Origin of the sequence: Streptomyces sp. B3I8 (assembly GCF_030816915.1) — a bacterium.
Taxonomy (GTDB): domain Bacteria; phylum Actinomycetota; class Actinomycetes; order Streptomycetales; family Streptomycetaceae; genus Streptomyces.
The window spans coordinates 6,521,005-6,578,099 of record NZ_JAUSYN010000002.1 but is presented as its reverse complement, the minus strand read 5'-3'; the positions used below and the strand labels follow the sequence as shown (position 1 = coordinate 6,578,099).

At 72.9% G+C, this 57,095-nt stretch carries 45 protein-coding genes and 1 pseudogene (1 of these 46 running past the window's edge); 18 read left to right on the top strand and 28 right to left on the bottom strand.

What is annotated here, in order from left to right:
- The 3 genes in view from QFZ64_RS31260 to QFZ64_RS31250 are tightly spaced (at most 5 nt apart) and all read right to left on the bottom strand, a layout consistent with a single transcriptional unit that may run on beyond the window.
- A protein-coding gene (locus QFZ64_RS31260) for a succinate dehydrogenase/fumarate reductase iron-sulfur subunit (protein WP_307070834.1) crosses the window boundary here: on the bottom strand, window positions 1–536 show its 5' portion. Its footprint begins 214 nt before the window's first position; the window shows 536 of its 750 coding nt (coding positions 1–536); it begins with the start codon at window positions 534–536; its stop codon lies off the left edge, out of view.
- Window positions 533–2,533, bottom strand: a complete 2,001-nt coding sequence (locus QFZ64_RS31255) for a fumarate reductase/succinate dehydrogenase flavoprotein subunit (protein ID WP_307071928.1) — start codon at window positions 2,531–2,533, stop codon at window positions 533–535. Before QFZ64_RS31255 ends, QFZ64_RS31260 begins: the two co-directional genes overlap by 4 nt.
- Window positions 2,534–2,538: 5 nt before the next feature.
- The gene (locus QFZ64_RS31250) at window positions 2,539–3,210 is read right to left on the bottom strand and encodes a succinate dehydrogenase (protein WP_307071927.1); all 672 of its coding nucleotides are present in this window, start codon (window positions 3,208–3,210) and stop codon (window positions 2,539–2,541) included.
- 130 nt (window positions 3,211–3,340) lie between these two features.
- On the opposite strand from QFZ64_RS31250, the gene QFZ64_RS31245 reads away from it, so the two are divergent.
- Entirely contained in the window at window positions 3,341–4,225 is an 885-nt protein-coding gene (locus QFZ64_RS31245; RefSeq protein ID WP_307070833.1) for a LysR family transcriptional regulator, read from the top strand.
- Between the two features lie 129 nt (window positions 4,226–4,354).
- Here QFZ64_RS31245 and QFZ64_RS31240 read toward each other — a convergent pair whose 3' ends face one another.
- The 8 genes from QFZ64_RS31240 to QFZ64_RS31205 all read right to left on the bottom strand — a co-directional run bounded on the left by QFZ64_RS31240 (window position 4,355) and on the right by QFZ64_RS31205 (window position 14,841).
- The gene (locus tag QFZ64_RS31240; RefSeq protein ID WP_307070832.1) at window positions 4,355–7,021 is read right to left on the bottom strand and encodes an FtsX-like permease family protein; all 2,667 of its coding nucleotides are present in this window, start codon (window positions 7,019–7,021) and stop codon (window positions 4,355–4,357) included.
- Window positions 7,018–7,785, bottom strand: coding sequence for an ABC transporter ATP-binding protein (locus QFZ64_RS31235; RefSeq protein ID WP_307070831.1), 768 nt, complete (start codon window positions 7,783–7,785; stop codon window positions 7,018–7,020). The genes QFZ64_RS31240 and QFZ64_RS31235 overlap by 4 nt, the downstream gene beginning before the upstream one ends.
- A 29-nt stretch (window positions 7,786–7,814) precedes the next feature.
- Window positions 7,815–8,276, bottom strand: coding sequence for a hypothetical protein (locus QFZ64_RS31230; protein ID WP_307070830.1), 462 nt, complete (start codon window positions 8,274–8,276; stop codon window positions 7,815–7,817).
- A gap of 263 nt (window positions 8,277–8,539) precedes the next feature.
- On the bottom strand, window positions 8,540–9,232 hold the full coding sequence (locus QFZ64_RS31225) for a response regulator transcription factor (RefSeq protein ID WP_307070829.1): 693 nt from the start codon (window positions 9,230–9,232) through the stop codon (window positions 8,540–8,542).
- Window positions 9,229–10,461 (bottom strand): sensor histidine kinase, encoded by a 1,233-nt coding sequence (locus QFZ64_RS31220; RefSeq protein WP_307070828.1) that lies wholly within the window; start codon window positions 10,459–10,461, stop codon window positions 9,229–9,231. Before QFZ64_RS31220 ends, QFZ64_RS31225 begins: the two co-directional genes overlap by 4 nt.
- Window positions 10,462–10,470: 9 nt before the next feature.
- On the bottom strand, window positions 10,471–12,621 hold the full coding sequence (locus QFZ64_RS31215; RefSeq protein ID WP_307070827.1) for a bifunctional diguanylate cyclase/phosphodiesterase: 2,151 nt from the start codon (window positions 12,619–12,621) through the stop codon (window positions 10,471–10,473).
- Window positions 12,622–12,659: 38 nt separating this feature from the next.
- A complete protein-coding gene (locus QFZ64_RS31210) occupies window positions 12,660–13,472 on the bottom strand; it encodes an SAM-dependent methyltransferase (RefSeq protein WP_307070826.1) in 813 nt (270 codons plus the stop codon).
- 433 nt (window positions 13,473–13,905) lie between these two features.
- Entirely contained in the window at window positions 13,906–14,841 is a 936-nt protein-coding gene (locus tag QFZ64_RS31205; protein ID WP_307070825.1) for an SCO0930 family lipoprotein, read from the bottom strand.
- A 933-nt stretch (window positions 14,842–15,774) separates the two neighbouring features.
- Here QFZ64_RS31205 and QFZ64_RS31200 point away from each other — a divergent pair.
- The 3 genes from QFZ64_RS31200 to QFZ64_RS31190 all read left to right on the top strand — a co-directional run bounded on the left by QFZ64_RS31200 (window position 15,775) and on the right by QFZ64_RS31190 (window position 17,533).
- Window positions 15,775–15,903 carry a hypothetical protein gene (locus QFZ64_RS31200; RefSeq protein ID WP_307070824.1) on the top strand — a complete coding sequence of 43 codons (129 nt, stop codon included), beginning with the start codon at window positions 15,775–15,777 and terminating at the stop codon, window positions 15,901–15,903.
- Window positions 15,904–15,989: 86 nt separating this feature from the next.
- Window positions 15,990–16,748 carry a hypothetical protein gene (locus tag QFZ64_RS31195; RefSeq protein WP_307070823.1) on the top strand — a complete coding sequence of 253 codons (759 nt, stop codon included), beginning with the start codon at window positions 15,990–15,992 and terminating at the stop codon, window positions 16,746–16,748.
- Window positions 16,749–16,957: 209 nt separating this feature from the next.
- Window positions 16,958–17,533, top strand: a complete 576-nt coding sequence (locus QFZ64_RS31190) for a hypothetical protein (protein WP_307070822.1) — start codon at window positions 16,958–16,960, stop codon at window positions 17,531–17,533.
- A 289-nt stretch (window positions 17,534–17,822) separates the two neighbouring features.
- On the opposite strand, the gene QFZ64_RS31185 is transcribed toward QFZ64_RS31190, so the two are convergent.
- Window positions 17,823–18,662 carry a hypothetical protein gene (locus QFZ64_RS31185; protein WP_307070821.1) on the bottom strand — a complete coding sequence of 280 codons (840 nt, stop codon included), beginning with the start codon at window positions 18,660–18,662 and terminating at the stop codon, window positions 17,823–17,825.
- 331 nt (window positions 18,663–18,993) lie between these two features.
- Here QFZ64_RS31185 and QFZ64_RS31180 point away from each other — a divergent pair, with 331 nt between their 5' ends.
- Window positions 18,994–19,677 (top strand): class F sortase, encoded by a 684-nt coding sequence (locus QFZ64_RS31180; RefSeq protein WP_307070820.1) that lies wholly within the window; start codon window positions 18,994–18,996, stop codon window positions 19,675–19,677.
- Window positions 19,678–19,722: 45 nt separating this feature from the next.
- Here the strand turns inward: QFZ64_RS31180 and QFZ64_RS31175 are convergent, their stop codons facing one another.
- Entirely contained in the window at window positions 19,723–20,619 is an 897-nt protein-coding gene (locus QFZ64_RS31175; RefSeq protein ID WP_307070819.1) for a polysaccharide deacetylase family protein, read from the bottom strand.
- A 175-nt stretch (window positions 20,620–20,794) separates the two neighbouring features.
- Between QFZ64_RS31175 and QFZ64_RS31170 the strand changes: the two genes are divergently transcribed.
- From QFZ64_RS31170 to QFZ64_RS31160, 3 genes are all read left to right on the top strand, one after another.
- Window positions 20,795–21,256 carry a universal stress protein gene (locus QFZ64_RS31170; protein ID WP_307070818.1) on the top strand — a complete coding sequence of 154 codons (462 nt, stop codon included), beginning with the start codon at window positions 20,795–20,797 and terminating at the stop codon, window positions 21,254–21,256.
- 258 nt (window positions 21,257–21,514) lie between these two features.
- The gene (locus tag QFZ64_RS31165; protein ID WP_307070817.1) at window positions 21,515–22,063 is read left to right on the top strand and encodes a sigma-70 family RNA polymerase sigma factor; all 549 of its coding nucleotides are present in this window, start codon (window positions 21,515–21,517) and stop codon (window positions 22,061–22,063) included.
- Between the two features lie 201 nt (window positions 22,064–22,264).
- Complete coding sequence (locus QFZ64_RS31160; RefSeq protein ID WP_307070816.1) at window positions 22,265–22,780, top strand: hypothetical protein; 516 nt, start codon at window positions 22,265–22,267, stop codon at window positions 22,778–22,780.
- Window positions 22,781–23,080: 300 nt separating this feature from the next.
- On the opposite strand, the gene QFZ64_RS31155 is transcribed toward QFZ64_RS31160, so the two are convergent.
- A complete protein-coding gene (locus QFZ64_RS31155) occupies window positions 23,081–23,539 on the bottom strand; it encodes a hypothetical protein (protein ID WP_307070815.1) in 459 nt (152 codons plus the stop codon).
- An 82-nt stretch (window positions 23,540–23,621) separates the two neighbouring features.
- The gene (locus QFZ64_RS31150) at window positions 23,622–24,527 is read right to left on the bottom strand and encodes a hypothetical protein (protein ID WP_307070814.1); all 906 of its coding nucleotides are present in this window, start codon (window positions 24,525–24,527) and stop codon (window positions 23,622–23,624) included.
- Window positions 24,528–24,958: 431 nt separating this feature from the next.
- Here QFZ64_RS31150 and QFZ64_RS31145 point away from each other — a divergent pair, with 431 nt between their 5' ends.
- The 5 genes from QFZ64_RS31145 to QFZ64_RS31125 all read left to right on the top strand — a co-directional run bounded on the left by QFZ64_RS31145 (window position 24,959) and on the right by QFZ64_RS31125 (window position 31,706).
- Window positions 24,959–28,123: a BTAD domain-containing putative transcriptional regulator gene (locus QFZ64_RS31145; RefSeq protein WP_307070813.1), complete on the top strand. Its 3,165-nt coding sequence runs from the start codon at window positions 24,959–24,961 to the stop codon at window positions 28,121–28,123.
- Window positions 28,124–28,191: 68 nt separating this feature from the next.
- Window positions 28,192–28,869, top strand: coding sequence for a M15 family metallopeptidase (locus QFZ64_RS31140; RefSeq protein WP_307070812.1), 678 nt, complete (start codon window positions 28,192–28,194; stop codon window positions 28,867–28,869).
- 116 nt (window positions 28,870–28,985) lie between these two features.
- Window positions 28,986–29,525, top strand: coding sequence for an RNA polymerase sigma factor (locus QFZ64_RS31135; protein ID WP_307070811.1), 540 nt, complete (start codon window positions 28,986–28,988; stop codon window positions 29,523–29,525).
- A 111-nt stretch (window positions 29,526–29,636) separates the two neighbouring features.
- Window positions 29,637–30,806, top strand: a complete 1,170-nt coding sequence (locus tag QFZ64_RS31130) for a C40 family peptidase (RefSeq protein WP_307070810.1) — start codon at window positions 29,637–29,639, stop codon at window positions 30,804–30,806.
- 249 nt (window positions 30,807–31,055) lie between these two features.
- Window positions 31,056–31,706 carry a zf-HC2 domain-containing protein gene (locus QFZ64_RS31125; protein WP_307070809.1) on the top strand — a complete coding sequence of 217 codons (651 nt, stop codon included), beginning with the start codon at window positions 31,056–31,058 and terminating at the stop codon, window positions 31,704–31,706.
- A 55-nt stretch (window positions 31,707–31,761) separates the two neighbouring features.
- Here the strand turns inward: QFZ64_RS31125 and QFZ64_RS31120 are convergent, their stop codons facing one another.
- Window positions 31,762–32,622: an Fpg/Nei family DNA glycosylase gene (locus QFZ64_RS31120; protein ID WP_307070808.1), complete on the bottom strand. Its 861-nt coding sequence runs from the start codon at window positions 32,620–32,622 to the stop codon at window positions 31,762–31,764.
- Window positions 32,623–32,716: 94 nt separating this feature from the next.
- Complete coding sequence (locus tag QFZ64_RS31115; RefSeq protein WP_307070807.1) at window positions 32,717–34,807, bottom strand: SpoIIE family protein phosphatase; 2,091 nt, start codon at window positions 34,805–34,807, stop codon at window positions 32,717–32,719.
- Between the two features lie 238 nt (window positions 34,808–35,045).
- On the opposite strand from QFZ64_RS31115, the gene QFZ64_RS31110 reads away from it, so the two are divergent.
- Window positions 35,046–36,476, top strand: coding sequence for a lipase maturation factor family protein (locus QFZ64_RS31110; protein WP_307070806.1), 1,431 nt, complete (start codon window positions 35,046–35,048; stop codon window positions 36,474–36,476).
- 46 nt (window positions 36,477–36,522) lie between these two features.
- On the opposite strand, the gene QFZ64_RS31105 is transcribed toward QFZ64_RS31110, so the two are convergent.
- On the bottom strand, window positions 36,523–36,696 hold the full coding sequence (locus QFZ64_RS31105) for a hypothetical protein (RefSeq protein ID WP_307070804.1): 174 nt from the start codon (window positions 36,694–36,696) through the stop codon (window positions 36,523–36,525).
- Window positions 36,697–37,176: 480 nt separating this feature from the next.
- Here QFZ64_RS31105 and QFZ64_RS31100 point away from each other — a divergent pair, with 480 nt between their 5' ends.
- A complete protein-coding gene (locus tag QFZ64_RS31100) occupies window positions 37,177–37,404 on the top strand; it encodes a hypothetical protein (RefSeq protein WP_307070803.1) in 228 nt (75 codons plus the stop codon).
- Between the two features lie 101 nt (window positions 37,405–37,505).
- Here the strand turns inward: QFZ64_RS31100 and QFZ64_RS31095 are convergent, their stop codons facing one another.
- The 6 genes and pseudogenes from QFZ64_RS31095 to glgA all read right to left on the bottom strand — a co-directional run bounded on the left by QFZ64_RS31095 (window position 37,506) and on the right by glgA (window position 49,257).
- On the bottom strand, window positions 37,506–39,074 hold the full coding sequence (locus tag QFZ64_RS31095; RefSeq protein ID WP_307070802.1) for an SDR family oxidoreductase: 1,569 nt from the start codon (window positions 39,072–39,074) through the stop codon (window positions 37,506–37,508).
- A gap of 341 nt (window positions 39,075–39,415) precedes the next feature.
- Window positions 39,416–40,794 (bottom strand): annotated as a pseudogene (locus tag QFZ64_RS31090) (wax ester/triacylglycerol synthase family O-acyltransferase).
- A gap of 264 nt (window positions 40,795–41,058) precedes the next feature.
- Entirely contained in the window at window positions 41,059–43,422 is a 2,364-nt protein-coding gene (locus QFZ64_RS31085; protein WP_307070801.1) for a GH92 family glycosyl hydrolase, read from the bottom strand.
- A gap of 172 nt (window positions 43,423–43,594) precedes the next feature.
- Entirely contained in the window at window positions 43,595–46,246 is a 2,652-nt protein-coding gene (locus QFZ64_RS31080; RefSeq protein WP_307070800.1) for a PA14 domain-containing protein, read from the bottom strand.
- Between the two features lie 489 nt (window positions 46,247–46,735).
- Window positions 46,736–47,956 (bottom strand): glucose-1-phosphate adenylyltransferase, encoded by a 1,221-nt coding sequence (glgC, locus tag QFZ64_RS31075; RefSeq protein ID WP_307070799.1) that lies wholly within the window; start codon window positions 47,954–47,956, stop codon window positions 46,736–46,738.
- A 101-nt stretch (window positions 47,957–48,057) separates the two neighbouring features.
- Entirely contained in the window at window positions 48,058–49,257 is a 1,200-nt protein-coding gene (gene glgA, locus QFZ64_RS31070; protein ID WP_307070798.1) for a glycogen synthase, read from the bottom strand.
- A gap of 429 nt (window positions 49,258–49,686) precedes the next feature.
- On the opposite strand from glgA, the gene QFZ64_RS31065 reads away from it, so the two are divergent.
- Window positions 49,687–50,892, top strand: coding sequence for a DMT family transporter (locus QFZ64_RS31065; protein WP_307070797.1), 1,206 nt, complete (start codon window positions 49,687–49,689; stop codon window positions 50,890–50,892).
- Between the two features lie 40 nt (window positions 50,893–50,932).
- Here QFZ64_RS31065 and QFZ64_RS31060 read toward each other — a convergent pair whose 3' ends face one another.
- Window positions 50,933–52,225, bottom strand: coding sequence for a transglycosylase family protein (locus tag QFZ64_RS31060; RefSeq protein WP_307070796.1), 1,293 nt, complete (start codon window positions 52,223–52,225; stop codon window positions 50,933–50,935).
- Between the two features lie 483 nt (window positions 52,226–52,708).
- Here QFZ64_RS31060 and gndA point away from each other — a divergent pair, with 483 nt between their 5' ends.
- Window positions 52,709–54,148, top strand: coding sequence for an NADP-dependent phosphogluconate dehydrogenase (gndA, locus tag QFZ64_RS31055; protein WP_307070795.1), 1,440 nt, complete (start codon window positions 52,709–52,711; stop codon window positions 54,146–54,148).
- 559 nt (window positions 54,149–54,707) lie between these two features.
- Here the strand turns inward: gndA and QFZ64_RS31050 are convergent.
- The 3 genes from QFZ64_RS31050 to QFZ64_RS31040 form a co-directional block, all read right to left on the bottom strand.
- Window positions 54,708–55,061: a GNAT family N-acetyltransferase gene (locus QFZ64_RS31050; RefSeq protein WP_307070794.1), complete on the bottom strand. Its 354-nt coding sequence runs from the start codon at window positions 55,059–55,061 to the stop codon at window positions 54,708–54,710.
- Between the two features lie 90 nt (window positions 55,062–55,151).
- On the bottom strand, window positions 55,152–55,571 hold the full coding sequence (gene panD, locus QFZ64_RS31045; RefSeq protein ID WP_307070792.1) for an aspartate 1-decarboxylase: 420 nt from the start codon (window positions 55,569–55,571) through the stop codon (window positions 55,152–55,154).
- 274 nt (window positions 55,572–55,845) lie between these two features.
- A complete protein-coding gene (locus QFZ64_RS31040) occupies window positions 55,846–56,079 on the bottom strand; it encodes a hypothetical protein (RefSeq protein WP_307070791.1) in 234 nt (77 codons plus the stop codon).
- 359 nt (window positions 56,080–56,438) lie between these two features.
- Here QFZ64_RS31040 and QFZ64_RS31035 point away from each other — a divergent pair, with 359 nt between their 5' ends.
- Window positions 56,439–56,870 (top strand): VOC family protein, encoded by a 432-nt coding sequence (locus QFZ64_RS31035; protein ID WP_307070790.1) that lies wholly within the window; start codon window positions 56,439–56,441, stop codon window positions 56,868–56,870.
- The last annotated feature ends 225 nt before the right edge of the window (window positions 56,871–57,095 follow it).

Genomic DNA, 57,095 nt, shown 5'->3' with positions numbered 1-57,095 from the left:
GCGGAGGTGAACAGCATGGCCGCGCCGTTCGGGCAGGCGGCCACGCACGCGCCGCAGCCGATGCACTCGGCGTGCTCGAAGGCGAAGTCCGCGTCGGCCTTGGGCACCGGCGTGGCGTGGGCCTCCGGGGCGGAGCCGGTGGGCGCGGTGACATAGCCGCCGGCCTGGATGATCCGGTCGAACGCGGAGCGGTCGACGACGAGGTCCTTCACGACCGGGAACGCGGCGGCGCGCCACGGCTCGATGTCGATGGTGTCCCCGTCCTGGAAGGCCCGCATGTGGAGCTGGCAGGTGGTGGTGCGCTCGGGGCCGTGCGCGTCGCCGTTGATGACGAGCGAGCAGGCTCCGCAGATGCCCTCGCGGCAGTCGTGGTCGAAGGCGACGGGGTCCTCGCCCTTGAGGATGAGTTCCTCGTTGAGGGTGTCGAGCATCTCCAGGAAGGACATGTCGGAGGAGATGCCGTCCACCTCGTACGTGGACATGGCGCCGTCGGCGTCGGCGTTCTTCTGCCGCCAGACGCGCAGGGTGAGCCTCATGCGTAGCTCCGCTGGGTGGGGTGGACGTACTCGAAGACCAGGTCTTCCTTGTGCAGGGCGGGGGCTTCGCCGGTGCCGGTGAACTCCCAGGCGGCGGCGTAGGAGAACTCCTCGTCGCGGCGCTCGGCCTCGCCGTCGGGGGTCTGGGACTCCTCGCGGAAGTGGCCGCCGCAGGACTCGGCGCGGTGCAGTGCGTCGAGGCACATCAGCTCGGCGAGTTCCAGGTAGTCGACGACGCGGTTGGCCTTCTCCAGCGACTGGTTGAACTCCTCGCCGGTGCCGGGGACCTTGATGCGCCGCCAGAACTCCTCGCGGATCGCGGGGATCCGGTCGAGCGCCTTGCGCAGGCCCTCGTCGGTGCGGGCCATGCCGCAGAACTCCCACATGAGTTCGCCGAGTTCGCGGTGGAAGGAGTCGGGGGTGCGGTCGCCGTCGACGGCGAGGAGCAGGTTGAGCCGGTCCTCGGTCTCCGCGAGCACCTCCTGCACCACCGGGTGGTCGGCGGTGACCGGCTCCGCGTGCGGGTTGCGGGCGAGGTAGTCGTTGATGGTGGCCGGCAGCACGAAGTAGCCGTCGGCCAGGCCCTGCATCAGCGCGGAGGCGCCCAGCCGGTTGGCGCCGTGGTCGGAGAAGTTGGCCTCGCCGACCGCGAACAGGCCCGGGATCGTGGTCTGGAGGTCGTAGTCGACCCACAGTCCGCCCATCGTGTAGTGCACGGCGGGGTAGATCCGCATCGGCACCCGGTACGGGTCCTCGTCGGTGATCCGCTGGTACATGTCGAAGAGGTTGCCGTACTTGGCCTCGACGGCCCCCCGGCCCATCCGCTCGATCGCGTCGGCGAAGTCCAGGTACACGCCCTGGCCGCCGGGGCCCACCCCCCTGCCCTCGTCGCACACGTTCTTCGCGGCGCGGGAGGCGATGTCACGGGGGACGAGGTTGCCGAAGGAGGGGTAGATCCGCTCCAGGTAGTAGTCGCGCTCGTCCTCGGGGATCTCGCCCGGCGGGCGGGTGTCACCCTTCGCCCTCGGTACCCAGATGCGGCCGTCGTTGCGCAGCGACTCGCTCATCAGGGTCAGCTTGGACTGGTGGTCGCCGGTGCGCGGGATGCAGGTGGGGTGGATCTGGGTGAAGCAGGGGTTGGCGAAGTAGGCACCCCGCCGGTGCGCCCGCCAGATCGCGGTCGCGTTGGAGTTCATCGCGTTGGTCGACAGGTAGAAGACGTTGCCGTAGCCGCCGGAGGCGAGGACGACGGCGTCCGCGAAGTAGGTGGAGATCGCACCGGTGACCAGGTCGCGGGCGACGATCCCGCGCGCCTTCCCGTCGACGACGACGAGGTCGAGCATCTCGGTGCGCGGGTGCATCTCGATGTTCCCGGCGGCGATCTGCCGGGACAGCGCCTGGTAGGCGCCGAGGAGGAGCTGCTGTCCCGTCTGGCCGCGGGCGTAGAACGTGCGGGAGACCTGGACGCCGCCGAAGGAGCGGGTGTCGAGCAGTCCGCCGTACTCGCGGGCGAACGGCACGCCCTGGGCGACGCACTGGTCGATGATCTCTACGGAGATCTGCGCGAGGCGGTGCACATTGGACTCGCGGGAGCGGAAGTCGCCGCCCTTGACGGTGTCGTAGAACAGACGGTGGACGGAGTCGCCGTCGTTGCGGTAGTTCTTCGCGGCGTTGATGCCGCCCTGCGCGGCGATGGAGTGGGCGCGGCGCGGGGAGTCCTGGTAGCAGAACTGGACGACGTGGTAGCCCTGTTCGGCGAGCGTGGCACCGGCGCTGCCGCCGGCCAGTCCGGTGCCGACGACGATGACGGTCTTGCCGCGCCGGTTGGCGGGGTTGACCAGCTTCGCCTCGAAACGGCGGGTGTCCCAGCGCTCGTTGACCGGTCCGGCCGGCGCCTTGGTGTCGGCGACGGGCTCGCCGGTGGTGTAGTCGAGGTAGCCGGTGCGGCCGGCACGGCCGGTGGCGGAGGTCGAGGGGGTCGGGGTGTTCGACGAGATCACGGTCAGTTCACCACTCCGGTCATGACGCCCACGGGGACGGCGATGAAGCCGGCCGTGAGCAGCAGCGCGAGGACGTCGGCGACGGTCTTGAGGGCGCGGTCGCGGGTGCGGCTGCCGGCGCCCAGGGTCTGTGCGGCGCTCCAGAAGCCGTGCCGGATGTGCAGGCCGAGCGCGAGCATCGCGACGATGTAGATGACGTCGCCGTACCAGGTGGAGAAGGTGTCCACCACGTTCTGGTACGGGTGCCCCTCCTGGAAGCCGCCGGAGTGCACGGTGCCGGTGGTCAGGTCCAGGAGGTGCCAGACGATGAACAGGCCGAGGATGATCCCGCCCCACCGCATGGTGCGGGTGGCGTAGCTCGAACGGGCCTTCTTGTGCACGTACTTGCTGGGCCGGGCCCTGAGGTCGCGGCGGCTGAGCTGGTACGCGGAGACGGCGTGCGCGACGACGGCGACGACAAGGACGACGCGGACGATCCACAGCGTCCACTCGTAGTGCATGAACGGCTCGCCGACGGTGCGCAGCCAGTGGGCGTAGTGGTTGAACTCGGCCGCCCCGAAGTAGATCTTCAGATTGCCGATCATGTGGACGACCAGGTACAGCAGCATGATCAGCCCGCTGACGGCCATGACCGTCTTCTTGCCGACGGAGCTGTCCCACACCGCGCGTGTCATGGACGGTCGTCGGTCCGTCCGCGTTGCCAGAGCCATGCGCATGACGCTAGGGCCGAAGGACCCCATCGGTCCAAGACATGGACCGGCTCGATTCGATAGCCAATGACTATCGGAGTCGTATGCTGGCGGGATGCAGTTCCAGCAGCTCCACTACTTCGTGACGGTCGCCGAGACCCGGCACTTCACCCGGGCCGCCGATCTCGTGCATGTGGCCCAGCCCTCGCTGTCGCAGCAGATCAAGGCGCTGGAGCGGGAGCTGGGGGCGGATCTGTTCCTGCGGGCGCGCGGCAACATCACGCTCACCGACGCGGGCGAGGCGCTGCTGCCGCTGGCCCGGCGGATCCTCGCCGACGCGGAGACCGCGCGGATCGAGGTGCAGGAGCTGGTCCAGCTCCGGTCCGGGCGGGTCCGGCTCGGCGCGACGCCCAGTGTGTGCACGGGGCTCCTGCCGGACGTGCTGCGCGGCTTCCACGACCGCTATCCGGGGATCAGACTGCTGATCGAGGAGGGCGGCTCGCACGACCTCGTACGGGAGCTGGCGCGCGGGGCGCTGGACCTGGCGCTGGTGGTGCTGCCGCTGCCGTCGCCGTCCCCGGCGCTGACGACGGTGGAGCTGCTGCGGGAGGACCTGGTGGTCGTCTCCTCCCCGGACGCGCCCCGGCCGGGCGGGGGCCGGCGTGCGGTGCGGGTCGCGGAGCTGGAGGGTGAGCGCCTGGTGATGTTCCGGCACGGGTACGACCTGCGGGAGCTGACGGTGGCGGCGTGCCGGGCGGAGGGGTTCGAGCCGGACTTCGCGGTGGAGGGGGGCGAGATGGACGCGGTGCTGGGGTTCGTGCGGGCGGGGTTGGGAGTGGCCGTCGTGCCGCGGATGGTGGCGGCGCGGTCGGGGCGGGGGTTGCGGGTGACGGCGTTGGCCGCGCCGGGGTTGTACCGGACGATCGCGCTGGCGCACCGGAGTGATGTGGCTCCGCCGCGGGCCGCGCGGGAGTTGCAGAGGATGTTGTTGGAGAGGTGAGGGCGGCGAGGGCGGCGGTTCCCTCGCCCCCGCCGCCCCTGCCCTTCCCGTCCCCGGGGGCTTCGCCCCCGGACCCCCACAAGACGCGCCCACGCGGCGGAGCCGCACAGTGACACAGCCCCGCGCCCCTTATTCCGCCGCCGCCACCGTCGGGGACGTGCGGGCTGCCCGTAGGGCCGGGACCATGCCGGCCGTCGCCGTGACGAGGACCAGGGCGGTGAAGACCACTGCCAGGCTGCCCGTGGGGAGGGTGAACGGGGCGCTGGTCTCGACGGTGCGGACCCCGAGCCAGGAGTACGGGATGCCGAGGGCCAGGCCGAGGACGCCGCCGAGGACGCCGTAGAGGGCGCACTCCGCCGTGACCATGCGGTGCACGGACCCCGCGCCGAGCCCGAGCGCCCGCAGGAGGCCGAACTCCCGCGTGCGTTCGGCGACGGTGAGGCTCGCAGTGGTGGCGACTCCGGCGACCGCCACGAGGACGGTGAGGCACAGGACGAGGACGACCGTCGTGGCCATCGTCCGCAGGTCCTCGGACTGGCTGTCCTTGCCGTCCGCGCTCTCGGCGACGACACGGCCGTCGCCGCGTTCCGGGCCGGTCAACGTGGCGGTGACGGCCCGCCGTGCCTCGGCCCGTCCGTCAGGGCCGTCCTGCGCGGCGTCGGCGGTGACCATGGTGGGGGCGACGGCCACTCCCATCCGGGTCAGGTCGCCGGCCGGGACGAAGAAGTTACCGCCGTAGGGGCCCTCTCCCGGCAGTGTCGCCGCCACGGTGAGGTGCACGGGCCGCTTCTTGTACATCAGTGTCACGCGGTCGCCCACGGCCACCCCGAGCGAGTGGGCGTGGTCGGCGTCGACGACGACGTGGCCGGGGGCGAGGTGGTCGAGGGAGCCGGTGCGGGCGGTCAGGCTCACCCCGGACCGCACGGTGGCGAGGTCGAGGTCGGCCAGGGTCGCGGTGCGGGCGCCCTCGACGACCTCGGTGGTGCGGAAGGCGGTCACATCCGCCAGCTCGGGGTGCTTCTTGAGGTCGGCGACGAGCTTCGCGTCCAGCGGCTTCTCGTCCCGGGACGTCAGGGAGAAGTCGGCGGGTGCCGCCACCGCCTGCTGGTACCGGTCGTAGGCCTGGAGGGAGGCCAGGCAGGTCAGCGTCGATCCGATCAGGCAGGCTCCGAGGGCCACGACGACCGAGACGGAGGCCGCCCGGCCGGGTGCGCCGCCGACCCCGGCGACCGCCAGACGGCCGGCCGCGCCGACCCGGCGCAGCGGCACGGCGACGGCCGCCAGCAGGGGGCGTACGAGGCGGGGGCCGAGGACGACGAGGGCGAGGAAGGCCAGCGCCCCCGAGGCGACCACGAGGGTCAGCCCGTTCAACCGGTCGTACTCGCCGTCGCCCGGCTGGGGCAGACCGCTGTAGCTCTGCAGGGCGAGCAGCGCGGCGCCCGCCACGCAGAGCAGACCGAGGGCGGCCCGGCCGAGGCCGCCGGTTCCGCCGTCACCGGTGGCCGAGCTGCGCAGTGCCTGCAGCGGGGAGACCCGCGAGGCGGACAGGGACGGTGACACGACCGCGAACACCGCGAGGAGACCGGTGCCGAGGACGGTGAGGACGGCCTCGGCGAGGGGGAAGTGGGCGGGCGCGGAGAGGTCGCGTCCGAAGATGCCGGCGAGCGCGGGGGCGAGCCGTCCGCAGCCCCAGGCGGCCAGCGCGCCGAGCGTGCCGGCCAGCAGGCCGATCACCGCGCCCTCGACGACGAGGGCGGCGGCCAGCCGGCGCGGGGTCGCTCCGATGGCGCGCAGCAGGGCGAGCTGGCGCACGCGGCGGGCGAAGACGATGCGGAAGGTGGAGGCGGCGACGAGGACTGCCGCGCCGACGGCGACGACGAGGAAGACGGTGACCATGTCCAGGAGGTCGCTCGCATCCGTCACCGCCTCGTGGGCCTCTTCGTCCCGGATGTCGTCCCCGGAGCGCACCTCGGCGCCGGGCACCGCCGTACGGATCCGCTCGGTGAGATCCGCCGGGGCGGAGCCGGTGTCGGTGCGGACGTCGACGCGGGTGTAAGTCGTCGTGCCGAGCAGGCGGGCCAGTTGCGGGCCGGGGGCGTATCCGGTCGGGTCCGTGTCGTTGGTCGCCCTGCTGCGCACGATGCCGGTGACGCGGACCTTCACCTGCCGGGTGCGGTCGCTGTCGTCGCCGTCGGGCCGCAGCAGGGTGAGGGTGGATCCGGGTGCGAGACCGTACTCGCGGGCGGCCTGCGTGTTGACGGCGAGCCGGTCGGGGCCGGAGGGATAGGCGCCCTTGGTGAGCCGTACGCCCGCGAGGTCGCCGCTGCCGGGGTCCGCCGACAGGTGGAGGTAGCGCTCGACGGCGCTGCCGCCCAGCGGGGAGCCGTCGTCGATGCGGCCCACCGCCTCGGCGACCCCGGGAACCTTCCTGATCGCGGCGAGGCGCGCGTCACCGAGGTTCTGGTCGCCTTCGGAGGTGACCACGAGCGACACGGCGTCGGGAGTTCCGTGGAACCGTGCGATCACGGTGGCGCTGAGGATCTGCTGGGCCATGACGGCCCCGAAGACGACGAACGCCGCGATGAGCAGGGAGGTCGCGGTCGCCATGGACCGGCCGGGCCGTCTCAGGAGCTCCGCCACCTGCGAGCCGAGGACGCTCGCGCGCCACGGCCGGTTCGAACCCACCGGCTTGCCCGGGCTGTTCGGGCCACCGGGGCTGTTTCGGTCGCCCTGGCTGTTCTGGCTGTTTCGGTCGCCCTGGCTGTTCTGGCTGTTCTGGCTGTTCGGTGTACTCATCGGTGCCTCGCCGTGACGTCGCGGAGGAGAACGGTGTTCCGGTCGGGGTCGGCGGGGCGCTCGTCGTTGACGATGCGGCCGTCAGCGAGGGTCAGCACGCGGTCCGCGTACTGCGCGGCGCGCGGGTCGTGGGTGACCATCACCACCGTCTGTCCGAGGTCGTCGACGGACTGGCGCAGGATGGCGAGGACCTCCGTGCCGGCCTGGGAGTCGAGGTTGCCGGTCGGCTCGTCGGCGAAGACCACGGCCGGCCGCGCCACCAGTGCCCGCGCGACGGCCACCCGCTGCTGCTGTCCGCCGGACAGTTCCGAGGGTCGGTGCGCGAGGCGGTGGGTGATGCCGAGGACCCCGCAGAGGTGATCGACGAGTGCGCGGTCCGGCCGCCCGCCCGCCATCGTGACGGGGAGCACGATGTTCTCGTACGCGGTGAGCTGCGGCAGCAGGTTGAACGACTGGAAGACGAAGCCGATCCGTTCCCGGCGCACCCGGGTCAGCGCCCGGTCGGACAGTCCGGTGAGTTCCGTGCCGTCCAGGACGATGCTCCCGGAGGTGACGCCGTCGAGCCCGGCGACGCAGTGCATCAGCGTCGACTTCCCCGATCCGGAGGGGCCGACGACGGCGGTGAACCGGGCGCGCCGAATGCCGACGGAGACTCCGTCGAGCGCCCGTACCTGGAGGGTCCCCTGACGGTAGGTCTTGACCAGGGCGGTGGCGGTGATGACGTCGTCCGGCGCGTGGTCGGGCGCGGTGGTGTGCAGGCTCATGGTGGCGGTTTCTCGCGTTCCGGTGGTGGTCAGGAGCCGAACTGCGGCAGGGTGACGGTGACTCCGGAGTCCGAGCAGTGGCCGCGGACCTTGCTCTGGAGGGCCTTGACGTCCTGCTTGGTGGGCACCTCGGCGGACCGGCCGGCGTTCTGCTTGGCGGTCTCGACCGCCCAGCCCTGGTAGGTGCCGACGTTGTACCCGAGGTAGCCGTCCTTCATCTCCGTGCGGCGCTTGTCGCCGCTCTCCTTCGCCCACTTCTCCGCGTCCGGCACGGGGCCGGTGGAGATCTTCTGGGACTGGTCGACGAGGTCCTGCGCCATACGGCAGTCGGCGGCGGACGCCTGGCTGGGCTTGTTGTGCTCGTGGTACGCGTAGCCGGCCCCGCCGGCCACGGCCAGGACGAGGACGCCCGCCACCGTGCCGATGACGAGGCCCTTGCGCTTGCGGGCGGGGGTGGTGGGCGTGTCGATGAGGGTGGGCGCGGTGTGCATCGGGCTCTCCAGTGGCTTCTCGGGTGCTGTCCGCCGCGTTCGGCGACAGTGAGAAGTCTGGTTTCCGGAGCCCTCCCGGACATCGGTCGAGAATTCGAGATCGGGAGCGGTACTTCTGACCCGTGGGGCGGGGCGGGTTCTGCACCCCGGGGGGCAGAGCGCGGTGGAATTCCTGCTCCCCCAGGGGGAGACCCCGGGCCCGACACCGTCAGACGGGGTTCCGGGCCGGCGTCACGGGGCGGGGCCGGCCGGAGGGTCCGTGCTCACGCGGGCGGACGGACCAGCCCGGACTCGTAGGCGAACGCGACGGCCTGGGCCCGGTCGCGCAGATGCAGCTTCGCCATCAGATTGCCCAGGTGCGTCTTCACCGTGGCCTCGGCCACGTACAGTTCCGCCGCGACCTCCGCGTTGGACAGTCCCCGGGCGACCTGGGAGAGCACCTCCCGTTCGCGCGCGGTGAGGACGTCCAGCCGTTCGGACTGTCCGTTCGCGGGTGCCAGCCGGTCGGCGACCTGGTTGAGAAGGAGCCGGGTGATGCGCGGCGCCACCACGGACTCCCCCGCGGCCACGACCCGGATGGCGCCCACGACCTCCGCGGCGGGCGCGTTCTTCAACAGGAAGCCGCCGGCCCCGGCCCGCAGCGCCGCGAAGGCGTCCTCGTCGTTGTCGAACGTGGTCAGCACCAGGACTCCGGGCGGGTTCTCACGGCGCATCAGTTCCTCGGTGGCCCGGATGCCGTCCATGACCGGCATCCGGATGTCCATGATGACGACGTCCGCCCGCACCCTGTCCAGCAGGTCGAGGGCGTCCGCACCGTTCTCCGCCTCGCCGACGACCTCGATGTCGTCCGCGGCGGCCAGCACCATGGCGAACCCGGCGCGGATCAGCGGCTGGTCGTCCACCACGGCCACCCGGATCGGGCCGTGCGGCCCCGCCTCCCCTGCTGCCTGCGTCAACGCTTCGTCCTTGTCGGTATCCGGGCACGTACGTGCCATCCACTGCCCAATCGCGGGCCGGCCTCGAAGGTGCCGCCGGCCAGCTCCACCCGCTCCCGCATGCCCACCAGACCGTTGCCGCCGGAGTGCGGGTCGACCCCGCCGCCGGCGAGCGTGCCGGCTCCGTCGTCGACGACGTCGATCAGCAGTGTGCCCTGCTCCTCGCGGAGTTCGATGCCGACCTTGGCCCCGGCGCCGGCGTGCCGGAGCACGTTCGTCAGACATTCCTGGACGATCCGGAAGGCCGTCATCTCCTCCGCGGGCGCCAGCCGCCCCTCGCCGACCTCGACCGACACGTCCACGGTCAGTCCGGCGACCCGTGCGCGCTCCGCGACGGTCCCGATCTCGTCGAGGGTGACCAGGCGCCGCTCCACCTCGTCGACGGCCTGGCCCTGGTCACCCTCGCGCAGCACGCGGACGATCCGGTGCATGTCGTCGATGGCGTCGCGGCCGGTGGCGGCGATCGTCTTCAGCGCGGTCTCCGCCATGTCGGGCGACTTGCGCAGCACGGCCCCGGCGCCGTCGGCCTGAAGGATCATCACCGCCAGGCTGTGGGCCACCACGTCGTGCAGTTCCCTCGCGATCCCGGCCCGTTCCTCGGCCGCGGCCAGCCGCATGCGGTGCTCCTGCTCCCGCTCGGCGTGCCAGGCGCGGGCCGCCTGGCTCTCGGCGTACAGACGCCGGGTCCGCAGGGAGAAGGCGGTCAGCCAGACCGTCAGCGTCAGCCCCCAGAAGTACAGCAGTGTCTCGGGATCCGCGAACCGCTCCAGACCGGCGGCGGGTATCCCCACCGTCCCGGCCCCCGTCGCCAGCAGCACCGCGGCGCCCGCGGCATACGGCATCCGGGGGTCCCGGGAGTGGTGGACGACCGACATCATGGCGAACAGCACGGCGACGTCGTACGCGGCGGGCGCCGACGCCGACGGGCCGGACGGGTCGTGAAGGGCGAACTGGACGACGGCCAACGCCAGGACAGCCCCCAGGACGGTGACGGGGTACTGCCTGCGGGCGAACAGGCAGAGCCCCATGAGCAGGCCGAGCGGCAGGTCGGACTCCACGTCGTACTGTCTCGCCGCCAGCAGGACCACCAGCGCGAGCCCGACGTCGCAGACCCGGCCGAGGACCTGCCGGTGCCGCCCGGTCAGATGTATCCAGGCGGACGGCGCCGGGGGCGTCCCTTCCTCACTCACCGCTCGCCCCTAGCCCGTCGCATCCACGAGCGCCAGTTCGTGCAGCCGCTCCGGCGGGCCCGGGCGGGCGTAGTACCAGCCCTGCGCCGTGTCGCAGCCCAGCACCCGCAACTGCTCGGCCTGCGCCCCGGTCTCCACGCCCTCCACCGTCACGGTGAGGTCCAGGCTGTGTGCCAGGGTGACGATGCCCTCGACGATCTTCAGGTCGATGGGGTCCGCCGGGTACTGCTGCATGCCCTGGGTGAAGGAACGGTCCAGCTTGAGTATGGACACCGGCAGGCGGCGCAGGTTGGCGAGGTTGGAGTAGCCCGTGCCGAAGTCGTCGAGCGCGATGTCCACGCCCATCTCCGCGAGCCGGCGCAGCGGCTTGAGCAGGTCGTCGTCGGCGCCGATCAGCGCGGACTCGGTCACCTCCAGGCACAGCGCCTCCGGTTCGACGCCGGTCCGCTCCAGGATGTCGACGGTGTCGGAGACGAGTCCGGGGTGGGTGAGCTGGCAGGGGGACAGGTTGACGTTGACGCGCAGCGGGGCGTTCTCGCCGTGCTGCCGCTGCCAGTCGCGGGCCTGGCGCACCGACTCCTCCAGGACCCAGCGGCCCAGCGGCACGATCAGTCCGGTGTGCTCGGCGAGCGGGATGAAGTGGTCGGGGCCGAGCACGCCGTGCTGCGGGTGCAGCCAGCGCACCAGCGCCTCCGCCCCGTGCACCCGTCCGTCGTCGAGCCGCACCAGCGGCTGGTACTCGATGAAGAACTCGCCCCGGTCCAGCGCGGCGGGCAGCGCCGTGGTGAGTCCGTGCCGGGTGATGGCGCGGGCGTCGGCCTCGGGGTCGGCGAGCTCGTAGCGGTTACCGCCGGCGGACTTGGCCCGGTACATCGTGATGTCGGCGCTGCGCAGCACCTCGGCGGGCCCGCGTTCGCCCGCCGGGCCCTCGACGACGCCGATGCTGCCGCGTACCAGCAGTTCGCGGCCGTCGATGCGGACGGGGCCGGACAGCGCGTTCATGATGCGGTCGGCGAGGTCGTCGACCCCGCACTGGGTGTCCGGGCCGGTGGTCAGCGCCACGAACTCGTCGCCGCCGAGCCGGGCGACCATCTCGCCGGGCGCGGTGGCGCAGCCCTGCAGCCGGTCGGCGACCTCGACGAGGAGCCGGTCGCCGGCGGCGTGCCCGAGGCTGTCGTTGATGGTCTTGAAGCCGTCCAGGTCCAGATAGCAGAGGCCGAACCGCTGGCCCTCCCCGGCGGACAGCGCCTTCTCCAGCCGCTCGAAGAACAGCGTGCGGTTGGGCAGTCCGGTGAGCGCGTCGTGCGTGGCCTCGTAGCGCAGCCGCAGGTTGAGCAGCCGGCGCTCGGTGGTGTCCTCCATCAGCGCGAGCTGGTACTGGGGCACGCCGTCGGCGTCGCGCAGCAGGGACACCGTCAGGTTGGTCCACAGTACGGTGCCGTCGGGCCGGTAGAACGGTTTCTCCACGTGGTAGTGCTCGCGTTCGCCGCGCACCAGTTCCTGGTAGAGCCGCCACACCTGCGGGGCGTCCTCGGGGTGGGACCACTCGGCGACGTTGCGGTCCCGCAGCAGTCCCTCGGAGCCGCCGAACATGCGCAGCAGGGCGCCGTTGACCTCCAGGACGTTGCCGTCGAGGTCGGCGATGGAGATGCCTATCGCGGCGCCCTCGAAGACGGCGCGGAAGCGGGCCTCGCTCGCGTGCAGCGCCTGGGCGACGACGCCCTGGGCCTTGAGCGCGGCGGCGGAGATCGCCTCCTGCTCGGCGAGCGTGCGCTCCCGCAGCGCCTGTGCGAAGCCGGCGGCCATCGCGTGCTGCAGCCGGGCGGAGCGGGTGCGCAGCGCCTCCTGCCTCCCGGGGCCGGCATCGGCGTCGCCGCAGTAGAGCACCAGGTAGGCGTCGACGCAGTCGAGCGTGGCGCAGAGGGCCTCGGGGTCGGTGCAGTGCGTGTCGATGAGGGCGGCGCCCACCGCCCTGGCCTCCGCGGCGTCGAACGCCCGTGCCCGCAACGCCTCGCTCAGGCGGCGGGCCAGCGGCAGCAGCAGTGCCTCGAACTCGGGGCGGGTGAGCGGCGTCGTGGTCACCGGGAAGACGGCCCGGCTCCAGATCGTCGCGAACCGGCGCAGTCTGTCCTCCGGCCCGTCCACTTCGGGTCCGTCCATTTCCGATGCGCCCGCTTCCGCCCCGTCCGGTTCCGCGCTCACGCCGTGCGTCCCACGCCGGCGAACCCCGCGAACGCGTAGGGGTCCTCGTCCTCGCGCGCGGTGTCGGGCCGCCAGTCCGCCATCGGCACCAGTCCGGGTTCCACCATGTCGTACCCCTCGAAGAACCGCGCGATCGCCTCGCGCGGGCGCATGATCAGCGGATTGCGGATGTCCTTGTACACGTCGACGGCGCCCTCGGCCCGCTCGGGTGGCAGCGGAATGCCCTCGTACGAGGCGTGCGTGAGCACGAGCAGGCTGCCCGGCGCGGCTGCGTCGCGCAGTTCGGCCACCGCCCGGTACGGGTCGTTCGCTTCTTCCACGAAGTGAAGTATGGCAACGAGAAGGAGGGCTACCGGACGGTTCAGGTCGATCAGCCGCTCCACTTCGGGGCTGGCGAGGATCTCCCGGGGCTTGAGCAGGTCCGCCGCGACGACGTCCGCGTCCGGATTCCTGCCCAGTACGGCCTGGCTGTGCGCGACCGCCACCGGGTCGTGGTCGACGTAGACCACGCGGGCGCCGGGGTGCGCCTCCTGGGCGACCTCGTGGACGTTGCCGTGGGTGGGGATGCCGGAGCCGATGTCGAGGAACTGGGTGATGCCCTCGCCGACGGCGTACCGCACGGCCCGGCGCAGGAAGGCGCGGTTGGCCTGCATGATCTTCGGCAGGCCCGGCATGAACCCCATCGCCCTGCGGGCCGCCGCCCGGTCGACCTCGAAGTTGTGCGAACCGCCCAGGTAGTAGTCGTAGATACGAGAGACGGAGGGCACCGAGATGTCGATGTTCCGTGGGGCCCAGGCGGGACGCTCCATCTAGCACTCCAAGACGATTGGCGGCGACTTGCGACGACTTGTGCCGGCTGAGCCGATCCGGTGTTCGAGCCGAGGCTACTGATCGTCCGCCAACAGGGCGAGAGGAAACGGAAATTGGTCATCCGCTCCGGGCCCGTGCGAAGGGCACGTGCCGACGGCACGCTTCTCGCGTGCCGACAAAGCGCGCGGGGCGTACGCGGGGCGTGCGCGGGTGTACGCCGCGGTGGGCGTGCGCGAGGACGCGGGGTGTGGCGAGGGGGGCGGATCCTCCGGTGTTGGACACGGAGGCGGTTCGCCTCGGGGTGGGCACGGAGGCGGTTCGCCTCGGGGTGGGCACGGGGGCGGATCGCCTCCGCACCCGGCGACGGGCGCGCCCCCGACCGCTCGGCGGAGGGGGGCGCGTGGGCCGGAAAGGGGGGCGAGGGGTGGGGAATTACTTCTTCGGCGCGCCCACCGGTTTGCCGTCGGGGGCGACGGCGTACCACGTGCCTCCCACGCCCTGGCCGTTCGTGTCGCCGGCGGCCTTGTCGCCGGTGAAGGTGTAGATGGGCCAGCAGTTGACCGTCATCTGCTTGGCGCCGTCGGGGCGGGTGAAGGACATCAGGCCCTTCTTCACGATCCCCTTGGTGTCCGCCTCCTTGACCGGTGCGACGGCCGGCCACTTCTCCAGGCAGGCGCCGGTGCAGGCCGACTTGGACACGGGCCAGGCCTGGTCCTTCAGGAAGCGGTAGACCGTCATGCCGTTCTTGTCGACGACGATGTCGCCCAGCTTGGCGTCCTTGCGCACGGAGAGCCCGGGCAGCGTGGCCTTCTTGCCGTCGGCGGCGGTGGCGAACCACTTGCCGCCGACGCCCTCGCCCTTGACGTCCCCGGCCTTGGTGTCCTTGGCGTAGCGGTACATCGGCCAGCCGGCGACGGTCAGTTGCTTGGTGCCGTCGGCCCGCGTGACCTCGCCGAGCGCGGACTTGTCGATGCCGGTGGCGGCCGAGGCGTCCTCCGCCGGCACCGGCGGCCAGACCTTGGCGCATTCGCCGGCACAGGTGGACTTCGGCGGCTTGGCGGTGTCGTCGTCGAAGCGGTAGAGCGTCATTCCGGCGCCGTCGGTGATCACGTTGCCGAGGTTGGCGCTCTCGCTGAGGGACAGCTTGCCCGCCGGCTTGGAGGTGACCGCGCTGTCCCCGATCTGAGAGCCGGAACCGTTGGGACTGGCGGCCCCGGACGGTGATGTGGTGGCGTAGCCGCCGGCAGCGGCACCGACGTTCTGACTGTCGGTCGTCCGGCCGCCCTTGTCCTGGCCGCACGCCGTCGTCAGCGCCAGCACCGCGGCCGCCGTCGCCATGAGGGAGGCGCTCCGCCAGGCTCTGTTCATTGTCAACTCCCGCTATCCGCTTGCCACTTGGGTGTCACAGCGGGCTCGTGCGCCGCTTATGGCCCTATGTACGCGCGGACACACCACCCGTGTTCAACGCAGCCGCGATTTTCTTTCCCGATGTGCTCCCGGCCCGTTCGCGCACCCGTGCCCACGGCGGCGCGGGGCGATGACCGGCGCTCAAACCCGTTGCGCACACATGTCCGTCCTTCGGGGTATTCGACCCGGTTCCCCGCGTGTACGGCTCCCGGGCGGCCCATGATCTCGCTCGTGCATGGATCAGAACGGACCCGACCCGCTGTCGCGGTACGGCTGTTGGGCGTGATGACGCTGGTGTGGGCGCTCGCGGGCGCCCCCACGGGCACGGCATCCGCGGACGCCTGCGCGTACGTCTCGTCCGGGCCGGGCGGCCCGGGCGTGGTCGCCGCCGCGGGCGACGCGGGGGCGGCGGTGGACTTCGGCGCGACCGGCGCGACCGGCGCGGACCCGGGCGTGGTCGCCTCGGCCGGTGACGGGGGTGCCATGGCCTCGGTCGGCGGGGGGCGCGTGAGTGCCTCCGCCGGCGGGAACGGCGCGGTGGCCGTCGTGGGCGGGGGCGGCCACCGGCCCCCGCCTCCTCTCCCGCCCCCGCCGTGTCCTCCGCCTCCGCCGCCCTGCCCGACGCCGACACCGCCTCCCGCGCCGACACCACCTCCCGCACCCACCCCGCCGCCGAAACCGACGCCTCCGAAGCCCACGCCGCCCGAGCCGCCCCCGACGCCTGTGGAACCGACACCCACCCCGCCGCCGGCGCCCGCGCGTCCCGCACCGGTGCGGATCCCGCCCCCCGAGGCGGCGGCCCCGGCACCCCCGCCGACGCATGCGGCCGGGCCGAGGCCGAAACCCCGGCCGGCCCGGCCGACTCCGCCACCCTCGCCGCCCCTGAAAGCTCCCGTGAGCTACCCGGCGTACCACCCGCCCGCCCAGCGACACCGGGTGGACTCGGGCACCTCGCCGGTGGTGTTCATGCTGCTCATCACCGCCCCCGCCGTCCTCGCCGTGGCCGCGCTGCGCCCACGCTGACGACGGGCCGTCCGCCCCTCGTCACACCCCTCACCCCTCACACCCCTCACCCCCCTCACCGATCAGCCGCTCACTGGAGGCAACCGTTGTCGGAATGGCTTGTTCTCGTCCTCGCGATGCTGGCCGCCTGCGTCGTGGTGGTCATCGTGACCTTCCTGCGGCACCGCACGGCCTCGGAGGACGACGATCCCTCGGAGACCCCGGACGTGATCGAGTACATGACGATGATGATCGGGGTGGTCTACGCCATCGTGCTCGGCCTGGCCATCGCGGGCGTCTGGGAGGCCCGCAGCGCCGCCCAGGACCATGTGCAGGCGGAGGCCCAGGCGCTGCACGAGATCAAGGAGCGGGTGCGGAACTATCCGCCGTCCGTGCGCGAGCAGGTGCGCACGGACGTCGACGCCTATGTGCGGTACGTCGTGCGCACCGAGTGGCGGACCATGGCGGACGACGGAAAGGTGACCGGCCGGGGAGGCCAACTCCTCGAACGCGTGCGCGAGGACGTCACGGACTACCGGCCGCGGTCCGACTACGAGGCGCAGGCCTACCAGCCGCTGGTCGACCAGGTCGCCGCCGCCGACGCCGCCCGCGCCGCCCGCGCGGACTCGACGGGGGCGACGATGCCCGGGGTGGTGTGGTTCGGCCTGATCACGGGCGCGGTGGTCACCATCGGCATGGTCTTCGCGCTGCAGATCCGGCGCACCACGCGCGAACTGATCCTGGCCGGGCTGTTCTCGGCGCTGATCGCCTTCCTGCTGTTCCTCATCTGGGACTTCGACGCGCCCTACAGCCGGGGCCTCGCGGCGTCCACCGATCCGTTCCTGGCGCTGTTCCCGCACCTGTGACCCCGGCCGGGGCGCGGCGTGCCGGGGGTCGCCCCGCGTCACCGGCAAGAGGCCCTCCCCGCCCGAACGGCGCAAGCGTGTGACCCGTTCGTCGCACTGGGATCGCGCCGCCGGACACCCTTTCCTAGCGTTTCGGGCGACGAGGTGCATTTCTGGCGCGAGCGGAAAAAGGTCCGCAGCAAGGCTCCTCGGGGACGTGGAGATTCAACATGCGCGCGATACGCGTTGCTTCGGCCGCACTTCTGGGCCTGTCGGCCCTGACCCTCACCGCTCCGGCCGCCGTCGCCTACGGCGGTGGCGAGGGCGAGGGCGAAGGGGGCCACGGAAACGGCGAGTCGACCCGCCTCAGCCTCAGTGTCATGCCCGAGGAGGTCTCACCCGGCGGGCATGTCACCCTGACCGTGCGGGGCTGCGAGGAGACCGCCCGGGTCTCCTCCGGCGTCTTCGACACGGTGACGGTCCCGAAGGGGCAGAGCTCGGCCTCGACCACCGTCGACTGGGACGCCCGTCCGGGCGCCACCTACACGGTGACCGTCCGCTGCGGCCACGAGACGGAGCAGGCCGAACTGACCATCAGCGAACGGGCACAGGGCGGCGGCGGCCATACGGATCCGCACGGCATGCCTCCCGGCGCCCTGGAACACGGGGTGCGCGCCGGCATCGGCGGCAGCATCGGCGGCTTCGACCTCAAGGAGATCGGCCTCGGCACCGCGCTCGTCACGGGTTCCGTGGGGGTCGCCTGGTACCGCGCCCGCCGCCGCGCCGCGGCCGGCACGGCCGCCTGACCCACCACCCCGCACCGTGCCCCGCCCCGGAACCCCGCCCACGGGTTCCGGGGCGAGGTGCTGTCCTTCCCTGGCGAGGCGCTGCCCGGCGCGCGTTGCCGGTCCCGTCCGCGCGCGTTGCCGGCCTCTTCGGTGCGCGTTGCCGGTCCCGTCCGCGCGAGGGCGCCGGTTCCTCCGGCGCACGCTCCCGGCCCCTTCCGTACGGGGGCGCCGGTTCCCTCGGCGCGACGGCGCCGGTCCCCCCGCCCGGGTGGGTGGGAGGACCGGCGTGAGCGGCCCGTACCGCTGCTCAGCTCCTGGGCTCCGAGCGACGGCGCATCCAGAACACCCCGCCGCCGACCAGCGCCCCGGCCACCAGTGTGCCGCCGATGGCCATGTCGGCCGGTGTGGCGCCGACGGTGCTGGCACCGCCGAGACCGCCGCGGACCCCGCCGATGACGGTGAACGCGCGGGGCCGGGTGAGGACCTGCGGATCGCGTCCGTCGCCGCAGCGGACCGTGACGTCGTAGAGTCCCGGCCTCGCGTTGACGTCGACGCTGACCGTGGCGGTCGCCGTCGGGCCGTTGCGCGCCGGTCGCAAGCGGGTGGTCGGGAAGACCGGTGCGGAGACGGTGCCGCCCTGCCGGCAGCGGCTGCCGTCGACCATGACGGTCAGCCGGCCGCCCGGGGAGACGACGTCCGGCCGGACGACGATGTTGCGCAGGGCGTCGTCGTTCCGGCCGCCCTGCCCGTCACCGCCGCGCCCGCCCTGGCCGCCGTCGCCGCCGCGACCGGCGCCCTGGGTGTCCTGACCGTCTCGACGGCCGTCTCCGCCCTGGCCGTTCGGGTCGCCCTGCCCGCTCGCGGCGTTCTGATCGCCCCGGCCACCCGGGCCGTTCTGGTTGCCCTGGCCACCCAGGTCGTTCTGGTTGCCCTGGCCACCGTTCTGGTTGCCCCGGCCGCTCGGATCGTTCTGGTCGTCGCGGCCGTTCCCGCCGTTCGTGGTCTCGCTGTAGCTGCTGACGCTGGTGCCGTTGACACCACCACCCGGATCATTGCCCGGATCGCTCCAGGCCGCCGCCGTGGGCGCGGCCAGCCCCACGGCCAGGGCCGCGGCGGCACCGGCCGCCAGGGCACGAGTCGTACGCATGTCACCTCCGCGGAAGGCGCCCCGGGACCCGTCCCCGGTCGATCGGCGAGCAAGCGCCTCCCAGACAGACCCTCGAACGCGGGGTGCGAAGCCGCATGTCGACGCTGGTCCGTTCCGGTGGGACGACACGCCGGGCGATCTCCGGGCCGGGGAGGTCGCCGCAGGTCACGCACTGTCGGTACGCCTCAGCGCGCGGCAACTCGGATGGCGCACGGCCGGTGCGGGACGCCACCCGTTCGTCCGCTCCCCCGTCGCCCGCCGCCCGTGCCGCGCTTAGCGTGCTGCCATGCGCGAGTGACACGGCGACGGCCGTGCCGAGAGGGGATGGCGAATGTCTGCGTCCGTGGTTCCCGCAGAGCCCGAAGCGGAGGAGAAGCCGAGGAAGCGCGCCCCGTGGGGCGTGATAGCGCTTGTCCTGCTGACCGGCCTCGCCCTCATCCGCAACGGTTCGGGCGAGTTCGACAGCGGTCCGCCGCAGCCCGAGACGGCCGCCGCCGCGCGGAGCGGCGCGAGCCCGCACCCCAGCGCCTCCCCCACCGGCTCCGCGCCCGCGCCGCTGCCGTACTCCGAGGCCGACCGGGTGCGCATCCCGATGATCCGGGTCGACGCCCCGGTGACGCCGGTGGGCCTGGACTCGGACGGCTGGGTGGCCGCGCCGCCGCCCGACGACCCCAACCTCGCCGGCTGGTTCACCGGAGCGGTGGGGCCCGGCCAGAACGGCACGGCGGTGGTCGTCGGCCACGTGGACAACAACCAGGGCCCGGCCGTCTTCTACGGGCTCGGCGCCCTGAAGAAGGGCAACCACGTGGAGGTCCTGCGCAAGGACGGCAGGACCGCCGTGTTCGAGATCTACGGCATCGAGGTCTTCGACAAGAAGAACTTCCCCGGCGACCGGGTGTACGGCTCCACGGGCGCCCCGGAGTTGCGCGTCATCACCTGCGGCGGGGGCTTCACCAAGCAGAACGGCTACTCGGGCAACGTCGTCGTCTTCGCCCGCCTGACCCAGGTCCGCTGAGGTCTCCCGGCCGGGTGGGGCGGGAGGGCGGGTGGGCGACAGCCTTCAGACGAACTCGCGCCGGGGCAGCATCAGGTGGTAGCCGGAGTCGAGCAGCCAGGGCAGGTAGCGGCGCAGGGCGCGGACGCTCTGCGAGCGGTTGCCGCCGGCGTCGTGGGAGAGGACGACCACTCCCGCGGCGGCGCCCTCCTCGACCCGGTCGACGATGACGTCCGTCCCCGGTGTCGTCCAGTCCCGGGTGTCCACGGTCCAGGCCAGCGGTTCCATGCCCAGGTCGGAGCCGAGCCGGAACGTGGTGCGGTTCCAGGCGCCGTAGGGCGCGCGGAACCACAGCGGGCGCTCTCCGTACGCGTTCCGGATCACCTTGCTGGTGCGGGTCATCTCCGAGCGGATACCGGCGCGGCTCATCCGGGTGAGCAGCGGATGGGACCAGGTGTGGTTGCCGACGAGGTGCCCCTCGTCGGCCATTCGGGCCAGCAGGTACGTGTACTCGACGGCCATCTCGCCGCACACGAAGAACGTCGCGCGCACGTCGTACTCGCGCAGTGTGTCCAGGATCTGCGGGGTGTAGCGGGGGTGCGGGCCGTCGTCGAAGGTCAGCACCATGCCGCGGCCGTGCCCCGGCATGCTCAGCAGCGGTGCGTGCCGTACGGGGGTGCGGGGTGGGCCGACGGGCGCCGTCCCGTCGCCGGCGAATGGCCGCAGCCGGTAGGCGGACGGGTCGAGCGGACGGCTCGCGGGGGCGCCGCCGAGGGGCGCGCGCGAGCCGTGCGCACCGGCGAAGGCACCGGTATGACGGGCGTCGTCGCCGGCGTTCACGTCGCCGGCGTCCTCGGCGTCCGTGCCGAGCAGCGCGACCGTGCCCGCCGTTCCGGCCGCGCCCAGCGCGGCGGCGCCGGCCAGCAGGACCCGGCGCCGGGTGAGCAGCTGATCCTTTTTCATGACTCATCAGTCGCGCAACGGCGGGGCGACACCGCTGAGCAACACCGCCGCGGCGCCGGGAAAGCACTCGCCCGGGCGAGCGGCGCGAGGACGGACCGGGCGGCGTCCGCCGCCCGCAGTGGCCCGTCGAATCCCGCGCGGGTGCGGGACCTGCGGGTTCCGATAACCTCCAGCCGTGACTGATCAGCATCCCGCACAGTTCGAACGCGGTACCGACGGCCCCAAGGTCATCGTGGTCGGCGTGGACGGCTCCGAGTCCTCGCTGCGCGCCGCGGCGTACGCCGGGGGCTTGGCGCGTCGCCAGCACGCCCTCCTGGCGGTGGTATACGTGCAGCCGGTGATGGCGGCGGGCGCGGCGATGGGGGCACCGGTCGCCGAGACGACGGACGAGATCGCCGAGGGCATCGTCGCCCAGATCCGGGAGGCGACGGAACGGGTCAAGGACACGTTCGAGGTCCGCTGGCAGTTCCACACGTTCCGGGGCGACCCGTACGGCGGCCTCGTCAAGGCCGCCGACGAACTCAAGGCGGACGCCGTGGTGGTGGGCGCGTCGGAACAGGCCGGCCACCGGTTCGTCGGCTCGGTGGCGATCCGGCTGGTCAAGGCGGGAAGGTGGCCGGTGACGGTGGTGCCGTGACGCCCCGCACCGGACACGGCACCCACAGGACGCCGGAACACGCGGGCGCCAAGACCCACCGCACCCGCCGGGCGCCCGGCCGCACGCCGATGTCACGCCCGGCCGACTGCCCGGTCACCCGCCCGGAGCCCCGCTCCGGGTCCCGACACGGCCGGTTCCCGACCGTTCGTCGAACCGTTCGCCGACGACTTCGACCGCCTACCGCACCGCCCCGTTCCCGCCCTGTCCGTCGGACATTCCACGCGCTGGCATACGGCCATGACGGCCGTAACCACCCGCACCCACCCCACCACGACCGCCGAGCACGAGCTGGCCGCCCTGCAGCGCGAGCACGGACGTCCCCTCTTCTCGCTGCTGCTACGTCTGTGCGACGGCGACCGGCAGCGGGCCGAGGACCTGGTGCAGGAGACGCTCGTCCGCGCCTGGCAGCACCCAGAGGCGCTCCGCGCCCACGACTTCACCTCCGTGCGCCCCTGGCTGCTGACCGTCGCGCGCCGGCTGGCCATCGACGCGCGCCGGGCCCGCCAGGCGCGCCCCGCCGAGGTCGGGGACGCCGTACTGGAGCACGCGCCGGTGTGCGCGGACCACGCCGAGCGGTCCGCCGCCATGCTCGACGTGCGCGAGGCTGTGAAGACACTCACACCCGAACACCGGGACGTCCTGGTGCAGGTGTACTTCCGTGGGGCGAGTGTGGCGGAGGCCGCCGAAGCCCTCGGCATTCCTCCCGGTACCGTGAAGTCCCGCGCGTACTACGCGCTGCGAGCCCTGCGCAGAGTGCTACCGGGATACGCGGCCGACCTGCGCTGAAACCGAAGAACGGGTCAAGCCTTCGCAAAGCGCCTTGCTGCGGACCATGGTTGGGCAATCAGCTGTCTCCATCCGTGTTTCCGGTCCGGAGGTCCTTCCGTTCCGGGCACCGGGCCCCCGCGAGTCCGGGCCGGGTGCGCGGTGCGTTCCCGGGGTCCCGGGGGCGGGCGACGCGCACGCACCGGAGGAAGGCAGGAAGGGATGCTGCACAGAGGCCAAGAGAGTACGGACGGCAGCGGCGGCGGTGAACTGACCGTCCCGATGGCGTGGATGTACGCGGAGTACATCGCCGACGAACTGCTGCGCACCGGCGACCTCATGCCGCCGACGTCCTTCGAGTTCCGGGCGGGCCGCGACGCCCTGGCGCTGACCATCTTCCTGTCCGACAGCGACCGCGAACTCTCCGGCATCCGCGTGGTCACCCAGCTGGAGACGTGGCTGTCCCTGACGGCGTACGACCAGCCGTGGCAGGACTGGGTGAGCGAGCGGCTGGCCGACCTGTCCGCCGTGGCCGCCGAGTCCGGGCGCCCCGACCCCGACCTGGAGCTGGCCGAGGCCGCCTGGCGGTGGCTGGAGGAGACCGAACTGCTCGCCCCCGACCTGGACGCGGTGCCCGGCGGCGCCGCGGCGGCCGGCGAGGACGACGGCCCGAAGGTGTGGACACCCGCCTGGCAGCTGGGACTTCCACTGGGGCACCTCGCCATCCATCTCTTCTAGGGCCTGTTGCGAAAGTCCCGCGACAGGCGACGTTCGCCCCGTCGCGACGCCCGGCACGCCCCCCGAGCCCTCGGCTTCGCTCGGGCAGGGGGACGCCCACCGGCGCTGACGACCCCCCGCAAAGCACGAGGCACGAGGCACGAGGCACGAGGCAACGGTCTCGACCGTCTCGACCCCGACGGTCCGCTGAGCGACAGCGTGCCGTGACCCTCGTGCGTTGCCTGAACGCCCGAGCCACTACGGGTGCCCCGGCACACCCTGTGAGCGGTGTGCCGGGGCACCGGGGCGTCGTACGGCCGGTCAGCCCTGGCTGCAGTAGTCGACCCAGCGGTGCGAGGAGATGTTGTTGTTGACGCTGGCCCCGAACTGCTCCAGACCGGCGCCGTAGGTGAAGCGGTACTCGCCCGTGGTGGTGTCGATCCAGCGGTCGCCCTGGCTGATGCAGGCGTGGGCGCCGCCGGCGCTGGGGGCGGTATAGAGGTCGACGGCGTCGTTGCCGCCCGCGTAGCCGTTGTTCCAGATGTCGGAGGTCAGGTTGCGGCAGGTCCCCCAGTTGTCGGAGTTGCCCAGCCACTTGCACTCGTGGCCGCCCCCGTAGGGCTGGGTGTAGACGTGCAGGTAGCCGTCCGCGGCGGCCACCCGGGGCGCCGCGGGCGCCTGCGACCCGGTGTCCAGCGCGCTCGCGCCGGACACCGGGGACAGCAGGACGGTCACGGCGGCGGCCGAGGCGGCCAAGGTCAGCATGCGCTTGATGGACATGGGATTCCCTCGTTTCGTCAGCGGTGGAGGATGGTGCGACCACGGCACCGCGGCCGTGGTGGTCTGTGGTGTGCGGCCGGATTCAGTCGCCGCGGGCGAGAATCACGCGGGCCCGGGGCAGTGCCTCGCGTTCGAGCCGGGTGAGATCGGCCGTCTCCCGCGGGTGGCGGCGACCCAACTCGGCCCGGTACTCGGTGTTCAGGGACCTCACCACGTCCGACAGTCCGCTGGAGGCGGCACAGTCGGCCTCGGCGGAGGCCAGCCCGACCTCCTTGGCGCGCGGCCACGGACGGTCCTCCCGAGTGGCGGCGGCACGTGACTCCGCGGGGTCGGCGTAGGGGTGTCCCCGGCCGCGCATGCAGCGCGCCCACGGTGCGACGGCGGCCTTGTACCGCTTGTCCCCGGTCACGAGGCCGAGGCGCAGGCCGGCCAGAGCGCCGGTGACCCGGGTGGCCCGGAACCAGGCCTCCAGGTCGCCGTACAGTTCCCGCTGCGCGGCGGCCTGGCAGCCCCGGTCGCTGTGGGTGACCCGCACGCCGTTCGGCAGCCGGGCCGAAAGCCCCTGCGGCCGGGGGCCGTTGAGGTCGCTGACCAGGGCGGCCCGGCCCGCGGTCGATGCGGAGCGGAAGTACTTCCGGTTGGGATCGGCGCGCACCTCCGCCTCCCGCCGACGGCGCAGGTCGGTGCCGTAGCCGTGGGTCCGGGCCCAGGCCGGATCGTCCACGACGAGGGGGAAGCGGGCCGAGACGTCCTTGGGCGGGGGCGGCTCGACCCAGTACTCGTGTCCGCGCTTCTCCATGCACTTCTTGATGAGGACCTGCTCCGCGAGGTACAGCGTCCGTTCCGGGTCGTCCGCGGCACGGTGGGCGCCGGAAGCGGCCCGGGTGGTCGGGGCGGTCGGGGCGGGGGCGGACGTGCCGCCCCCGCAACCGGTGACCGTGGTCGCCAGCAGGCCGGCGATCAGCAGTGCCGGTTTCCAGCGGTGCATCGGACGACCTCCTGGGTGCGGATCGGACGGGCTTGCGCTTTCGAGCCGTTGACGGTCCGCGAGGGGCGCCCGTATGACGTCCGGTGCGAAAACATTTTCTTCGCGCCCCGTGTCATACGAAGCGCCCCGACGGGCCGTCTCCCGTACGAGGGACCTGTGTCGCACGAATCCGGCCAAATGGCGCCAGGTCCCGCTCCCGGAGGCCGCCGACACCGACCGGGATGCCGGGCCGGTGCCGACGGCACCGACCTGGACACGGGGCCCGTACCGTCGGGACCGGCCCGGACACGGGGCCTGCCGCGGGTCCCGCACGGCTGGGGGAAACGGACCGGATCCGGCCAGGCGGATCCCGCCCTCGGCCTGCGCCCACGCGGCCGTCGATATCGTTGCCACCCTTCGCGGAGCGGGCGCGGTACGACGATCGGGAGAACATGCTGGACATACGTCTACTCGGTCCGGTCGAGGTCTGGGCGGACGGGCGGCGTGCCCCCCTGGGCGGGACCAGACCCCTGGCGATGCTGTCCGCGCTCGTCGTCCACCTGGGCGAGGTCCTGTCCACCGAACGGCTCGTGGACTGCGTGTGGGACGACGAGGCGCCCGCCACCGCCGGGGCACTCGTCGCCACCCATGTCTCCGCCGTCCGCCGCGCACTCGCCAAGGTGGGCGGGGCCGAGGTGATCCGGACCCGGCCGCCGGGGTACCTGGCCGCGCTCGACCCCTCCCGGATCGACGCCCGGCGCTTCGAGGACCTGCTCGCCTCGGGGCGGGCGGCCGGGGACCGGGGCCGTCCGCGGGAGGCGGCGGAGCTGCTGTCCGAGGCGCTGGGGCTGTGGCGGGGCCGGGAGGCGCTGGAGGGGCTCGGCCAGTCGTTCGCCCGTATCGAGGCGGCCCGGCTGACCGAACTGCGGCTGGCGGCCCAGGAGGACTTCTTCGGCCTGCGGCTGGCGCTCGGCCACGCGGACCGCACGATCGCGCCCCTGCTCACGCATGTCGCGGACCATCCGCTCAGGGAGCGGCCGCGCGGCCAGCTGATGACCGCCCTGTTCCGCACCGGCCGGGTCTCCGACGCCCTGCTGACCTACCAGGAGGCGCGGGAGGTCCTCCGGGAGGAACTGGGCGTCGACCCCGGTCCGGAACTGCGGGCGCTGCACCGGGCGGTGCTGACCAACGACCCCGCGCTGCTCGGCCCGGATCCGCGGGCCGCCACCGCGCGCACACCGGCCGTCGCTAACGGGGAGGCGGGGCACCGCCCGGGCCACGAGGGTCCGGACAATGCACGACGACCGGCCACGGGGCCGGGCACGGCGCGGCGACCGGCCGCGGAGTCGGACACGGCGCGGCGACCGGCCGCGGAGCCCGTTCCCTCCCATCTCCCGCCCGACATCGCCGACTTCGTGGGCCGCGCCGCGGGGATCGAGTGGGCCGAGTCGCTGCTGGGGAAGGTGGCCGACCCCGGCCGCACCGCCCCGCCGGTCGGGGTCGTCTCAGGCCGCTCCGGCAGCGGCAAGACCGCCCTCGCCGTGCACGTCGGCCACCGCACCGCCGACCTCTTCCCGGACGGCCTGCTCTTCGTGGACCTGCGGGCCGCCGACGCCACCCCGGTGCGGCCCGCCGACGCGCTCGCCCGGCTGCTGCGCGCCATGGGTGCCGCGCCGGAGACCCTGCCCACCTCGGTGGAGGAACTGACCGGGCTGTACCGCACGCACATCGGGCACCGGCGCACCCTGCTGATCCTCGACAACGCCGCCGGTGAGGCGCACGTACGGCCGTTGCTGCCGCCAGGCGGCGGTTCGGCCGCGCTCGTCACCAGCCGGCGCCGGCTGGTCGCGCTGGAGGGCGCGGCCCATCTCGACCTGACCGTGCCCGACGAGGCGGAGGCGCTGGAGCTGCTCGCGAAGGTGGCCGGCCGGAGCCGTACCGCTGCCGAACCGGAGGGGGCCGCCGAGATCGTCGCACTGTGCGGACGGCTGCCGCTGGCGGTGCGCATCGCCGGAGCGCGCCTCGCCGCGCGGCCGCACTGGGGACCGGGCCGGCTCGCGGAGCGGCTGCGCGACGAGCGGCGCCGGCTGAACGAGCTGCGCGCCGGTGACCTCGAACTGCGCGTCAGCCTCGAACTGGGCTACGCCGACCTCGACCCGCACGAGCGCGCGGCACTGCGCCGGCTGGCACTGCTGGACCTGCCCGACTTCGCCGGCTGGATCGCCGCCCCGCTCCTCGGCATCGGGGTCGAGGAGGCGGAGGAGGCGGTGGAGCGGCTGGTCGACTGCCACTTCATCGACGTCGTCGGCGTGGACGGCACCGGCCGCAGCCGGTACCGCATCCATGACCTGGCCCGTGAGCACGCCCGCGAACGCTGTCTGGCCGAGGAGGCGCCGCCCGAGCGCGAGGCGGCGGTGCGGCGGCTGGTGGCTTGTTGGCTGGGGCTCGCCAAGCAGGCCGCCGCCCGTGGTCCCGGCGGCGTGACCAGGTATTTCCCGGAACCGGAGACCGTGCGCGGGCTCGACGCGCGCACCGAGGAGGAACTGCTGGCCCGGCCCGCTGCCTGGTTCGCCGCCGAACAGGCGGGGCTGCTGGCGGCGGTGGAGTACTGCGCCGACCACGGAGCGGCCCGGGCCGCGCGCGATCTCGCCGGGGCGCTGATCGCCAGTTCGGCCGCGCTGTACAACCGGTTCGACGCCTGGTCCAGCTCGCACCGGGCCGCCATGGCGGCGGTGCGCCGCGGTGGCGACGTCGAGGGCGAGGCCTGGCTGCTCACCGGGCTCGGCCGGCTCGCCTACGAGCAGGACAGGTTCGAGGAGTCGTACGCCTGCTTCGAGCGGGCCCTGCGACGGTTCGGGGAGCACGGCGACGTGCCGCGCGGCGAGGCGGTGGCGCTCGACGGCATGGCCACGGTCCGGCGGGAGCAGGCCGGTTACCCCGAGGCCCTCGAACTGCTCGGGAAGGCCCTGGAGCGGTACGGGCGGACCGGCGACCTCGGCGGCCGGGCCCGCATGCTGTACGGCTTCGGCTACGTGCACCGCGAGCAGGGGCGGGGCGGGGAGGCCCGGGACGCCCTCTCCCGCGCCCTGGAGCTGTACCGGGCCGGGGCCGATCCGCACGGCGAGGCGCTCACCCTGCGGGCGCTGGCGCTGTGCCACCGCGCGGAGGGCACCCCGGCGGAGGCCGAGCGGCTGCTCCTGGAGGCGCTGGACATCTTCACCGGGCTGGCGGACGCCTTCGGCGTGATGTACACGGAGCAGGCACTGGCCAAGGTGGAGCTGCGCACGAACCGGGCCGACCGGGCCCGCGAACGCCTGGACCGCTGTCTCGCGGTGGCCCGCGAGCGCCAGGACCGCTTCGGCGTGGCCCTCGTCCTGCGCACCCTCGGCGAGTGCCACCTCGCGACGGGCGACACCGACGCCGCCCGCGAGCCGCTGGAGCGCGCCCTGGCGGACTGGGAGGCGCTGCGCCTCCCGGTCTGGCGGGCGCGCACGGCCTGGGACTTGGCCGGGGTGTGGGCGGCGGACGGCAGGGCGGAGGAGGCACGGGCGGCCCGGGCCGAGGCGCTCGCCGTCTTCCGCGAACTGGGCTGCCGGGAGGCGGGGGAGCGGGCGTAGGCTTCCGTACAGGCGCCCCACAGAGCATCTGCAGAGAATTTGCATCGGATGCGGCGACGCTGTCGTACGTGGCAGACATCATCACGCTCTCCGACCCCCGGGTCGCCGCGACGGCCGTGGCCGAGTGCGGCGAGCCGCTGGTCGACCTGCGCGACGGCGGCCGGCTGCGGCTGGACCACCGTCAGGCCGACGACGACGGCGACTACGCCCGGCTCAGGGCGGGCGCGCTGGAGCGGCTGCGGCGGGCGCAGCGCCTGCTGCCGGCCGGCGTGCGGTTCCTGGTGGTGGAGGGTTACCGACCGCCGGACCTGCAGCGACGCTACTTCGAGCAGTACGCGGCGACGCTGCGCCGCGCGCATCCGCAGGCGCCGCCCGACCGGATCCGTGAACTGGCGAGCGCGTACATCTCCCCGCCCGAGGTGGCACCGCATGTCAGCGGCGGGGCGGTCGACCTGACGCTGTGCGATGCGGACGGCCGCGAGCTGGAGCTGGGCACGGAGGTCAACGCCACGCCGGAGGAGAGCGGGGGCGCCTGCCGCACCCGGGCCGCGGGCCTCACGGCCGAGGCCCGCGGGAACCGGGCGGTACTGGGCCGGGCGCTGTCCGCGGCCGGGTTCGTCAACTACCCGACCGAGTGGTGGCACTGGTCGTACGGCGACCGCTACTGGGCCCTGCTGACCCGGGCGCCCGCAGCCCGGTACGGCCCCGCCGGCCCGTCTCGGTCCCCGTCCCCGTCCACCGGCTGACCACCGCGGCCGGGGAGACACCGCAGCACCCGACGGCAGAACGAGCGAACCGACAGCAGGACCGAACGAGGGAACGGCGCGGCGAGAGAACGGCAGAACGACCTAGGGGGAAAAGAATGACAAACAGCGACGGCATCTGCCCGCCGCCGGGACACACCCACGAGGAGGCCATGAGCCCCACGCAGTTCGACGCGTCCTTCACCGCGCACCTGCCGCGCCTGCGCAGACGGTTGGTGGCGTTGACGGGCAATCCGCACGACGCCGACGACCTGTTGCAGGAGACGTATCTGCGGCTCGCCCGGCGGGCCCGCGCCCACGGTCTGACGCAGCAGCGGCACCCGTACGCCTATACCTGCGCGGTCGCCCTCAATCTGCTGCGCGACGCGTGGGCACACTCCTCCCGCCGGGAACGGACCACCGACCGGCTGCCCGAGGCCGGCTGGGACGGCGGTCTCGGCTCCTACGAGGCCTCCGCCACCGCGCTCGCACTGCTGCGCACGCTCTCCGAGAAGGAGGCGGCCGCGGTGATCCTGGTGGATCTGGAAGGCCTCAGCCACGACACGGCGGGCGAGCGGCTGGGCGCCCACCGCGGCACGGTGCAGCGCAACCGCATGCGCGGCCTGGCGAAGATGCGCGCCGCCCTCGGCGGCCAGTAGAGCCGCGCCGCGCCTCCACGGGGGTGGGGCGCGGCGCACCTGCCTGTTTTCCGTCGCCGGACCGATCCCGGCGACGTCCGAGCCGACGTCGACCACGTGAGGAAGAGTTCCGTGAAAGTCAGCAGCACACGCCGCCGGACCACCGGCGCGCTCCTGGGGGCCTCGGTCCTCGGACTGTCCGCCCTCGTGTCCGTGCCGGCCCACGCGTCCACCGCCCACGCCGCTCCCGCACACGCCGCCGCTCCCGCCGCCGACTGCGGTGTGCTCGCCCCGGGGGCCTCGGCCACCGCGCAGGCAGCCGTGGCCGCGGCCTGTTCCCAGATCGGCGTCTGGTACAGCTGGGGCGGCGGCCACGGCGCGACGCCCGGTGCCACGTACGGCTACTACGACGGGTCCGACCCCGACAGCCTGCACGACAACGAGCGCAAGGGCTTCGACTGCTCGGGGCTGACGCGCTACGCCTACTGGAGGGCGACCGGCAGGGACCTGCTCAACGGCACCGCCGACGACCAGTTCAACAGTTCGCAGGCCACCGCCCGCTTCTCCGCCGCGCAGGGTACCGCCCCGCTGCTGCCGGGCGACCTGATGTTCTGGGGCAGCGGCCACATCCACCACGTCGCCATGTATCTGGGCGGCGGGCAGATGGTCGAGGCCTATGAGTCGGGCACACACATCCGGGTCACCTCCGTGCGCACCGGCGGCGACTACGCGGGCGCCATCCGGGTCAACGGTTCGGGTACCCCCATTCCCCCGCCCGCGGACGGCGGCTCGGTCTTCGAGACGTGGGGCACCGGGGTACGCACCCACTCGACGCCGAGCACCCGCTCCTCCGTCGTGGACACCTTCGCCGGGCCCACGCAGGTGTCGGTGCAGTGCCAGGAGCACGCGGAGACGGTCACGGCCGAGGGTTACACCAACGACATCTGGTCCAAGCTGTCCGACGGTTCCTGGCTGACGAACATCTACATCAAGGGCCCGGCCTCGCTGCCCGGCATCCCGGACTGTGCCGGCAGCAGCGCCCCGCCGCCGACCGACGGCAGCACGGCGTTCCAGACCTGGGGCACCGGGGTGCGCACGCACAGCGAGCCGAACGTCAACGCCGCCGTGGTGGACTACTTCGCGCAGCCGACCACCGTCAACGTGGTGTGCCAGGCCCACGCCCAGCAGGTGACGGCCGAGGGCTACACCAACGACGCCTGGGCGAAGCTGACCGACGGTTCCTGGGTGACCGTGATCTACATCAAGGGCCCGGAGTGGCTGCCGGGGGTGGCCACCTGCTGACCGCGCGCGCCGGTACCGTCGGTCCGGGGACCGCCCCGCGCGGACGGTACCGGCGCGGGTGACGCGGGAGACGCGGGTGCGTGACAGGGACGAGTGACAGGAGTGAGTGACGCGGGTGACCAATCCGGGGGCCCGGCCGCTCCGAATGTCTCGACCGTTTCCCCCGGGACTTGAGTGATTCGGCGGTCAGGTCCGTACCGGTGGGCAACAGCAACACCCCCACCCGCTCCACCGTCATGAGGATTTGGTATGAGGTCCCTGGAACGCCATCGCGACGTCGGAGCCTACGCGCTCGGCGTGCTCGACGAGGCGGAGGCATTCCGCTTCGAGGACCACCTCATGGGGTGCGCGAGCTGCACCGCGCAGGTGAGCGAATTCCGGCCCGCCGCACGGCAGTTGATGCTCTACCGGGAGGCCACCCCACGCTCCGTGCACCCGGCGGCGGCGCCCGGGCCCCGGCTGCTGGAACGGCTGCTGACCGAGGTGGCCGGACGGCACCGCACCGGCCGCAGGCGGTGGCTGACCGCGGTCGCGGCGGCCGTCGTCCTGGCGGTGGGCGGCCCGGCGGCGGCACTGCTGGCGGACGACGGCGCGGCCTCGCACCAGGTGACCGCGTCGGACACCGGCACCGGGGTGTGGGCGCGGGTCACCGCGCAGGACCGGGAGTGGGGCAGCGACATCGGCATCACCGTCAAGGACGCGTCGGGCCCGCACAGTTGCCGGCTGGTGGCGCTGGGCCGGGACGGCTCCGAGGAGACCGTGACGAGCTGGATGGTGTCCTCCGACGACGGCAAGGCCCTCACCATGGAGGGCGGGACCGCGCTGGGCACCGCGCAGATCGACCGCTACGAGATCCGCACGGACGACGGCAAGCGCCTGCTCACCCTCGACTCCCGCTGAGGCCGCGCGGTCCCGCCGAGGCCGCGCGGTCGCGCCGGGCCTGCGCGTCCGAGGCTCACTTCAGCAGCCGGGACATGCGGCGGTCCGCCAGCGGCCTGCCGCCCGTCTGGCAGGTCGGGCAGTACTGCAGCGAGGAGTCGCTGAAGGACACCTCGCGGACGGTGTCGCCGCACACGGGGCAGGGCTCCCCGGTGCGGCCGTGCACACGCAGCCCGCTCCTCTTCTCCGCCTTCAGCCGCCCGGCGGCCACCCCGCGCGAGCGTTCCACCGCTTCGGTGAGCGTGCCGCGCAGCGCCTCGTACAGCCGGTGCACCTCCTCGGGGGTCAGGGAGGCGGTCGGCTTGAACGGGGACATCCGGGCGGCGTGCAGGATCTCGTCGCTGTAGGCGTTGCCCACGCCGGCCAGCAGGCCCTGGTCGCGCAGGGCGCCCTTGAGCCGGCGCCGCTCTCCCGCGAGCAGCCCGGCCAGCCGCTCCTCGTCGAAGTCGGGAGCGAGCGGGTCGGGGCCGAGGCGGGCGATGCCGGGAACCTCCCGCGGGTCCCGTACGACGTACACGGCGAGCCGTTTCTGCGTGCCGGCCTCGGTGAGGTCGAAGCCGGCGCCCGTGTCCAGTGCGACGCGGAGGGCGAGCGGGCCCTTGCCGGGGCGGGGCGGGGTGCCGGGGAGGCGGTCGTGCCAGTGCAGCCAGCCGGCCCGGGCGAGGTGGGTGACGAGGTGGACGCCGTCCGCGTCCAGGTCGAGGAACTTGCCGTGGCGGTGGACGGCGGTGACGGTACGGCCCTGGAGGGCGGTGGGCGGCGGGTCGTACGTCTTCAGCGCGTGGACGGCGAGCGGAGTCACGCGGGTCATCCCGTGGCCGACGAGATGGCCGGTGAGGAAGTCTCGCAGCGCTTCGACCTCGGGCAGTTCGGGCATGCCACCCAGCCTGCCACGGCGCCCCGCGGAGCGCGTGGGAGGCGATCCGGATCCGCGCCCGCCGCCCCTCTCAGGCGGCGGCTCAGGCGGTCTCTCAGGCGGCCCCGTCCTCCGGGACCACGAACTCGCACCACACCACCTTGCCGCCGCCGCGCGCCTCCACGCCCCAGGCGTCCGCCAGTTGGTCGACGAGGAGGAGGCCGCGCCCGGAGACCCCGGAGGCGCCCGCCTCGCGGCGGCGCGGGAGCGCGCTGGAGGCGTCCTCGACCTCCGTGCGCAGTCGGCGCTCGGGGCCGGGCAGGGAACGGAGGGTGACGACCGCCGCGCCGTCGGTGTGCATCAGCGCGTTGGTGACCAGCTCGTCGGTGACGAGTTCGATCTCGTCGGCGCGGTCCCGCGCGCCCCACGCGCGGACGGCCGCGCGGACCACGTGCCGGGCCTCCCGCAGCGCCCCCGGGTCGCCGGGCGCCACGTACTGCTGGAGCCGTCCGCCCGCGCTGCCGGGCTGTTCCCTGCGGCGCAGGAGCAGCAGGGCGACGTCGTCATCGCCGCCGCGGTCGGCCGCGCCGGCGATGAGCAGGTCGGCGAGGTCGCCCACGTCCTCGGGACCGGCTGCCACCTGTTCCGCGAGTTCCCGCATGCCGTCGTCGAGGTCGAGACCCGGCAGTTCGACGAGGCCGTCGGTGCACAGCACCAGCATCTGCCCGGGGTCCAGTTCCATGGTCTGCACGGGGTACTCCAGGCTGTCGAACAGCGCGGACAGCCCGAGCGGCAGCCCGCCTTCGACGAGGACGCGCCGGCAGCTCCCGTCGGCGCCCCGGACGAGCGGGTCGACGTGCCCGGCGCGGACGAACTGCACGACGCCGGTGGACAGGTCGGCCTCGGCGTACAGGCAGGTCGCGAAGCGGTGGGTGTCGAGTTCGTGCAGGAAGACCGAGGCGCGTGCCACGACGGTGGCCGGGGGGTGCCCCTCGGCCGCGTACGCGCGCAGCACGATGCGGAGCTGGCCCATGACGGCGGCGGCCTGGGTGTCGTGCCCCTGTACGTCGCCGACGACGGCGCCGACCCGGCCGCCGGGCAGCGGGATCAGGTCGTACCAGTCGCCGCCGATGTTCCGCCCGGGCGAGCTCCCCCGCACGGCGGCGCGGTACCGCACGGCCACGTCGGCGTCGGGCACCCGGGGCAGCGAGCGGGGCAGCATGGCCTGCTGGAGTTCCTGGGCGAGGTCGCTCTCCTGCTCGTAGAGCATGGCGCGCTGCAGGCTCTGCGCGATGGTGCTGGTGAGTGCCACCAGGATGTCGCGTTCCTCGGCGGTGAAGCCGTGCCGGTCGCCGTAGAGCAGGCCGATGCCGCCGATCGGGCTGCCCTGCGCGACCAGCGGCAGGTAGGCGGCCGAGGTGATGCGCAGATGGGCGAGGTGCGGCCACAGGATCGGATAACGTTCGCCGAACTCCTCCGGCGACTCGATGAACTGCGGGACGAGGGTGCGGACGGCGTCGCTCATCGGGTACGGCTCGTCGATCCCGGTGATCTGGGTGCCGGGCAGGAAGTCGCCCGTGGGCCCCTCGGCGACCAGGCGGATCCGGCCGCCCTCGACGAGCCCCATGACGAGGCTGGCGGCGCCCATCCACATCCGGCCCTCGGTCTCCCGCAGCACGTCGATGACGTCCTGCACGGTGCGCGCGTGGGCGAGGGCCGCCATGGTGGCCTGGGCGACGTCGGCCTGCCGGCGCCGGGCGATGTCCCGGGCGGCCTGTTCGCTGCGGGCCCGGCTGTCGCGCAGCTCCTGGGTGGCGTCGCGGACGATGCCGATGATCCGGCGGGCCCGGCCGGTGGCGTCGCGGCGGATGTAGCCCTGGGTGTGGGTCCAGCGCAGGCTGCCGTCGCGGCGGCGGATGCGGAAGTAGGCGCCGTAGTTCTCGCCGCCCTCCTCCAGCGCCCGGGTGACCAGCTCCTCCAGGCGGGGGATGTCCGGGGCGTGCAGCCGGGGGGTCAGGCTGCCGACACGGTCGTCGAACTCGCCGGCCCGCAGGTCGAACAGCTCGAGGGCCTGGGCGTCCATCTGGGTCACACCGGTGTCCAGGTCCCAGTCGAAACTGCCCATGCGGTTGAGCGCCAGGATCGGGTCCGGGCGGTCGGGCCAGTCGTCCGGGAGCGACGGCGCGCTCACTCCCCGATCAGCCATGAGGCCCACCTTGCCAGGGTTCGTCCAGATCTTCGAGTGCGGGGCGGAGCCGGCTCGGGGCGGCTCCGGGCAGCGGTCGACCACCATTGTCCGCCCCGGCGGGGCGGGGCACGCAAGCGGAGGAAGCCGTCCACGGGGCGGGGTGGGTCGCCGCGCCTCGTGAACGGGTACCCGGTGGTTCCGGGTGTCCGGGTGTCCCGGGCCGTACGCGGCACACGAGCGAGAGGAGGCCGGCCGGATGGACTGGTTCACGGCACCGGACTACTGGCTGAGCCGGCTGGTGTTCCAGCGCGGGCTGGCCGCGCTGTACCTCGTCGCGTTTCTGGGCGCGGCCCTGCAGTTCCGTGCGCTGATCGGGGAGCGCGGCATGCTGCCCGTGCCCCGGTTCACGGCACGGGTGCCGTTCCGGCGGGCGCCGAGTGTCTTCCACCGGCACTACTCCGACCGTTTCTTCGCCGGCTGGGCGTGGACGGGGTGCGCGGTGTCGGCGGCGCTGGTGGCGGGGGTGGACGGGTGGCTGCCTCTGTGGGCGGCGATGCCGCTGTGGCTGGTGCCGTGGGTGATGTACCTGTCGATCGTCAATGTCGGGCAGACCTGGTACGCGTTCGGCTGGGAGTCCCTGCTGCTGGAGACCGGGTTCCTCGCGGTGTTCCTGGGCAACGACGAGGTGGCCCCGCCGGTCGTCGTGCTGTTCCTGCTGCGCTGGCTGCTGTTCCGGCTGGAGTTCGGCGCCGGGCTGATCAAGATGCGCGGGGACGCCTGCTGGCGGAAGCTGACGTGCCTGGACTTCCACCACGAGACGCAGCCGATGCCGGGGCCGCTGAGCTGGTTCTTCCACCGGCTGCCGAAGCCGGCCCACCGGGTGGAGGTGGCGGCCAACCACGTCACGCAGCTGGTGGTGCCGTTCCTGCTGTTCACTCCCCGGCCGGTGGCCACGGCCGCCGCGGCCCTGATGATCCTCACCCAGCTGTGGCTGGTGCTGTCGGGCAACTTCGCCTGGCTGAACTGGCTCACCGTCGTGATCGCCCTGTCGGTGATCGCCTTCCCCGTCCCGCCGCCGCACACGGCCCCGGCGCCGCTCTGGTACGAGGTGGTCGTCCTGGCCGTGGCGGCCGGGCTGGTGGCGCTCGGCTACCGTCCGGTGCGCAACATGCTGTCCCGGCGCCAGGTGATGAACCGCTCCTTCGACCCGCTGCACCTGGTCAACACCTACGGCGCCTTCGGGAGCGTGAGCCGGATCCGGCAGGAGGTGGTGATCGAGGGCACGGCCGACGACGTGCCGCGGGAGTCGTCCGAGTGGCGGGAGTACGAGTTCCGCGGCAAGCCGGGCGATCCCCGGCACTGGCCGCGCCAGTTCGCGCCGTACCACCTGCGCCTGGACTGGATGATGTGGTTCGCCGCGCTGTCTCCGGCGTACGCCGGGGCGTGGTTCGGGGGGCTGCTGGAGCGGCTGCTGGAGAACGACCGGGACACGCTGCGGCTGCTGCGCCGCTCGCCGTTCCCGGCGGACGCGCCACCGCGGTTCGTACGGGCGAGCCTGTACCGGTACCGGTTCACGACGTGGCGGGAGCGGCTCGGGACGGGGGCGTGCTGGCACCGGACCTACGTCCGCGAGTTCATGCCCCCGACCCGGCTGACCGGTACGAAGTTCTCCCGGCCCTCCTCGTAGCGGTTCCCCGCGGCCGGGGAGGGGCGCGGGGAACCGGGCGGGGGGATCAGTCGACGCTGGGGAGGATGTGCGGCTCGGCGAGGTCGTCCTCGTAGCCGGCCAGGCGGATCGGTGCCGACCTCGCCCACACCTCCAGGCTGCCGAGCTTCTCCTCGGCCACCCCCGCGACGGACAGCCGTCCCGTGGGACGTTCCTCGAGATTCGTCTTCTCCGGTGTCACCGCGCACTCCTTATGTGTCGGATCACCCTCGGGGGCGTCGGCCCGGCCTTCGCTCTGTGCGGCCGCCGCCCGCCTCGGGACTGAGGGAACAGTTCTGACGCGGTGGCGTCGGCATCGTCGTGCGAGAACAGACCGTGATGACCGGCTTGTCCCGGGACGGACCAATGGGTGTGGGTGGGACCCCGTGTCGCTGTCCGTCCTGGCCAGGTTAACCAAATGAGCGCCGGTCTGCTCGATAGGGAGGCAAACAGTGCGTAAGGACTGCGTTGCGGTCCGCGTATTTGCTGCCGTTCCGTACCGGTCTTTCGGTTCCTTCGGCCGTCCGGACGGGGCGGCGGGCCGTGCGCACCGCCCGTGCCCAGGGCCGCCGCCGCACCGGGTCTCAGGGCACGCCCGGCGGCCGGTGCGCGCCGCGCGCGGCGCATGGCCGGCCTGATCGCGGGAACCCGGAGGATGTCGAGCACCGTGCAAGGAGTTCACATGACCAGCCACGACATCGATCCCGGAAGCGTCGGCCGGCGCGATGTCCGCCCGACCGACGAGGAGTTCTACGCGAGCGACCGTCCCGAGAACCCGGCCCTGCCGGAGGACCGGCCCAGGGGCGGGGGCCCGGGGGAGCCCCTGCGGCACCGCGGTACCTGGAGCGTGATGATGATCGTGCTCTTCGTCCTGCTGGTGCTCTTCGTGGGCATGTGGGCCTTCCCGTAGGCCGGACACACCTCTCGCCCGAAGGGCGTGCACGTCGGGTCACGACCGGCGCGTACGCCCTTCGGCATGTGAGGGGGCACAGGGGGGCACGCCCGCCGGTGTCACCACTTGCCGGGCGCGTAGTCCTTCAGGAAGACGCCGTACAGGTCCTCGCCCTGCTCGCCGCGGACGACGGGGTCGTAGACCCGGGCCGCCCCGTCGACGAGGTCCAGCGGGGCGTGGAAGCCCGCCTCCGCCATGCGCACCTTGTCGGGGTGGGGGCGCTCGTCGGTGATCCAGCCGGTGTCGACGGCGGTCATCAGGATGCGGTCCTTCTCGAACATCTCCTGGGCGCTGGTGCGGGTCAGCATGTTGAGGGCGGCCTTGGCCATGTTGGTGTGCGGGTGGCCGGCGCCCTTGTAGCCGCGGCCGAAGACGCCCTCCATCGCGGAGACGTTCACGATGTACGTCCGCCGGGCCTCGGACGCCGCCATCGCCGGGCGCAGCCTGCTGATCAGCAGGAACGGCGCCGTGGAGTTGCACAGCTGCACTTCGAGCAGCTCGACGGGGGTGACCTCCTCCACCGTCTGGATCCAGCTGTTGGTGTCGTGCAAGTCGGGCACGAGCCCGCCGGCGTCGATCGCGGTGCCGGCCGCGATCCGCTCCAGGGAGGCGGAGCCCGAGACCAGCGCGAGGTCGGTGACCTCCTGGGCGGAGAGCGCGCTGCCGCCCGCCACCGGCAGCTCGGTGACCGCGCCCGAGCCGAAGGTGCCGATGACCTCGGAGGCGGGCAGCTCGCCGGCCGGCAGCGGGGCCGACTCGGCGGCGACCAGCTCGCTGTAGGCACCCGGGGAGCGGCGCACGGTCTGCGCGGCGTTGTTGATCAGGATGTCCAGCGGGCCCTCGGCGGCGACCGAGTCGGCCAGCGCCATGACCTGGGCCGGGTCGCGCAGGTCGATGCCGACGATCTTCAGCCGGTGGATCCAGTCGGCGCTGTCCGGCTGGGCCTTGAAGCGGCGGACGGCGTCGTTGGGGAAGCGGGTGGTGATGGTGGTGTGGGCGCCGTCGCGGAGCAGCCGGAGCGCGATGTACATGCCGATCTTGGCGCGGCCGCCGGTGAGGAGGGCGCGCTTGCCGGTGAGGTCGGCGCGGGCGTCGCGGCGGGATCTGTTCTCGTCGGCGCAGGAGGGGCAGAGCTGGTGGTAGAAGTAGTCGACCTCGGTGTAGCGGGTCTTGCAGGTGTAGCAGGAGCGGGGGCGCTGGAGTATCCCGGCGATCCGGCCGGCCTCGGTGGCGGAGGAGGGCAGGGCGCCCTCCGTCTCGTCGTCGATGCGCTGGGCGGAGCCGGTGGCGGTGGCCTCGGTGACGGCCTTGTCGTGAGCGGTCTTGGCAGCGCGGCGTTCCTGGCGGCGGCGCTGCTTGACGCTGCGGTAGATGTGCGAGGTGGCGCGGCGGACGGCGATCGCGTCGGGGTGGTCGACGTCGATGGTGTCGAGTTCCGCGAGGACGGCGAGGCAGACGGCGAGACGGTCCGGGTCGATCCCGGGGCCGGGCGACGTCCCGTCGGGGGCCGTGTCGTGGGTCGCGTCCGGGGTCACGTCGGAGGTCTGGGTGGGGTTCGGGATGTGCGGCGCGGGCGGGGGTGTGGCCGCCGGGTCGTCGTTCACCGGGGCGGTCTCTGTCACCGTCATCGCGTGCCGTTCCTCGCTCGCCTGCGGCGCGCGGGTCGCGCTCGCCTTTCGAACAGGCGATTGTACGGAGCGTCGGCGCGAAGCGCCAAAACGGGGGGTTCGCCCGGGTGGGTTCCTCGCCCCCGCCGCCCCTACCCGTCCCGTCCCGACAAGGGGCTCCGCCCCTTCGGTCCTGGTCGGACGCCCGAGAGCCCGGGCGAGTCGGGGTACGCGGGCGGGTGCGAGTTGGTCGTGGTTGCTCGCGCGGTTCCCCGCGTACCTGGAGGCCGGGCGGCGCCCCGTCAGGGGGCGGGGGGGCGGCCGGCCCCCGCGCTCTCAGGTGTCCGGTGCCGGGGCACCGGTCAGTCCGTGGTGCAGGCTGTGCGGAGGGTGTTCAGTTCGTGGTGGAGTGCGGTCGCGAACACCTCCAGGTCGGGGACCGCTTCCGCGTCCGCGACCAGTCCGTAGTGCACCCTCCCCCGGTACGTCGACACCGCCACCGCCAGCGACTGGCCCCGCGCCAGCGGCGCGCCAGCGGGAACACTGCCGTCAGCGGGCTGCCGCCCAGCCGCAGCCCCAGGCTCGGCAACGGCACGCTCGTGACGAGGATGTCGAACCAGAGCCGCGCGGCCTGGCTGACCAGCGGCCCCCCGAGCCGGTGCCCGAGCGCCGGCACATGGTCGGCGAGCAGCGCGACCGCGCCGGCGCCGCGCCCCGGCCCGGCGTCCTTGTTGCGGTCCATGGCCGCCCGCACCACCCGCAGCCGCCGCAGCGGGTCCACCTCGTCGACCGGAAGCCGTATCAGGTACCCGGAGAGCCGGTTGCCCTGCGGGGAGGCGCTGCGCGGCCGGCGCCGGGAGACGGGGATGAGCGCCCGGGGAGCCACCCCCGCACTGCCGTCGCCGCGTTCGTCGAGCCACCGGCGCAGCGCGCCCGCGACGATCGCGATGAGTACGTCGTTGACGGTGCCGCCGGCCGTCTTGCGCACCCGGTGCACCTCGTCGAGGTCGAGGACGGCGCCCGCGGTGCGCCGGGTGCCGGTGGGCCCGGCGGTCAGGGCGGGCGAGGAGCGCACGCCGAGCGTGGACAGGGCGACGGAGGCGCCGATGTCGAGGGCGCGTCCCACGTCGGAGACGACGTCGGTGAGGGTGTCGCGGAGCAGGCCCGGCAGGCGGCGCGGGTCCGGGAGGGGGCTGCGGCGCGCCTCGGCCGGGCGGGGCCGGGAGGCGGGCAGTTCCGTGGGGTCCATGATCGCGGCGGCCAGGGTGAGCGCCCTCAGCCCGTCGGCGAGCGCATGGTGGAACTTGAACAGCACCGCGAACGAGGTGCCGTCCTCCCCCGGCAGGACGTGTGCCTCCCACGGCGGCCGGCCGCGCTCCAGTGGCCGCTGCATGAGCCGGCCGGCGACGGCGTGGAAGTCGGCGGTGGGGGCGTGCAGCCGTACGTGGTCCAGCGGGTCGAAGTCGGGGGCGGGTTCGCGGGCCGCGCCGCCGAAGGCGAGCGGGAGACGTACGTCGGTGAGGCCGCGGGCGAGCCGGGTGCCGGGCAGCCACACGTCACGGATGCGCATGCGCAGTCCGGTCACTCCGGCGGCGCGGGCGGCGAGCAGGTCGGCGGCATGGGCGCCGGCGGTCGGCGAGTGGCAGGCGAAGACGCCGAGCGCGCCCAGGTGCATGGGGTGCTCGGCGGACTCGATGTTCCAGAACGCCAGATCGAGGGGGGCGAGCAGGTCGGAAGTCATGGCGTGCCCTCGCGTGGACGACGGGGATGGGAACGGGAGCGCGGCGGGGGCGCCCCGGCGCGCCGTACGGCCGGACCGGTGCCCTGTCAGTCAAACGCCGACTGTCGATCACGGTCAAGTACGATCACGTTACGCTGCGTAAAAAACGAGTGAAGTCCCGCCCCGGAGGAGGGGCGGGACTTCACCGATGCTCGGTTCGCCGGAGCCGTCCGCGGCCCGCCCGGCCCGATGGGGACCGGGCCGGGCCTCAGCGGACGGCCGGTGTCACTTCAGCGCGGGCGGCGCCGCGTCGGCCGATGTTCCCCACTCGGACGGCTGCGCGCCGACCGTGAACGACAGGGAACGCATCCGGCGCAGGTCCTCCGTGGTCAGGTACGTCTTCCGGTAGTCCTTGCCGTTCACCCGGGCCGACTGCACATAGCGGTCGGAGTCCGAGGTGCCGGCCGCGGTCACCGTCAGATGGCCCTTGGGGTAGTAGCGGTGGTCCAGGGTGAGGTCGACCCGGTCGAAGACGGGCGTGGACAGACCCCAGGTGTCGTCACCGGGCTGGACCGGGAAGATCCCGATCGACGACAGCACGTTCCAGGCGGACATGGTGCCGAGGTCGTCGTTTCCGGTCATGCCGGTCGGGGTGTCGGTGAACAGGGTCAGCGCGGCGTGCACCACGTCGGTGGTCTTCCACGGCTGGCCGGTGGACAGGTAGGTGTACGGGGCGATCAGGTCGGGCTCGTTCTGCGGGTTGTACTTGTTGGCGTTGTAGTACTCGTACGGGCCGTTGACCCAGACCTCGCGGGCGGTCTTCGCCGGGTCCCGCACGAGCTGGTCGTAGGCGAAGAAGGAGTCGAGGCGGTCGTTGGCCGCCTGCCGGCCGCCGATCAGGTCGACCATGCCGGGCAGGTCCTGCGGGACCAGCCACTGATACTGCCAGGCCGTGCCCTCGTGGAAGCCCGCGCTCTGCGCCGGGTCGTCCGGTCCGACGAAGGCGCCGGAGGCGTCACGGGCGCGGAAGAAGCCGGTGCTCGGGTCGAAGATCGTACGGTAGTTCTGCGCGCGCTCGGCATACCGGGCGGCATCGGCCTTGTGGCCGAGGTCGCCTGCCATCTGACCGAGCATCGCGTCGGACAGTGCATACTCCAGGGTGGCGGAGGGGCCGTGGTCGTAGTCGGAGTCGCCCGGCTTGGCGTGCGGACGGCCCTCGATGTACGGCGCGAAGCCGTCTCGCAGGTACTCCTTGTTGGCCTCGCGGCCGACGTAGGGCGAGTCGGTGGGCGGCACGCCGTCGGCGTTCTTCTTCAGCGCGCGGTAGGCCTTCTCCTCCCAGCCCTTGAGCAGTCCCTGCTGGTAGGCGTTGGTGAGGAACGGGGTGACGGGGTCACCGGTCATGATGTTGGTCTCGACCGTGCCGTAGCCCCACTTGGGCAGCCAGCCGCCCTCTTCGTCGATCTTGATGACGGAGATCGCCATGTCCCGGGCCTGACGCGGCGCGAGCAGCGACAGGAGCTGGGACTGGGTGCGGTAGGTGTCCCACAGCGACCAGTTCTGGTAGTACGTGAAGCCCTTCGCCCGGTGGGTCTTCTGGTCCCAGCCGGTGTAGCGGCCGTCGGTGTCGCTGCCGATGTTGGGCGCGAGGAAGGACCGGTACAGGGACGAGTAGAAGGTGCGGTTCAGCGTGTCGGCGCCGCCCCGCACGCGGACGTCGTCGAGCCGGTGCTCCCAGGTGCTCCGGGCGGCCTCGCGCGCCTGGGCGAAGGAGTGGCCGCCCTCGGCACGCAGGTTGCCGGCCGCGCCGCGCGCGTCGACGTAGCTCAGCGCGGTGGTCGCCTCGACCGTGCGGTCCTTGCTGGTGTCGAACCGCACGTAGGCGCCGTTGCGCCCGGTCCCGGAGGAGGTGTCCGAACCGGCGGTCACGGTGTCGCCGTTCCAGGTGCCGTGCGCGGTGAACGGACGGTCGAAACGGGTGATCGTGTACACGGTGTACGGCTTGGTGTCCTGGCAGAAGCCGCTGCCGGTGATGGCGGTGCGCACGGTGTGGTCGTCGAGGATCTCGACCTTCGTGTTCGCCGTCCGGTGCAGCGACTGCCCGGCGTTGAGCAGGACGTTGGCCTTGTCGGTGGCCGGGAAGGTGTAGCGCTGCACGCCGGTGCGGGCGGTGGCGGTCAGCTCGGCCTTGATGCCGCTGTCCAGGCCGACGCCGTAGTAGCCGGGGCTCGCCTGCTCGTCGTCGTGGGAGAACTTCGCGGCGTACTTCGCGTAGTCCGTCTGCGTGACGTCGCCGGTGGTGGGCAGCACCGGCAGGTCGCCGCCGAGTCCGCAGCCGACGCCGGAGAGGTGGACGAGGGAGAAGCCTCGGATGTGGTCCTCGGCATAGTCGTAACCGGTGTTGTGGCCGGTGTCCGGGGAGAACTGCACCATGCCGAAGGGCACGGCGGCCCCCGGGTAGGTGTTGCCCTCGTTCTGGGTACCGATGAACGGGTTGACCAGGTCGGTGAGGGCGCCGCCCCGGCCGGACGCGGCGGCCGGCTCGGCGGCACCCGTGGCCATGGCGGCCTGGGCGGGTGGCAGGGCGGAGAGCGCGGTGGCGGCCGCCGCGCCGGCGGCGGCCAGGCGCAGGCGCCGGGTCCATCTCATCTCGGAAGACCTCCGGGAGGGTTGGGTTCCCCCGGACCGCTCGGCACCCCGGCCGAAGGGGCCGGGCTGGTCCGGAGCGGTCCGGGGGGCGGTTCGGATCGTTCAGGTGGTGCGCTCAGTGCTGGTGGTGCGGACAGTGCGGGTGGTGCGGACAGTGCGGGTGGGTGGCACCTCAGTCTGAGCCGCAACCGGCGACCACCGGCTGCGACGCGTCGTGGATGAGCGACTGCTGGGCCGCCCTGACCCGGTCGGCGTCGGGCTTGAGCACCCGGCGGTCGTAGGTCAGCAGGCCGTTGAGCTCGCCCTCGACGTCACTGATCTGGGTGTAGACCGCGCCGTTGCCGCCCTTGCAGGCCAGCGCGTGGACCTCGCCGAGCTTGGTGAGGTAGTCGTCGGTGTACGTCGAGGGGTCGACGTCCACGTACGACTGCTGCACCGACCAGGCGTGGCCGGGTACCGCCAGGCCGAGGCCGCCGTACTCGCCGCTGACCAGGGCGCGTCTGCCGTCCGGGTTCGGTGGCAGGGCGGGGCTCGGGTAGCCGTGCTCGTCGATGATGTCTCCGGTGCCGCCGTCGGCCCCGAGGTTGATCCCGGACATGCTGTTGATCAGCCGGGTCGGGTCCCAGGACTTGGCCTGGTCGGCGATGCGGGCCATGTCGTACTGGCCCCATCCCTCGTTGAAGGTCACCCACATGACGACCGACGGGCTGCTGATGTGCTCGTCGATCATCTGCTTCAGCTCGCGCTCGAACTCGGCGCGGGCGGCGGTGGACGGGCTGGTGCCGGCGTTCATCGCGGGCATGTCCTGCCACACCATCAGGCCGAGCCGGTCGGCCCAGTAGAACCAGCGGTCCGGCTCCACCTTGATGTGCTTGCGGACCGAGTTGAAGCCGAGCTGCTTGTGCACCTTCAGGTCGTAGGCGAGGGCCTCGTCGGTGGGTGCGGTGTAGAGGCCGTCCGGCCAGAAGCCCTGGTCGAGGGTGGCCATCATGAAGATCGGCTTGCCGTTGAGGATCGTGCGCGGGGTGCCGTTCACGTTCTTCACCGAGACCGAGCGCATCCCGAAGTAGCTGCCGACGCTGTCGGAGCCGACGCGCACCTTCAGGTTGTAGAGGTACGGGTCGTCCGGGGACCACAGGTGCGGGTTGCGCAGACGCAGGGTCAGCGGCTGCCCGGTGCGCCCGGTGACCGTGCCCACCGCGCGCTTGCCGGCGTACGCCGTCGCGGTGACCCGTACGCCGTCACGGACGCCCTGCGGCTCGATGGTGAGCGTGCTCTTGCCGACGTCCGGGGTGAGCTTGAGGTTGTCGACGTGGTCGGCGGCGACCGGCTCCATCCACACCGTCTGCCAGATGCCGGAGGTCGGCGTGTACCAGATGCCGCTCGGGTCCAGGCGCTGCTTGCCCATCGGCTGGTTCTCGCCGCCCCCGGAGTCGGTCGGGTCGTAGACGCCGACGATGAGCTCCTGGGTGCGGCCCGGCTTCAGCGCCTTGGTGATGTCGGCGCTGAACTTGTCGTAGCCGCCCTGGTGTTCGGCGACCTGGGTGCCGTTGACGTAGACCTCGGCGCGCCAGTCGACGGCGCCGAAGTTGAGCTGCAGCCGCTGCGCCGAGCCGACGTGCCAGTTCTTCGGCACGGTGAAGGTGCGGCGGTACCACATGCGGTCCTCGTGCCGCTCCAGCCCGGAGAGCTGGGACTCGACCGGGTACGGGACGAGGATGTGCTCGCCCAGCGTCCTGCCCACCGGCGGCTGCTCGTCGGCCTTGGCGGCGGCGAACTGCCAACGGCCGTTCAGGTTCTGCCACTTGGTGCGCGTGAGCTGCGGGCGCGGGTACTCGGGCAGGGCGTTGTGCGGGCCGACCTGCTTGGCCCACTTGGTGGTGAGCTCGTACGTCGACTTGTTGGCGCCACTGGTCCAGAAGGCGCCGACGGTGTGGGCGCTGTTGTCGGCCGCGGTCGTCGTGAGGCCGCCCTTGCCGTCGTAACGGACGTCGGCGGTGCCCTTGGCGGTGCCGGTCTTGTTGCCGACGACCGGCTCGTCGAGGGCGACCAGCAGCGACGCGGGGTTCTCGGGGTCGAGCTTCGCCTTGCCCAGCGGCCAGGTGGCGCCGCCGACGACCGCGCCGAGGTGGTCGGTGAGACCGGCCGGGACACCGGTCAGCGGGCTCGCGAAGTCGAGCTGGAGGGTACGGCCGTCGGGGCGGACGGTGGTCGCCACCGGGCCGTCGTAGTCGAAGCCCTCCGGGAGGCGGAAGGCCGACTGCGGGATCGCGGTCTTGGTGCCGCCGGGCGGGGTCCAGCGCACGTGGAGGTTGGAGCCGCCGTAGTGCTCGAAGTACTCGACCTTGATGTCGACGGCGTGGCCGGCGGTCAGGTCGACGGGTTCGCCGGTCTGCTCCTGGTCCCAGTCGTCGACCCAGTGGTCGATGACGAGCCTGCCGTCCACCCAGAGGCGGAAGCCGTTGTCGCCGATGATCGAGAAGGTGGTGGCGCCGGTCTTCTCGGGGACGAGACGGCCGGTCCAGCGAGCGCTGACATCGTTGTCCTGACCCGTCGTGGCACGCAGCCGGGGTTCGAGGTCGGCGAAGTCGAGGGTGGGGTCGAAGGTGGTCGCCTTGAGGGTGGCGAAGTCGAAGGCGCCCTCGGCGGACTGGGTGTAGTACTCGCCCTTGAGGCCGTGGGCCTCGCTGGGGGTGCCGGCGGCCGCGTGGGTGTCGGTGGCCGCTGCCGGAGAGGTGGTTGCGGCCGCGAGGCCTGCGGCGGCCAGGGCCGCGGCGAGGAGCAGGGCGAGGCGGTCTCTGACTTTGAGGCGTCTGGTGCGCACGGATCCTCCGTGGGTGAGGACGGGTGGCGGGTCAGGGCTCGGGGGTGGGTGAGGGTCGGTGGGGGGTGGGGGTTCGGGGTGATAGGGGTTCGTGCAGGGGCGCTTCGGAGGTGATTACAACGTTGTCAGACATCGAGCAGAGGCATGACAACACGATTGCGGGATCGTGTCCAGGGTGCGGGCACGTCCCGTTCGCGTGGGGCGTGCCTGTGGCAGGTGGGTGGGTCGGGGTCGTGGGGGCGTGGCAGCACGCCGCCGCCGGGCGTACTGCCCGGCGGCGGCGTGAGCGCGGTTCTCCGGGGGCCGGGTACGCGGCGTGCTGTGCCACGCCTCCACGACCCGCTCCCGTACGTGGGCGAGTGCGGGTGCTTCCGCTTCCTCCTGCGGCTCGATGCGGTTCGATACCGCTCGATGCGGCTCGATGCGGTTCGATACCGCTCGATGCGGTTCGATACCGCTCGATGCGGTTCGATGCGGTTCGAGTCGTCCTTACGGGACCTGCTGTCCCTTGCCCAGAGCGATGACGCCGCCCTTGGAGACCGTGTAGAGCTCGGCGTCGCGGCTCGGGTTGACGCCGATCGTGGCGCCGGGCGGGACCTCGACGTTCTTGTCGAGGATGGCGCCCCGGACGATCGCGCCCCGGCCGATGTGCACGTTGTCGTGCAGTACGGAGCCCTGGACCACCGCGCCCGGGTCGACGCGGACGTCGGGCGAGAGGACCGAACGGGTCACCTGGCCGCGGATGAGGCAGCCGGCGCTGATGATCGACTCGCTGGCGATGCCGCCGGCGTTGAAGCGGGCCGGGGAGAGCTGGGTGGAGTGGGTGTAGATGGGCCAGCTGCGGTTGTAGAGGTTGAAGGCGGGGCGCTCGGCGATCAGGTCCATGTGCGCCTCGTAGTAGGCGTCGAGGGTGCCGACGTCGCGCCAGTAGCCCTGGTCGCGGCTGGTCTCGCCGGGGACGTGGTTGGTGCTGAAGTCGTAGAGCTGGGCCTCGCCGCGGTCCGTGAGCATGGGGAGGAGGGAACCGCCCATGTCGTGCACCGACTTCTCGTCCTCGGCGTCGCGGTGGAGGGCCTCGATGAGGGCCTTGGTGGTGAAGATGTAGTTGCCCATCGAGGCGAAGACGCGGTCGGGGTCGTCGACGAGGCCGGGCGGGTCGGCGGGCTTCTCCAGGAAGCGGTCGACGGTGCGGCCGTCGGAGCCGGGGGTGATCACGCCGAAGGACGGCGACTCGGCGCGCGGCACGCGGATGCCCGCGACGGTGACGCCCGCGCCGGAGTCGATGTGCTGGGCCAGCATCTGGCGCGGGTCCATGCGGTAGACGTGGTCGGCGCCGAACACCGCGACGTACTCGGGCTGCTCGTCGTAGATCAGGTTGAGCGACTGAAGGATCGCGTCGGCGCTGCCGAGGTACCAGCGGGGGCCGAGCCGCTGCTGGGCGGGGACGGGGGTCACGTAGTTGCCCAGCAGACTGGACATCCGCCAGGTGGTGGTGATGTGCCGGTCGAGCGAGTGCGACTTGTACTGCGTGAGCACGCAGATCCGCAGGATGTCCGCGTTGACCAGATTGGACAGTACGAAGTCGACGAGCCGGTACGTCCCGCCGAAGGTCACGGCCGGTTTGGCGCGGTCGGCGGTCAGCGGCATCAGCCGTTTGCCCTCGCCGCCCGCCAACACGATTCCCAGCACCGAAGGTCCACCGCGCCGCATCCCGCCGCCCATCCCGCCGCCCCTCTACGCCCGGTGGTGCCGCACCGTACACACGGACGGCACCCTGTCCTGCCTGGTCCTGTCTGCATTCACTACATTCACTACCCCCGACGGGCGTCTTCTGCCGCCCCGCCGAGGACTTCCTCGTAAAGACGGACCGTTCGGCGGGCGACGGCGTCCCAGCCGAATTCACGAAGCGTCCGCGCGCGGCCCGCCTCGCCCATCCGCCGCGCGGTCGCCGGATCGCCGAGGACGGTGTCCAGGGCGTGCGCGAGGCGGGTCTCGAAACCGGTCTGGTCCGTGCCCGGGTCGAGGTCGACGAGGAGACCTGTGCGGCCGTCGTCCACGACCTCCGGGATGCCGCCGACCCGGGAGGCGACGACGGCGGTGCCGCACGCCATCGCCTCCAGGTTGACGATGCCGAGCGGCTCGTAGACCGAGGGGCAGACGAAGACGGCGGCGTGGGTGAGGAGCTGGATGACCTCCGCGCGGGGCAGCATCCGGGGGATCCAGTGCACGTCCGCCCGGCTCCGGCTCAGTTCGGCGTACAGCTCGCGGAACTCGCGGTCGATCTCCGGGGTGTCCGGGGCGCCGGCGCACAGCACGACCTGGGCGGCGGGGTCGATCCGGCGCACGGCGCGGAGCAGGTGCGGGACGCCCTTCTGGCGGGTGATGCGGCCGACGAAGACGACGTACGGGCGGCCGGGGTCCAGGCCGATCCGGTCGAGGACGTCGGTGCCGGGGTCGGGGCGGTAGAGGGTGGTGTCGATGCCGTTGTGGAGAACGTGCACGCGGGCCGGGTCGAGCGCCGGGTAGCAGGTGAGGATGTCGTCGCGCATGGCGCCGGACACGGCGACGACGGCGTCGGCGGCCTCGATCGCGGTGCGCTCGGCCCAGCTGGAGAGGGCGTAACCGCCGCCGAGCTGCTCGGCCTTCCAGGGGCGCAGCGGCTCCAGCGAGTGCGCGGTCATCACGTGCGGGATGCCGTGCAGCAGCTTGGCCAGGTGGCCGCCGAGGTTGGCGTACCAGGTGTGGGAGTGCACGAGTTCGCGGTCCCGCAGTCCGGCGGCCATGGCGAGGTCCACCGAGAACGTGCGCAGGGCGTCGTTCGCGTCGTCGAGCGCGGGCCAGGGGCGGTGCCGGGTGACCGCGGGACTGGCGTGCGGGGCGGCCCCCTCGCCCCAGCAGTGCACGGTGAGATCGACGAGCGGCGCGAGTTCCCGGGCGAGGAACTCGACATGCACGCCGGCACCGCCGTAGATGTCGGGCGGATACTCCCGGCTCAACAGTCCCACCCGCACGTATGGCCTCCTGGGTCGCTTGTCCCCATGGTCACCCATGTCCGCGGGGAGGGGAAGAGGGAACCGGGCCGGGGAGCGGCCCCCGGGCGGGCCCGGTGCCGGGGGCAACCGGGGGCCAGGGGGCGGAGCCCCCTCAAGGGTGGTCCTTGGCTGCCCGGGGGCGCGGCTCCTCTCGTCTTTCGGGGTCGAAGGGGCGAAGCCCCTGGAGGACGATGGGGGGAGGGGCGGCGGGGGCGGGAAAACCCACCTGCGCTCCCCCACCCCGTCACCCACCCTGGGGAGGACCCCGTGGCCCGTGTACTCCATCGGCAGTAGGACCCGATGAATGCTCAGGGACGACGACGCGCGCCGTTTCAAGGGGCAAGGTGGTGACATGGAAAGAGTCAGCGCACCGCACCGGCCCCACGGCCACCCCCGAAGGAGCCACTCATGAGCGCCTTCGCGGTGTCCGTGCTGCTGTCGCTGATCTCGGCCGTGGCCTACGCGGGCGGCGCCATCGTGCAGGAACGCGTCGCGGCGACCACCCCCGACGGTACCTACGCCCCGCTCCGCAACCCCGCGTGGTGGGCGGCGATCGCCCTCAACGGCCTCGGCGCCCTCCTCCACGTCGTCGCCCTCGCCTACGGCCCCCTCAGCCTCGTCCAGCCCCTCGGCGCGCTGACCATCGTGTTCGCGCTCCCCATGGCCGCCCTCTTCGTGGGCCGCAGGGCCGGCGCCACCGCCTGGCGCGGCGCGCTGATGGCGACGGCCGGCCTCGCGGGCCTGCTCGCGCTGACCGGCAGCGCCGAGGCGCAGTCCCTCGACGGCATGCAGCGGATCCTGCTCGCCGCGGTCACCGCCGGCGCGGTCGTGGCGCTGATGACGGCCGCCCGCGCCGCCCACCGTCACCCGGTGGTGCGCAGCGTGCTGCTCGCCGCCGCGGCCGGCATCGCGTTCGGGATCGCCTCGGTGTTCACCAAGACCGTCGCGGAGGACTGGGAGCACGGCGCGACGCTCTCGTCCCTGCCCAGCGTGGCGACGATCGCGGTGCTGGCGACGGTCGGCACGCTGCTGTCGCAGGCCTCGTACCGGGGCGCGGGCCTGGCCGCCCCGCTCGCCACGGTCACGGTCGTCAACCCGGTGATCGCCGCCGCGGTGGGTCTGACCATGTTCGGGGAGACGTTCCGGTACGGCACCACGGGGACCGTGCTCGCACTGGCGTGCGGGGTCGTGGCGGCGGGCGGTCTGATCCTGCTCACGTCGGAACGGATCAGCGGGGAGCAGCGGGGCGCGACCGCCGACGAGGCGGTGTCGATGGCCTCGGCGGCCCCGGTAGTGGTGCCCGCCCAGCCGCTCCGGTCCGCGCCCGACCTGGTGTCGTCCGTCCTGGCGGAGGCGGGGACGAGGGCGCAGGCGGAGCTCCCGGTCCAGGCCCCGCCCACGGCCCCGGTCCCAACGGCTCCCGTGGCCGCTCGGGTCCCAACGGCTCCCGTGGCCGCTCCCGTCGCGGCCACCCTGCCCGCGTCCCTCCGGGGCCCGTCCCAGTGCACGCCGCCGTACGCCTTCGGCCCGTTCTACAGCGGGCCGTTCATACCGGCGCCGCTGACGCACCCGGCTCCCCTGTCCGCCCCGCGCCGCAGCCGCGTCGGCTCCTGAGCGGGGCGCGACCGGTACCGCCGGGGCCGGGCAGCGCTTTTCAGAGCCGTACGCCGCCGGCCCGCAGGTACGCCACCGGGTCGATGTCCGACCCGAACCCGGGCCCCGTCCGCACCTCGAAGTGCAGATGCGGGCCCGTCGCGTTGCCGGTCGAGCCGGAGCGGCCGATGCGCTGGCCGACCGCCACGTTCTGCCCGGCCCGGACGGAGATGGCGGACAGATGACCGTACTGGCTGTACCGGCCGTCGGCGTGCCGTACGACCACCTGGTAACCGTACGAGCCGCCCCACCCCGCGCTCACCACGTGCCCGGAGGCGACGGAGCGCACGGACGTGCCGGTGGACACGGGGAAGTCGACGCCGGTGTGGTAGCCCTTGGACCAGGAGGAGCCGGCGGCGTGGTAGCGCGTGCCGATGCTGGTGTCGGCGACGGGGGCGACGACCTTCTGGCCGGCCGTCGTGGCGGCGGACCGGTGCGTGGAGACGTCGTGCTTCTCCTTGGGCTTCTCCTTGGGCTTCGCCTTGGGACTCCCCTTGGACTCCGCCTTGGAGCTGCCCTTCGGCTTCTCCTTCTTCTCGGCGGTGTGCCGCTTCCCGGTGGCGGCCTTCCCCGCCGGACCGGTCGCGCGCGCGCCGTCGAGGGTGAGCCGCTGGCCCGGGAGGATGAGGTCGGGATCGGAGCCCACGGTGGTGCGGTTGGCTTCGTAGAGGCCGTGCCAGCCATCGCGTACGTCGTGGGTGTCGGCGATACCGGAGAGGGTGTCACCGTGGACGACGGTGTACATCTCGGCGGTGCCGGCGCGGGACTGGGGCGTGGACTGCGGGGTCACGTCCTTGTGCGACGTACGCTTGCGTGCCGGCGCCCGACGCTCGGCCGGGGCCTGTCGCTGTGCCGTCTGCCGGGCGGTCTGCGTGTGGGTGCCCGCGGTGCCCGGATCGAGGTCGGGGCCGGAGCCGCCGCGGGCCAGTCCGGCCCGGTCGGAGCAGACCGGCCAGGCGCCGGGTCCCTGGCCGTCGAGGACCTTCTCGGCGACGGCGATCTGCTGGTCGCGGGTGGCGAGGTCGGCGCGCGCCGCGTAGGCCCGGCCTCCGTACGCCTCCCACGTGGACTGGGTGAACTGCAGCCCGCCGTAGAACCCGTTGCCGGTGTTGATGTGCCAGTTGCCGCTGGATTCGCAGGCGGCGACCTTGTTCCAGGTGTCGGCGTCGGCGGCGTGGGCGACCCCGGTGGTGATGAGCGGCAGTGCCATGCCCGCGCCGCCCGCCGTGACGGTGAGCGAGGCGCGGTTGATCCTGTTCGGCTGGTACCGGCGGTGCCGGCCGCGTACGGCCATGGGGAGCCCCCTTGACAGGCGTCAGGAGCGGGCACCGTATCCAGTGCGCGCGGAGCGGGACAAGAGTGGTGTCGGCCGCTCCGGTGCGCCAAGTGGCCGGTTTTCGCCGCCGGTTGCCGGTGCGCTCCGGCGCCGCTCCGGCGCGTGCGCACACCGGCGCGCCGGGCGGATCGGCGGGTCCGGGCGCATCGGTGGACAGGGCGGCTGAGGCGGGAGGGCCTCCGCGCCCGTACACACGGGCGGAACGTGCGGCGACGCGGTACGCGCACCACCACGCCAGGAAGGACGGGGAAAGCGATTCTGGGCAATACTGGCGGATACCGTTCACAACCGGTCCCGGGTCCGAGGCGCCATCGCGGCGTCGTCGGGCGTCATCGCGGCGTCATCGCGGCGTCACCGGAGAAGCACCCCGCCGACAGCCGGAATCATGCACACGTCCACAGCGTTCTCGCCTTCGATCACGACACTTTGAGGAGCCCACGCATGAGCAGTTCAGCCCAGATCGGTGTCACCGGCCTCGCGGTCATGGGCCGCAACCTGGCCCGCAATTTCGCGCGCAACGGCTACACGGTCGCCGTGCACAACCGGACGGCGTCCCGGACGCACGACCTGGTGGACGAGTTCGGGCACGAGGGCGACTTCGTCGCGGCCGAGACCGCGAAGGACTTCGTCGCGGCGCTGGAGCGTCCGCGCCGACTGGTCGTCATGGTGAAGGCGGGCGAGCCGACGGACGCGGTGATCGAGGAGTTCGCGCCGCTCCTCGAACCCGGCGACATGATCATCGACGGGGGCAACGCGCACTTCGCCGACACCCGGCGCCGCGAGCGTCAACTGCGGGAGCAGGGCATCCACTTCGTCGGCATGGGCGTCTCCGGCGGCGAGGAGGGCGCGCTCAACGGCCCGAGCATCATGCCGGGCGGCCCGAAGGAGTCCTACGACTCGCTCGGGCCGATGCTGGAGAAGATCTCGGCGAAGGCCGCGGACGGGGCGCCGTGCGTGACGCACGTCGGGCCCGACGGCGCCGGGCACTTCGTCAAGATGGTGCACAACGGCATCGAGTACGCGGACATGCAGCTCATCGGCGAGGCGTACCAGTTGCTGCGGGACGTGGCCGGCTACTCCCCCGCGCAGATCGCGGACATCTTCCGCACCTGGAACACCGGACGGCTCGACTCGTACCTCATCGAGATCACGGCGGAGGTCCTGTCGCACGTGGACGCGGCGACGGGCAAGCCGTTCGTGGACGTGGTGACGGACCAGGCGGAACAGAAGGGCACCGGCCGCTGGACGGTGCAGATCGCGCTCGACCTGGGCGTGCCGGTGTCGGGCATCGCGGAGGCGGTGTTCGCGCGCTCGCTGTCCGGGCACGCGGCGCTGCGCGAGGCCTCCCGGGGTCTGGCGGGCCCGAAGGCGTCCGCGCTGTCCCCTTCGGAGGCGGCGGCGTTCGCGGACCGCGTCGAGCAGGCGCTGTACGCGTCGAAGATCGTCTCGTACACGCAGGGCTTCCACGAGATCGCGGCGGGCAGCAAGGAGTACGGCTGGGACGTCGACCCGGGCGCGGTCTCGGCGATCTGGCGGGGCGGCTGCATCATCCGGGCCGCGTTCCTGGACCGCATCCGCGCGGCGTACGACACCCGTCCGGACCTGCCGAGCCTGCTGTCGGACGAGACGTTCGCCCAGGAGATCGCGGACGCGCAGGACGACTGGCGCGAGGTCCTGATCGCGGCCACCCGCCAGGGCGTTCCAGCCCCCGGTTTCGCGGCGGCCCTCGCCTACTACGACGCCCTGCGCGCCGACCGCCTCCCCGCGGCCCTCACCCAGGGGCAGCGCGACTACTTCGGCGCCCACACCTACCGCCGCACGGACCGCGAGGGCTCGTTCCACACGCTGTGGGGCGGCGACCGCACGGAGGTGGAGGCGTAAGGACGCCTTGACCGGGGGCGCGGCGCCCCCGTACGCCGGATCCCGCGTCCCCTACGGGGGCGCGGGATCCGGCGCGAGAACCCACGTAATCAGTGGGCGGAGACCGGCCCCCGTCCCCTACGGGCTCCTCAGGACAACGGCCCTGGCGGCTCGGGGGTGGGGCCCGGAGCCGGTCCGGGTTCCGGAACCGGCTCGGGCCGGTCGGGCCCCGGCCCCGGCGGAGTGGGCGAGGGCGGGGTGGGCGCGGGCCCCGGCGGAGTGGGCGAGGGCGGGGTGGGCGCGGGCCCCGGCGGAGTGGGGGCCGGCGGGGTCGGCGCCGGAGGCGTGGGTGCCGGCGGCGCGGGTGCCGGGTCCGGCGGGACCGGGTCCGGTCCGGGCGTCGGCCCGGGCGGCGTCGGCACCGGGCCCGGCGTCGGCCCCGGCGGCACAGGGTCGGGGTAGGGCTGCGTCATGCTGTCCTCCAGCCATCGCTACGTCGGCTCTGGACTACTCCCCCGCCTACCCGCACCCCGACCGCCCAGTCACCCGCTCGCGCGGGCGGAACCGTGGGAACCGCGGGTCAGAACCGCCCCGGGTGGGCGGTCACCCACTCCTCCGCCGCCCGCATCAGCGCGGGATCCGCCGCCGGTGCCTCGTCGGGATGGCGCGCGGCCCACTTCACGACGTACGGGCACAGGGGCGCCACCGCGACACCCTCACGCCCGGCGATCCCGTAGAGCTCCCGCGCGAGGGAACCGGCGATGCCCTTCCCCTCGTGCGCGGGCTCGACGATCGTGTGCACGGGGACGAGCGCGCGAGCGGGCTCGTCGAGCACGAAGTACTCCACGCGTCCGACCACCTCGTCCCCCGCGTAGGCCGCGAGCCGTCCCGCCGCCCGGTCGTCACGGATGTGGATGCCACCGTCGTCACTCATGTGCCCACCTTTCTGGACGCCCGGCCTGCCCGGACCGATCCGGCCTACGACGTACCCCCACGACGATGGCCTCACCCACCGCCGGCCGCGTCAGGCGCCGACGGCGTGCGGGCTGCGCCGCTGGTCCGACCCCGGCACGGGTTCCCCCGGGTCGGCACCGAGAGACACGATGCGGTTCCCCTCGTCGACGTGCACCACACGCGGCCGCAACTCCCGCGCCTCGGCGTCGGACACCTGCGCGTAGCTGATGATGATCACCAGATCCCCGGGATGCACCAGGTGCGCGGCGGCCCCGTTGATCCCGATGACCCCGGACCCGCGCTCCCCCTCGATGACGTACGTCTCGAGCCGGGCCCCATTGGTGATGTCGACGATGTGCACGAGCTCACCCGGCAGCAGATCCGCCGCGTCGAGCAACTCGGCGTCGATCGTCACCGATCCCACGTAGTGCAGGTCGGCCTGGGTGACGGTGGCGCGGTGGATCTTGGACTTGAACATTGTACGGAACATCGGGGTACTCCCAACAGTAGGCTCCCTGCCTGCGTACTTGCAGGTCAAGGGCTGTGTCGACAGCCTACAACCTGCCGCGTGTCCGGACAGCCCGCGTGCGGCGGAAGCCCAGGCGTTCGACACGAACACACGGCCATTGCGGAACGCCCGGATCCATCCCGCCGAGGAGACGACCGCCCCCTCGTACGCAGCCCTCGCGACACGGCCGGCCCACCGACTGGGCCGGCGGGCCGGCATGCGGAACGCGGAACGCGGAACGCGGGAACCGAAGCGCCTACCGCTTCCAGAGGTTCCAGTAGCCGGCCTCGAGGTCGTTGTCGCAGTAGTAGCCACCGCTGGGGTCGCTGCTCTGGTAGACGACCTTCACCGCGAGGCACTGTGCCTGCGTGCTGTAGCTTCCGACCATGGTGTCGGCGTACGCGGCTGCGGCTCCCCCGACCGTGACGCCCGCCGCGGCAAACGCGACCAGACTCGCGGAGACGAGCTTCCTCAGGCCTTGCGATGTCATTTCGGGCCTTGCCTTTCCTTCGGCAGTGCGGCGCTCGTGATGCCCGACGCCGGAACAACAATATGTGACACCGTGTCACACGGAACAATGGAGGGCAAGTATCCTCTCCTGCGCTGCGCGGCTCGCGACTCCCGAGTGACCGAGCCGGGGAGACGTCCTGCGCCTGTGCCTCCATGACGCGCCTTTGCCGGGCCGCTTCCGGCACTTACGGCGCTCCGTGTGACGCGGTTCGAGGACGGTATCCTGTGACAACGCGTGTGACGGTTGCCGATGGAGACCACACACTCCGGAACGAGCGGGCGCATCGCGCCTGAGACGATGACACCGTCCCACGGTGAGTCGTAAGAGAGTGGCGACAAGTGGATCTCAAACTGGAAGTCGTAGTTCTGCCCGTCTCCGACGTCGACCGGGCCAAGGCCTTCTACGAGGCGGTCGGCTTCCGCCTCGACACCGACCACGTCACGGACGAGACCTACCGGGTCGTCCACATGACACCCCCCGGTTCGCCCTGCTCGGTCCTCTTCGGCACCGGCGTCACTCTGGCCGCCCCCGGGTCGTCCAAGGGCCTCCACCTCATCGTCTCGGACATCTACGAGGCCCGGGACGAGCTGGTCGGCCGGGGCGTGGAGGTCGGCGACGTCTACCACGACACCAGCGACATCTTCCACCGCTGCACGGGCGAGAAATGGATCAGCGGCCCCGACCCCCAGCGTCGCGACTACTGCACGTACGCGGACTTCACCGACCCGGACGGCAATGGCTGGGTCCTCCAGGAGGTACCGAACCCGTAGGCGGCGTCCGGCGTCTCGTCCGGTGCGGGGTGGTGCGTCGGCGAAGCGCAGACTTCCCCATGGGCTGCGCGTGCCGGCAGCTCTGCTTCGAGAAGGAGTCGTCTTCCGTCCGCGCGGCTGCGGTGTCGCCGGCGGCACGGCCCGTCGGCGGGAGGCGTGACCCGCCATGCGGGCATCCGTCGACACAGACCGGAAGGGGAATATGGGGGCCAAGAAGGGTCGAGG

What these genes read in the sequence shown, in the direction of transcription:
- QFZ64_RS31250 (WP_307071927.1), bottom strand. Translation starts at nt 3,210, where the DNA reads ATGACACGCGCGGTGTGGGACAGCTCCGTCGGCAAGAAGACGGTCATG.
- QFZ64_RS31245 (WP_307070833.1), top strand. Translation starts at nt 3,341, where the DNA reads ATGCAGTTCCAGCAGCTCCACTACTTCGTGACGGTCGCCGAGACCCGG.
- QFZ64_RS31240 (WP_307070832.1), bottom strand. Translation starts at nt 7,021, where the DNA reads ATGAGTACACCGAACAGCCAGAACAGCCAGAACAGCCAGGGCGACCGA.
- QFZ64_RS31235 (WP_307070831.1), bottom strand. Translation starts at nt 7,785, where the DNA reads ATGAGCCTGCACACCACCGCGCCCGACCACGCGCCGGACGACGTCATC.
- QFZ64_RS31230 (WP_307070830.1), bottom strand. Translation starts at nt 8,276, where the DNA reads ATGCACACCGCGCCCACCCTCATCGACACGCCCACCACCCCCGCCCGC.
- QFZ64_RS31215 (WP_307070827.1), bottom strand. Translation starts at nt 12,621, where the DNA reads ATGGACGGACCCGAAGTGGACGGGCCGGAGGACAGACTGCGCCGGTTC.
- QFZ64_RS31210 (WP_307070826.1), bottom strand. Translation starts at nt 13,472, where the DNA reads ATGGAGCGTCCCGCCTGGGCCCCACGGAACATCGACATCTCGGTGCCC.
- QFZ64_RS31205 (WP_307070825.1), bottom strand. Translation starts at nt 14,841, where the DNA reads ATGAACAGAGCCTGGCGGAGCGCCTCCCTCATGGCGACGGCGGCCGCG.
- QFZ64_RS31190 (WP_307070822.1), top strand. Translation starts at nt 16,958, where the DNA reads ATGCGCGCGATACGCGTTGCTTCGGCCGCACTTCTGGGCCTGTCGGCC.
- QFZ64_RS31185 (WP_307070821.1), bottom strand. Translation starts at nt 18,662, where the DNA reads ATGCGTACGACTCGTGCCCTGGCGGCCGGTGCCGCCGCGGCCCTGGCC.
- QFZ64_RS31180 (WP_307070820.1), top strand. Translation starts at nt 18,994, where the DNA reads ATGTCTGCGTCCGTGGTTCCCGCAGAGCCCGAAGCGGAGGAGAAGCCG.
- QFZ64_RS31175 (WP_307070819.1), bottom strand. Translation starts at nt 20,619, where the DNA reads ATGAAAAAGGATCAGCTGCTCACCCGGCGCCGGGTCCTGCTGGCCGGC.
- QFZ64_RS31165 (WP_307070817.1), top strand. Translation starts at nt 21,515, where the DNA reads ATGACGGCCGTAACCACCCGCACCCACCCCACCACGACCGCCGAGCAC.
- QFZ64_RS31160 (WP_307070816.1), top strand. Translation starts at nt 22,265, where the DNA reads ATGCTGCACAGAGGCCAAGAGAGTACGGACGGCAGCGGCGGCGGTGAA.
- QFZ64_RS31155 (WP_307070815.1), bottom strand. Translation starts at nt 23,539, where the DNA reads ATGTCCATCAAGCGCATGCTGACCTTGGCCGCCTCGGCCGCCGCCGTG.
- QFZ64_RS31150 (WP_307070814.1), bottom strand. Translation starts at nt 24,527, where the DNA reads ATGCACCGCTGGAAACCGGCACTGCTGATCGCCGGCCTGCTGGCGACC.
- QFZ64_RS31145 (WP_307070813.1), top strand. Translation starts at nt 24,959, where the DNA reads ATGCTGGACATACGTCTACTCGGTCCGGTCGAGGTCTGGGCGGACGGG.
- QFZ64_RS31135 (WP_307070811.1), top strand. Translation starts at nt 28,986, where the DNA reads ATGACAAACAGCGACGGCATCTGCCCGCCGCCGGGACACACCCACGAG.
- QFZ64_RS31125 (WP_307070809.1), top strand. Translation starts at nt 31,056, where the DNA reads ATGAGGTCCCTGGAACGCCATCGCGACGTCGGAGCCTACGCGCTCGGC.
- QFZ64_RS31120 (WP_307070808.1), bottom strand. Translation starts at nt 32,622, where the DNA reads ATGCCCGAACTGCCCGAGGTCGAAGCGCTGCGAGACTTCCTCACCGGC.
- QFZ64_RS31115 (WP_307070807.1), bottom strand. Translation starts at nt 34,807, where the DNA reads ATGGCTGATCGGGGAGTGAGCGCGCCGTCGCTCCCGGACGACTGGCCC.
- QFZ64_RS31110 (WP_307070806.1), top strand. Translation starts at nt 35,046, where the DNA reads ATGGACTGGTTCACGGCACCGGACTACTGGCTGAGCCGGCTGGTGTTC.
- QFZ64_RS31100 (WP_307070803.1), top strand. Translation starts at nt 37,177, where the DNA reads ATGACCAGCCACGACATCGATCCCGGAAGCGTCGGCCGGCGCGATGTC.
- QFZ64_RS31095 (WP_307070802.1), bottom strand. Translation starts at nt 39,074, where the DNA reads ATGACGGTGACAGAGACCGCCCCGGTGAACGACGACCCGGCGGCCACA.
- QFZ64_RS31085 (WP_307070801.1), bottom strand. Translation starts at nt 43,422, where the DNA reads ATGAGATGGACCCGGCGCCTGCGCCTGGCCGCCGCCGGCGCGGCGGCC.
- glgC (WP_307070799.1), bottom strand. Translation starts at nt 47,956, where the DNA reads ATGCGGCGCGGTGGACCTTCGGTGCTGGGAATCGTGTTGGCGGGCGGC.
- QFZ64_RS31065 (WP_307070797.1), top strand. Translation starts at nt 49,687, where the DNA reads ATGAGCGCCTTCGCGGTGTCCGTGCTGCTGTCGCTGATCTCGGCCGTG.
- QFZ64_RS31060 (WP_307070796.1), bottom strand. Translation starts at nt 52,225, where the DNA reads ATGGCCGTACGCGGCCGGCACCGCCGGTACCAGCCGAACAGGATCAAC.
- gndA (WP_307070795.1), top strand. Translation starts at nt 52,709, where the DNA reads ATGAGCAGTTCAGCCCAGATCGGTGTCACCGGCCTCGCGGTCATGGGC.
- QFZ64_RS31050 (WP_307070794.1), bottom strand. Translation starts at nt 55,061, where the DNA reads ATGAGTGACGACGGTGGCATCCACATCCGTGACGACCGGGCGGCGGGA.
- panD (WP_307070792.1), bottom strand. Translation starts at nt 55,571, where the DNA reads ATGTTCCGTACAATGTTCAAGTCCAAGATCCACCGCGCCACCGTCACC.
- QFZ64_RS31040 (WP_307070791.1), bottom strand. Translation starts at nt 56,079, where the DNA reads ATGACATCGCAAGGCCTGAGGAAGCTCGTCTCCGCGAGTCTGGTCGCG.